The 57,671-nt window shown below is 69.9% G+C and carries 47 protein-coding genes, 2 tRNA genes, 4 pseudogenes and 2 riboswitches (1 of these 55 running past the window's edge); of the genes and pseudogenes, 18 read left to right on the top strand and 35 right to left on the bottom strand.

All coding sequences use genetic code 11. The features are described from left to right. Positions 1-115, bottom strand: partial view of an asparagine synthase-related protein gene (locus ACWD6R_RS12810; protein WP_451818697.1) — the 5' portion only. 1,997 nt of this gene lie to the left of the window's left edge; the window shows 115 of its 2,112 coding nt (coding positions 1-115); it begins with the start codon at positions 113-115; its stop codon lies off the left edge, out of view. Positions 116-1,215: 1,100 nt separating this feature from the next. On the opposite strand from ACWD6R_RS12810, the gene ACWD6R_RS12805 reads away from it, so the two are divergent. From ACWD6R_RS12805 to ACWD6R_RS12790, 4 genes are all read left to right on the top strand, one after another. Continuing rightward, the gene (locus ACWD6R_RS12805) at positions 1,216-2,742 is read left to right on the top strand and encodes a sporulation protein (RefSeq protein WP_451818696.1); all 1,527 of its coding nucleotides are present in this window, start codon (positions 1,216-1,218) and stop codon (positions 2,740-2,742) included. 161 nt (positions 2,743-2,903) lie between these two features. Then, positions 2,904-4,160 (top strand): L-2-hydroxyglutarate oxidase, encoded by a 1,257-nt coding sequence (gene lhgO / locus ACWD6R_RS12800; protein WP_451818695.1) that lies wholly within the window; start codon positions 2,904-2,906, stop codon positions 4,158-4,160. After that, positions 4,153-4,959, top strand: coding sequence for a tRNA (guanosine(46)-N7)-methyltransferase TrmB (trmB, locus tag ACWD6R_RS12795; protein WP_451818694.1), 807 nt, complete (start codon positions 4,153-4,155; stop codon positions 4,957-4,959). Before lhgO ends, trmB begins: the two co-directional genes overlap by 8 nt. 109 nt (positions 4,960-5,068) lie before the next feature. Further along, positions 5,069-6,613: a PrsW family intramembrane metalloprotease gene (locus tag ACWD6R_RS12790; protein WP_451818693.1), complete on the top strand. Its 1,545-nt coding sequence runs from the start codon at positions 5,069-5,071 to the stop codon at positions 6,611-6,613. 164 nt (positions 6,614-6,777) lie between these two features. Here ACWD6R_RS12790 and ACWD6R_RS12785 read toward each other — a convergent pair whose 3' ends face one another. The 5 genes from ACWD6R_RS12785 to ACWD6R_RS12765 form a co-directional block, all read right to left on the bottom strand. Further along, a complete protein-coding gene (locus ACWD6R_RS12785; protein WP_451818692.1) occupies positions 6,778-7,902 on the bottom strand; it encodes a M23 family metallopeptidase in 1,125 nt (374 codons plus the stop codon). An 11-nt stretch (positions 7,903-7,913) separates the two neighbouring features. After that, positions 7,914-8,066: riboswitch (cyclic di-AMP (ydaO/yuaA leader) on the bottom strand. Between the two features lie 260 nt (positions 8,067-8,326). Then, entirely contained in the window at positions 8,327-9,481 is a 1,155-nt protein-coding gene (locus ACWD6R_RS12780) for a PP2C family protein-serine/threonine phosphatase (protein WP_451818691.1), read from the bottom strand. Positions 9,482-9,710: 229 nt separating this feature from the next. Then, positions 9,711-9,784, bottom strand: a tRNA-Met gene (locus tag ACWD6R_RS12775). A 482-nt stretch (positions 9,785-10,266) separates the two neighbouring features. Further along, on the bottom strand, positions 10,267-11,469 hold the full coding sequence (locus tag ACWD6R_RS12770) for an SPFH domain-containing protein (RefSeq protein WP_451818690.1): 1,203 nt from the start codon (positions 11,467-11,469) through the stop codon (positions 10,267-10,269). Between the two features lie 98 nt (positions 11,470-11,567). Continuing rightward, positions 11,568-11,789: a hypothetical protein gene (locus tag ACWD6R_RS12765; RefSeq protein WP_451818689.1), complete on the bottom strand. Its 222-nt coding sequence runs from the start codon at positions 11,787-11,789 to the stop codon at positions 11,568-11,570. A 195-nt stretch (positions 11,790-11,984) separates the two neighbouring features. On the opposite strand from ACWD6R_RS12765, the gene ACWD6R_RS12760 reads away from it, so the two are divergent. Beyond that, positions 11,985-12,401, top strand: coding sequence for an SHOCT domain-containing protein (locus ACWD6R_RS12760; protein ID WP_451818688.1), 417 nt, complete (start codon positions 11,985-11,987; stop codon positions 12,399-12,401). Positions 12,402-12,403: 2 nt separating this feature from the next. Here ACWD6R_RS12760 and ACWD6R_RS12755 read toward each other — a convergent pair whose 3' ends face one another. Then, on the bottom strand, positions 12,404-12,589 hold the full coding sequence (locus tag ACWD6R_RS12755) for a hypothetical protein (RefSeq protein ID WP_451818687.1): 186 nt from the start codon (positions 12,587-12,589) through the stop codon (positions 12,404-12,406). 367 nt (positions 12,590-12,956) lie between these two features. Between ACWD6R_RS12755 and ACWD6R_RS12750 the strand changes: the two genes are divergently transcribed. Together ACWD6R_RS12750 and ACWD6R_RS12745 are read left to right on the top strand one after the other, a co-directional pair. Further along, complete coding sequence (locus ACWD6R_RS12750) at positions 12,957-14,342, top strand: FAD-binding oxidoreductase (RefSeq protein WP_451818686.1); 1,386 nt, start codon at positions 12,957-12,959, stop codon at positions 14,340-14,342. A gap of 73 nt (positions 14,343-14,415) precedes the next feature. Continuing rightward, the gene (locus tag ACWD6R_RS12745; protein WP_451818685.1) at positions 14,416-14,664 is read left to right on the top strand and encodes a hypothetical protein; all 249 of its coding nucleotides are present in this window, start codon (positions 14,416-14,418) and stop codon (positions 14,662-14,664) included. Between the two features lie 144 nt (positions 14,665-14,808). Here ACWD6R_RS12745 and ACWD6R_RS12740 read toward each other — a convergent pair whose 3' ends face one another. Together ACWD6R_RS12740 and ACWD6R_RS12735 are read right to left on the bottom strand one after the other, a co-directional pair. Then, on the bottom strand, positions 14,809-15,312 hold the full coding sequence (locus ACWD6R_RS12740; protein WP_451818684.1) for a DUF5994 family protein: 504 nt from the start codon (positions 15,310-15,312) through the stop codon (positions 14,809-14,811). A gap of 48 nt (positions 15,313-15,360) precedes the next feature. After that, positions 15,361-15,963 (bottom strand): DUF5994 family protein, encoded by a 603-nt coding sequence (locus ACWD6R_RS12735; RefSeq protein ID WP_451818683.1) that lies wholly within the window; start codon positions 15,961-15,963, stop codon positions 15,361-15,363. Between the two features lie 257 nt (positions 15,964-16,220). On the opposite strand from ACWD6R_RS12735, the gene ACWD6R_RS12730 reads away from it, so the two are divergent. The 3 genes from ACWD6R_RS12730 to cobM all read left to right on the top strand — a co-directional run bounded on the left by ACWD6R_RS12730 (position 16,221) and on the right by cobM (position 18,816). Beyond that, positions 16,221-16,628, top strand: a complete 408-nt coding sequence (locus ACWD6R_RS12730; protein WP_451818682.1) for an SSI family serine proteinase inhibitor — start codon at positions 16,221-16,223, stop codon at positions 16,626-16,628. A gap of 182 nt (positions 16,629-16,810) precedes the next feature. Further along, complete coding sequence (gene cbiE, locus ACWD6R_RS12725) at positions 16,811-18,070, top strand: precorrin-6y C5,15-methyltransferase (decarboxylating) subunit CbiE (RefSeq protein ID WP_451818705.1); 1,260 nt, start codon at positions 16,811-16,813, stop codon at positions 18,068-18,070. Next, positions 18,067-18,816, top strand: coding sequence for a precorrin-4 C(11)-methyltransferase (gene cobM / locus ACWD6R_RS12720; protein ID WP_451818681.1), 750 nt, complete (start codon positions 18,067-18,069; stop codon positions 18,814-18,816). The genes cbiE and cobM overlap by 4 nt, the downstream gene beginning before the upstream one ends. An 18-nt stretch (positions 18,817-18,834) precedes the next feature. On the opposite strand, the gene ACWD6R_RS12715 is transcribed toward cobM, so the two are convergent. After that, positions 18,835-19,950, bottom strand: coding sequence for a cobalt-precorrin-5B (C(1))-methyltransferase (locus ACWD6R_RS12715; protein WP_451818680.1), 1,116 nt, complete (start codon positions 19,948-19,950; stop codon positions 18,835-18,837). A 15-nt stretch (positions 19,951-19,965) separates the two neighbouring features. Between ACWD6R_RS12715 and ACWD6R_RS12710 the strand changes: the two genes are divergently transcribed. Next, complete coding sequence (locus ACWD6R_RS12710; RefSeq protein ID WP_451818679.1) at positions 19,966-20,712, top strand: cobalt-precorrin-6A reductase; 747 nt, start codon at positions 19,966-19,968, stop codon at positions 20,710-20,712. A 214-nt stretch (positions 20,713-20,926) separates the two neighbouring features. Here the strand turns inward: ACWD6R_RS12710 and ACWD6R_RS12705 are convergent, their stop codons facing one another. The 3 genes from ACWD6R_RS12705 to cobG are packed head-to-tail and all read right to left on the bottom strand — an operon-like array spanning position 20,927 to position 24,419. Further along, positions 20,927-22,441 (bottom strand): precorrin-2 C(20)-methyltransferase, encoded by a 1,515-nt coding sequence (locus tag ACWD6R_RS12705; protein WP_451818678.1) that lies wholly within the window; start codon positions 22,439-22,441, stop codon positions 20,927-20,929. Positions 22,442-22,443: 2 nt separating this feature from the next. Next, entirely contained in the window at positions 22,444-23,070 is a 627-nt protein-coding gene (locus ACWD6R_RS12700; protein WP_037698515.1) for a precorrin-8X methylmutase, read from the bottom strand. A gap of 56 nt (positions 23,071-23,126) precedes the next feature. Then, positions 23,127-24,419: a precorrin-3B synthase gene (cobG, locus tag ACWD6R_RS12695; RefSeq protein ID WP_451818704.1), complete on the bottom strand. Its 1,293-nt coding sequence runs from the start codon at positions 24,417-24,419 to the stop codon at positions 23,127-23,129. A 217-nt stretch (positions 24,420-24,636) separates the two neighbouring features. After that, positions 24,637-24,782: riboswitch (cobalamin riboswitch) on the top strand. Between the two features lie 73 nt (positions 24,783-24,855). Here cobG and cobN point away from each other — a divergent pair. After that, the gene (cobN, locus tag ACWD6R_RS12690; RefSeq protein ID WP_451818703.1) at positions 24,856-28,455 is read left to right on the top strand and encodes a cobaltochelatase subunit CobN; all 3,600 of its coding nucleotides are present in this window, start codon (positions 24,856-24,858) and stop codon (positions 28,453-28,455) included. Positions 28,456-28,819: 364 nt separating this feature from the next. Further along, entirely contained in the window at positions 28,820-30,451 is a 1,632-nt protein-coding gene (locus ACWD6R_RS12685; RefSeq protein ID WP_451818677.1) for an adenosine deaminase family protein, read from the top strand. A 255-nt stretch (positions 30,452-30,706) separates the two neighbouring features. Here the strand turns inward: ACWD6R_RS12685 and ACWD6R_RS12680 are convergent, their stop codons facing one another. Next, the gene (locus ACWD6R_RS12680; protein WP_451818676.1) at positions 30,707-31,909 is read right to left on the bottom strand and encodes a hypothetical protein; all 1,203 of its coding nucleotides are present in this window, start codon (positions 31,907-31,909) and stop codon (positions 30,707-30,709) included. A gap of 358 nt (positions 31,910-32,267) precedes the next feature. Here ACWD6R_RS12680 and ACWD6R_RS12675 point away from each other — a divergent pair, with 358 nt between their 5' ends. Then, positions 32,268-32,624: a DUF805 domain-containing protein gene (locus tag ACWD6R_RS12675; RefSeq protein WP_451818675.1), complete on the top strand. Its 357-nt coding sequence runs from the start codon at positions 32,268-32,270 to the stop codon at positions 32,622-32,624. A 325-nt stretch (positions 32,625-32,949) separates the two neighbouring features. Here the strand turns inward: ACWD6R_RS12675 and ACWD6R_RS12670 are convergent, their stop codons facing one another. The 3 genes and pseudogenes from ACWD6R_RS12670 to ACWD6R_RS12660 all read right to left on the bottom strand — a co-directional run. Beyond that, positions 32,950-34,578, bottom strand: a complete 1,629-nt coding sequence (locus ACWD6R_RS12670; protein ID WP_451818674.1) for an ABC-F family ATP-binding cassette domain-containing protein — start codon at positions 34,576-34,578, stop codon at positions 32,950-32,952. Between the two features lie 743 nt (positions 34,579-35,321). Next, on the bottom strand, positions 35,322-37,199 hold the full coding sequence (locus ACWD6R_RS12665; protein WP_451818702.1) for a pentapeptide repeat-containing protein: 1,878 nt from the start codon (positions 37,197-37,199) through the stop codon (positions 35,322-35,324). 177 nt (positions 37,200-37,376) lie between these two features. Then, positions 37,377-37,622: pseudogene (locus tag ACWD6R_RS12660) on the bottom strand (site-specific integrase); the annotation flags it as partial. Positions 37,623-37,936: 314 nt separating this feature from the next. On the opposite strand from ACWD6R_RS12660, the gene ACWD6R_RS12655 reads away from it, so the two are divergent. Then, on the top strand, positions 37,937-38,791 hold the full coding sequence (locus tag ACWD6R_RS12655; RefSeq protein WP_451818673.1) for a DUF4231 domain-containing protein: 855 nt from the start codon (positions 37,937-37,939) through the stop codon (positions 38,789-38,791). A gap of 1,167 nt (positions 38,792-39,958) precedes the next feature. Here ACWD6R_RS12655 and ACWD6R_RS12650 read toward each other — a convergent pair. The 13 genes from ACWD6R_RS12650 to ACWD6R_RS12590 form a co-directional block, all read right to left on the bottom strand. Continuing rightward, positions 39,959-40,801 (bottom strand): helix-turn-helix domain-containing protein, encoded by an 843-nt coding sequence (locus ACWD6R_RS12650; RefSeq protein WP_451818672.1) that lies wholly within the window; start codon positions 40,799-40,801, stop codon positions 39,959-39,961. Continuing rightward, positions 40,798-41,334 carry a DUF6879 family protein gene (locus ACWD6R_RS12645; RefSeq protein WP_451818671.1) on the bottom strand — a complete coding sequence of 179 codons (537 nt, stop codon included), beginning with the start codon at positions 41,332-41,334 and terminating at the stop codon, positions 40,798-40,800. Before ACWD6R_RS12645 ends, ACWD6R_RS12650 begins: the two co-directional genes overlap by 4 nt. A gap of 5 nt (positions 41,335-41,339) precedes the next feature. Continuing rightward, the gene (locus ACWD6R_RS12640) at positions 41,340-41,543 is read right to left on the bottom strand and encodes a hypothetical protein (RefSeq protein ID WP_451818670.1); all 204 of its coding nucleotides are present in this window, start codon (positions 41,541-41,543) and stop codon (positions 41,340-41,342) included. A gap of 205 nt (positions 41,544-41,748) precedes the next feature. After that, the gene (locus ACWD6R_RS12635) at positions 41,749-42,012 is read right to left on the bottom strand and encodes a hypothetical protein (protein WP_451818669.1); all 264 of its coding nucleotides are present in this window, start codon (positions 42,010-42,012) and stop codon (positions 41,749-41,751) included. Further along, positions 42,009-42,734: a hypothetical protein gene (locus ACWD6R_RS12630; RefSeq protein ID WP_451818668.1), complete on the bottom strand. Its 726-nt coding sequence runs from the start codon at positions 42,732-42,734 to the stop codon at positions 42,009-42,011. The genes ACWD6R_RS12635 and ACWD6R_RS12630 overlap by 4 nt, the downstream gene beginning before the upstream one ends. Next, a complete protein-coding gene (locus ACWD6R_RS12625) occupies positions 42,731-43,015 on the bottom strand; it encodes a helix-turn-helix domain-containing protein (RefSeq protein WP_451818667.1) in 285 nt (94 codons plus the stop codon). The genes ACWD6R_RS12630 and ACWD6R_RS12625 overlap by 4 nt, the downstream gene beginning before the upstream one ends. 239 nt (positions 43,016-43,254) lie before the next feature. Beyond that, a complete protein-coding gene (locus ACWD6R_RS12620) occupies positions 43,255-43,830 on the bottom strand; it encodes a hypothetical protein (protein ID WP_451818666.1) in 576 nt (191 codons plus the stop codon). Next, positions 43,827-44,135, bottom strand: a complete 309-nt coding sequence (locus ACWD6R_RS12615) for a hypothetical protein (protein WP_451818665.1) — start codon at positions 44,133-44,135, stop codon at positions 43,827-43,829. Before ACWD6R_RS12615 ends, ACWD6R_RS12620 begins: the two co-directional genes overlap by 4 nt. A 320-nt stretch (positions 44,136-44,455) precedes the next feature. Further along, positions 44,456-46,003, bottom strand: coding sequence for a DNA primase family protein (locus ACWD6R_RS12610; RefSeq protein WP_451818664.1), 1,548 nt, complete (start codon positions 46,001-46,003; stop codon positions 44,456-44,458). Further along, positions 46,003-46,476: a DUF2742 domain-containing protein gene (locus ACWD6R_RS12605; RefSeq protein ID WP_451818663.1), complete on the bottom strand. Its 474-nt coding sequence runs from the start codon at positions 46,474-46,476 to the stop codon at positions 46,003-46,005. The genes ACWD6R_RS12610 and ACWD6R_RS12605 overlap by 1 nt, the downstream gene beginning before the upstream one ends. Beyond that, positions 46,473-46,697 carry a hypothetical protein gene (locus ACWD6R_RS12600; protein WP_451818662.1) on the bottom strand — a complete coding sequence of 75 codons (225 nt, stop codon included), beginning with the start codon at positions 46,695-46,697 and terminating at the stop codon, positions 46,473-46,475. The genes ACWD6R_RS12605 and ACWD6R_RS12600 overlap by 4 nt, the downstream gene beginning before the upstream one ends. Next, positions 46,694-47,107, bottom strand: coding sequence for a hypothetical protein (locus ACWD6R_RS12595; protein WP_451818661.1), 414 nt, complete (start codon positions 47,105-47,107; stop codon positions 46,694-46,696). Before ACWD6R_RS12595 ends, ACWD6R_RS12600 begins: the two co-directional genes overlap by 4 nt. Before the next feature lie 129 nt (positions 47,108-47,236). Continuing rightward, the gene (locus tag ACWD6R_RS12590) at positions 47,237-47,455 is read right to left on the bottom strand and encodes a helix-turn-helix domain-containing protein (RefSeq protein WP_451818660.1); all 219 of its coding nucleotides are present in this window, start codon (positions 47,453-47,455) and stop codon (positions 47,237-47,239) included. Positions 47,456-47,616: 161 nt separating this feature from the next. Here ACWD6R_RS12590 and ACWD6R_RS12585 point away from each other — a divergent pair, with 161 nt between their 5' ends. The 3 genes and pseudogenes from ACWD6R_RS12585 to ACWD6R_RS12575 form a co-directional block, all read left to right on the top strand. Then, positions 47,617-48,336, top strand: coding sequence for a helix-turn-helix domain-containing protein (locus tag ACWD6R_RS12585; protein ID WP_451818659.1), 720 nt, complete (start codon positions 47,617-47,619; stop codon positions 48,334-48,336). Beyond that, positions 48,333-48,542 (top strand): annotated as a pseudogene (locus tag ACWD6R_RS12580) (Arm DNA-binding domain-containing protein); the annotation flags it as partial. The gene ACWD6R_RS12585 and the pseudogene ACWD6R_RS12580, both read left to right, overlap by 4 nt. An 84-nt stretch (positions 48,543-48,626) precedes the next feature. Beyond that, positions 48,627-49,490: pseudogene (locus ACWD6R_RS12575) on the top strand (tyrosine-type recombinase/integrase); the annotation flags it as partial. Positions 49,491-49,756: 266 nt separating this feature from the next. On the opposite strand, the gene ACWD6R_RS12570 reads toward ACWD6R_RS12575, so the two are convergent. The 5 genes and pseudogenes from ACWD6R_RS12570 to ACWD6R_RS12550 all read right to left on the bottom strand — a co-directional run. Continuing rightward, positions 49,757-49,829: transfer RNA gene (locus ACWD6R_RS12570), tRNA-Lys, on the bottom strand. 91 nt (positions 49,830-49,920) lie between these two features. Beyond that, on the bottom strand, positions 49,921-51,468 hold the full coding sequence (locus ACWD6R_RS12565) for an amino acid permease (protein WP_451818658.1): 1,548 nt from the start codon (positions 51,466-51,468) through the stop codon (positions 49,921-49,923). Positions 51,469-51,531: 63 nt separating this feature from the next. Further along, the gene (locus tag ACWD6R_RS12560) at positions 51,532-54,600 is read right to left on the bottom strand and encodes an FG-GAP-like repeat-containing protein (protein ID WP_451818657.1); all 3,069 of its coding nucleotides are present in this window, start codon (positions 54,598-54,600) and stop codon (positions 51,532-51,534) included. A gap of 136 nt (positions 54,601-54,736) precedes the next feature. Next, complete coding sequence (locus ACWD6R_RS12555) at positions 54,737-56,881, bottom strand: FG-GAP repeat domain-containing protein (protein WP_451818656.1); 2,145 nt, start codon at positions 56,879-56,881, stop codon at positions 54,737-54,739. A gap of 232 nt (positions 56,882-57,113) precedes the next feature. Then, positions 57,114-57,671: pseudogene (locus ACWD6R_RS12550) on the bottom strand (DEAD/DEAH box helicase); the annotation flags it as partial.

Below are 57,671 nucleotides of genomic sequence, written 5' to 3'. Positions count from 1 at the left end.
CCCACAGGAGTTGGGAGCCCACAGGGTGCACCGTGCGTCCCTCGTCGGCTGCGCCGACCGCGCCGACCGTGCCGAAGCTCGCGGCGATACTGCTCCACCCCACCAACCAACGCATCGCCGCCTCCACAGGCTGTGGACAAAAACGGCGCACCTGGTTCGCACCGGGAAAACTGCGAGAACATGCAGCGCCGTTGCGGAACATGCTGCCACGACAACGGCGCGCAGGAGTGGCTACGGAGGGCGCACGTCGGAAGCGCATGCGCCCCTGGCAAAAGCCGGAGGGCGGGCCGGGGACGCCCGATCTCCGCGTACTGCGGTACGCCACAACGGACTTACAGGTTCCGCTTGTCGCTTTCCCCGTTGCCCCGGGTCGTACCGGCCGAAATCCGGACGCCTCCCGAACCGCCCGTCGACCGCGGGCCGGCAGTCCGCCGGGTGTCCGCGAATCGCCCGGCCCAACCATCACGGACCGACGTCATTCGGCCATTCTCGAAGAGCACGGCAAGCGCCGGAACCGATTCCCCGCACGCATGATGTCCCGTTCCATCCCGCTTTGATACGAGGCCCCCCGACCGGCTCCGCGACGACCCCCTGCCGCCCCCCGACCGGCTCCGCGACGACCCCCTGCCGCCCCCCGTACCGGCTCCCCGCACGTCCTCACGCCGGCCCCGGTCCGCTCCGGCGGCCCGCCGAACGCACAGTCCGGGAGACGTGGTTCGCCTCCCGGACCGGTCCGCCGCCTGCGGGGAATGAGGCGGCAGTGCCCCGCAGCCCACTGAGTCCAGTGCAGTGGGCCGACCCACGCAGCACCCATGGAAGCGCTCCCCCGCCGGCCGGGCCAGAGCGCACGGCCGGGCGCACGGCCACACGACAGGAGCACGTAGGGGCTCGCCCGGCGGGGTCCGGAGCGGCGTCCGGGCGGGTCCGGCAGGGCGACCGGATCGTCGCGGCGGGACCGACCCCCCGTACGCCGATCGTCCGCCCACCGTCCGCACGGACAACAATCCCGCCATACGGACGTCTGCCCCTTAACGGTAGGGATGCGACGAACTACGCTGGGTTTACTGAGGTTCTCGGCAGGAGGCATATTCCTCGGGGCTCGGCCACATGCGTGTGCGGCCTGAGTGCCGGGGCCCGTCCCTGGGGAGAACACGGTACGAATGCCGCGCGCCTCCTCGGTGACGCGGCTGCCGTCTGTGTGTCGAGGGGTGGCGCATGTCCAGGGAGCAACGCGGGCCGAACGAGAAGCTCGGAACCGTTCTCGCCCTCGCGGGAATCAGCAACGCCGGGCTCGCCCGGCGGGTCAACGACCTCGGGGCGCAGCGCGGGCTGACACTTCGCTACGACAAGACCTCGGTGGCGAGATGGGTCTCGAAGGGCATGGTGCCGCAGGGTGCCGCGCCCCATCTCATCGCCGCGGCGATCGGCGCCAAGCTCGGCCGGCCGGTCCCGCTGCACGAGATCGGGCTCGCGGACGCCGATCCGGCGCCGGAGGTCGGTCTGGCCTTCCCGCGCGACGTGGGCGAGGCGGTGCGTTCGGCGACCGAGCTGTACCGGCTGGATCTGGCCGGGCGCCGGGCGGGCAGCGGCGGGATCTGGCAGTCGCTGGCGGGCTCGTTCTCGGTGAGCGCGTACGCGACGCCCGCGTCCCGCTGGCTGATAACCCCCGCCGACCCGTCGGTGGCACGTGACTCGTCGGCGGCCGAGGCGGCGGTCCTCGGCACACAGGGCGCGCACGGTGCACCGCCACCGCCGGGTGCGCCGGGCGGTGCGCCCGGCATTCCCGTACAGCCGGGACCGGACTCCGTGAACGACATCTCGCCGCTGCGCGTCGGCCACAGCGATGTGACCAAACTCCGCGAGGCGGCCCAGGACGCGCGCCGCTGGGACTCCAAGTACGGCGGCGGCGACTGGCGCTCCTCCATGGTCCCGGAGTGTTTACGGGTGGACGCGGCGCCGCTGCTCCTCGGCTCGTACAGCGACGAGGTGGGCCGGGCACTCTTCGGCGCCGCCGCCGAGCTGACCAGACTCGCCGGGTGGATGGCGTTCGACACCGGGCAGCAGGAGGCTGCCCAGCGGTACTACATCCAGGCGCTGCGGCTCGCGCGGGCCGCGGCCGATGTGCCGCTCGGCGGCTATGTCCTCGCGTCGATGTCGCTGCAGGCGACCTACCGCGGCTTCGCCGACGAGGGGGTCGACCTCGCGCAGGCGGCCGTCGAACGCAACCGCGGGCTCGCCACCGCCCGCACCATGAGTTTCTTCCGGCTGGTGGAGGCGCGGGCCCATGCGAAGGCGGGCGACGCCCCGGCCGCGGGGGCCGCGCTGAAGGCCGCCGAGAGCTGGCTGGAGCGTTCCCGGGGCGGCGACGCGGACCCGTCGTGGCTGGGCTTCTACTCGTACGACAGGTTCGCCGCCGACGCCGCCGAGTGCTACCGCGATCTGAAGGCCCCGCGGCAGGTGCGGCACTTCACCGAACAGGCGCTGTCCCGGCCGACCGAGGAGTTCGTGCGCTCGCACGGGCTGCGGCTGGTGGTCTCGGCCGTCGCCGAGCTGGAGTCCGGCAACCTGGACGCGGCCTGCGCGGCGGGCACCCGGGCGGTCGAGGTGGCCGGCCGCATCTCGTCGGCGCGGACCACGGAATACGTACGGGACCTGCTGCACCGCCTCGAACCGTACGGGGACGAGCCACGCGTCGCCGAGCTGCGCGAGCGGGCACGGCCGCTGCTGGTGGCGCCGGCGTAGCAACCTCCCCGGGGGCGCCCGCACCCTCTCGGATGCCCGCGCGAAGTCCTCCGGGCGACGCGCAGGCATCCGGGGGCGGAATTCCGGGCGCCACGCTGGCCTCCGCTGGTTTAAGTGCGATGTCAGTGGGTCAGTGCACTATCGGGGTGGGAGGTGGCGTGATGATGACTCACGCGGCGTACGACTGCGATGTGCTGGTGATCGGCGGCGGGATCGTCGGCCTGTCGACGGCGTACGCCCTCACGCGGACCGCTCCGGGCACGCGGGTGACGGTACTGGAGAAGGAGTGGGGCCCGGCGCGCCACCAGACGGGGCGCAACAGCGGGGTGATCCACAGTGGCATCTACTACCGCCCCGGTTCGCTGAAGGCCCGCTATGCGGTGCGCGGCGCCGCCGAGATGGTCGACTTCTGCGCGGAGCACGGCATTCCGCACGCGGTGACCGGCAAGCTGATCGTCGCGACCGAGCGGTCCGAGCTGACCCGGCTGCACGCCCTGGTGCAGCGCGGCCGGGAGCACGGGCTGCCGGTGCGGGAGCTGGGGCCTGCGGGGATCGCGGAGTACGAGCCGCAGGTGCGCGGGCTCGCGGCGATCCGGGTCGGGACGACCGGTGTGTGCGACTTCAAGGCGGTTGCCGAGCGGTTCGCGGCCGAGGTACGCGGCGCGGGCGGGCTGATCAGGTTCGGGGCGGAGGTCACGGCAATCGACCGCCGCCCGTGGGGTGTGGCGGTGCGGACGGCGGACGGCCGCGTCGTGCGGGCCCGGGTCCTGGTCAACTGCGCGGGGCTGCACTGCGACCGGGTGGCCCGGCTCGCGGGCGACGAGCCGGGCGTGCGGATCGTGCCCTTCCGTGGGGAGTACTACGAGCTGGCCAGGCCGGAGCTGGTGCGCGGGCTGGTCTACCCGGTGCCGGATCCGGCATTCCCGTTCCTCGGGGTGCACCTGACCCGGGGCCATGACGGCGGCGTCCACGTCGGGCCGAACGCGGTGCCCGCGCTGGCCCGCGAGGGGTACGGCTGGCCGGTCGTACGCCCGCGTGAGCTCGCGTCCACGCTGACCTGGCCGGGCTCATGGCAGATCGCACGCAGACACTGGCGGTACGGGGCGGGCGAGGTGCACCGTTCGCTGTCGAGGAGCGCATTCACCGCGGCCGTCCGACGGCTGCTGCCCGAGGTCACGGAGGACGACCTGCGCCCCGCCCCGTCCGGTGTCAGGGCCCAGGCGGTATTGCGCGACGGCACGCTGGTGGACGACTTCCTGATCCGCGAGGCCCCGCACACCGTGCACGTGCTGAACGCCCCGTCGCCCGCCGCGACGGCCTCGCTGCCCATCGGGCGGGAGGTGGCACGCAGGGCACTGCTCCGCGCACAGGGAACGGGGTGGAAGCCGCCCGCCGTAGAATCGGGGCATTGTGTCTGAGTCCTTGAACCCCGCCCCCGAGACCGACGAGGCCCACGATCTGCGCGCCGCAGCCTTCGAGCGGCAGCGCAGGCTGCGTCAGGAGCCGCGCTTCCCCGGCGGACCCGCCGCCGACCCGGCCGGGTCGCACCACGAGCGCCGGATCCGCAGCTTCCAGCCGCGCCGCAGCCGTGTCACGCCCGGCCAGGAGGACGCGCTGCAGCGGCTCTGGCCGAAGTGGGGCCTGGACATCGACGGGCAGTCGGTCCTCGACCTGCCCGAGCTGTTCGACGGGCTTCCGGTCGTGCTCGAGATCGGCTTCGGGATGGGCGAGGCCACCGCGCAGATGGCGGCCGACGACCCGGGCACCGGCATACTCGCCGTCGATGTGCACACCCCCGGCCAGGGCAACCTGCTCGGTCTCGCGGACCGGAACGGACTGTCCAACATCCGGGTGGCCAACGGTGACGCGATCATCCTGCTGCGCGAGATGCTGCCGCCGGACGCACTCGACGGGCTGCGGGTGTACTTCCCCGACCCGTGGCCCAAGAAGCGCCACCACAAGCGGCGGCTGATCCAGCCGGAGTTCCTCGACCTGGCGGCGCAGCGGCTGAAGCCGGGCGCCGTGCTCCACTGCGCGACCGACTGGGAGCCGTACGCCGAGCAGATGCTCGAGGTGCTCACCGCGCACCCCCTGTTCGAGAACACGGCGGACGACGGCTACGCATCGCGGCCCGCGTTCCGTCCGCTGACCCGGTTCGAGGGGCAGGGCCTGGACAAGGGCCATGTCGTGCACGACCTGCTCTTCGCCCGCAGCTGACCTTTCCACCGCGGCTGGGTCCTCACCCGCGGCTGAGAGCCTGACGGGGCGGTACGCGCGCCTCGCCGCCCCATGGTCAGCTGTCAGTCCCCCTCGTTAGGGTCATGGGGTGTCCGACGGGTCTGTCCAGCAGCAACAGTCTCAGCCGGCCGTCCCGCTCCTCGAGACGCAGCGGGTCGGCGAGATCCTGGCGGCCGTGCCGGAGCGGGGCCAGTGGCGCTACCGTCCGCGCCGCGTCGGCATGGTCTGGCGGAGCAAGACGTTCCGTATCGCTGCTGTCTTCACGGTGCTCGCGCTGTGCGGGCTGGTGATCCTGGCCCTGGTCCGCGCCCAGACCGGCACCGAAGGGTTCCTGGTCGGGCTGGGTCTGGCCGTGCTGCCCGTCCCGCTCCTGATGACGGCGTTCCGCTGGCTGGACCGGGTCGAACCCGGACCCTGGCGGAATCTGCTGTTCGCCTTCGCCTGGGGTGCTTGCGCCGCCGCCCTGGTCGCGATCATCGCCAATTCGTTCGCGACCCGCTGGATCGCAACGGCCACCGCGGACCCGGCGAGCGCGGACACCCTCGGGGCCACGGTCATAGCGCCGGTCGTCGAGGAGAGCGCGAAGGCGGCGGCCGTCCTGCTGATCTTCCTGTTCCGGCGACGGGACTTCGGCGGTGTCGTCGCCGGCGTAGTCGTCGCCGGCTTCACCGCGACGGGCTTCGCCTTCACCGAGAACATCCTCTATCTGGGCAACGCGTTCGGCGAGGACCAGCAGATCGGCAACTCGGGCCTGGCGTCGGTCACGGCCGCGACCTTCTTCGTACGAGGGGTGATGACGCCGTTCGCGCATCCCCTCTTCACCGTGCTGACCGGCCTGGGCTTCGGCTTCGCGGCGCTGAGCGCACACCGCAACCGCATCCGCCGCATCGCGCTGCCGATGCTCGGACTGATCCTCGCCATGGGCACGCACGCCCTGTGGAACGGCTCGGGGACGTTCGGCCCGTACGGCTTCTATGTCGTGTACGGGGTGTTCATGGTCCCGGTCTTCGGACTGGTCACCTGGCTGGCGATCTGGTCCCGCCAGCAGGAGCTGCGCACCCTGGCGACCGAGCTGCCCGCGTACGCGGCCGCCGGCTGGCTGACCCCTGCCGAGCCGCTCGCGCTCTCCTCGATGCGGGCCCGCGGCCTGGCCCGGGACCTGGCGCGCCGGCAGCACGCGCAAGCGGGGTACGGAGCCCCGGGCTACGGGTACGCCCCTGCCTACGGCCCCGCCCACGGCGCTCACAGCCGGATCGCGCCGCAGATACGGAGCCACGCCAAGGCGCAGGCCAGGGCGCGCGGCAAGGCTGCGGCGCGGGCGGTCGCCGAGTACGAGTCGTTCGCCACGTCCCTGGCATTCCTGCGCCGCAGGGCCGGCCGCGGGGCGGCGGAACCGGACTTCACCGCACGTGAACTGGAACTGCTGCACCATCTCTGGCAGCGCCGGGAGGTGGCCGCCCCCGCCCTGGCGTACGCGGCACAGGCGACGGGCCGTCTGCGCCCGCACTACACGGCCCCGGCGCCGGTTCCGCAGCAGTACCAGCCGTACGGCGGCCACAACCCGTACCTGTCGCCCCCTGGGCAGCCGTATCACCAGCCGCCCCACGGGCGCGGCAGCGCCCCGCTCCGCTAGTGCCCCTCCCGGCAAGCTTTGCCCCGTCGCACCGCCCAGCCGCTGCCTCTTCCCCAAGGGGGCACTCGTGGACAAACGGACCGGCAGCCCTGACGTCGGGGGGTGAGCGTCAGGACTGCCGGGGATCGGTGGCGGGCCGGTGGGACCGGCCCGCGTTCATCGGGTCAGACCGTGAGGCCCTTGTCGCGCAGCCAGGTCATCGGGTCGATGCCCGTGCCGCTCGGGGTGTGGACCTCCAGGTGGAGGTGGGGACCCGTCACATTTCCGGTGGCGCCGACGCGGCCGATGGTCTCACCGGTGGTGACCTTCTGGCCGGCGCTGACGTCGATCGACGACTGGTGACAGAACCACAGCTCCGTACCGTCCTCGAGCTCCAGGACCGTGCGGTAGCCGTAGGAGCCGGACCAGCCCGCCGACTTGATGGTGCCGGTGTGGATGGCCTTGATCGGGGTGCCGGTCGGCGCCGCGAAGTCGAGACCGGTGTGGTAGCCGGAGGACCACATCGAACCGGCTTGGCCGAAGGTCGAGGTGACCGTGTACGAGGAAGTGGGGATGGCGTAACTGGCGGCCAGTTTGGCGAGCCGCTCGGCCTCGGCCTTCGCCTTCGCCTCTTCCTCCGCCTTCTTCTTCTCGGCCTCGGCCTTGGCCTCGGCGATGTCCTGCTTCTGCTTCGCCTCGGCTGCCGCCTTCTCCGCGGCGGCCTTCTCCTCGGCCGCCTTGGCCTCCGCGTCGGCGGCGTTCTGCTGCTGCTCGGCCTGCTGGAGGATACGGGCGCGGAGCGCCTCGCCGGCGTCGGTGGCGCCCTGCTCGGCCTCGGCGGTGGTGATGCCCGCGCTGGTCAGCGGTGCGGCGGCGGTCTTGGCCTGGGCCTGGGCCTGGTCGGTGGCGGACCCCTCGGAGAACAGCGCGCCCACGCCGGGGAGGGAGTTGGCGTCGGGGAGCTTGTCCGCGACGGAATCGGGAAGGGAGATGGAGACCGGCGGCTTGCTCTGCGCGGTGGCCATACCGCCCGCGCCGACGGCCGCGATGACGCCGACGCCGAGAACCGTGGAGCTACGGGCGAGCCCGTTGCGCTGCTTGGCGACGCGGTGCCTGCCGCGTACGGGGCGGACGGACTCCTCGGTGGGGTTCCATTCCTCCCAGGCCCGGTCGGTCTCTCCGAAGCCTTCGGTCCCGGACTCGGTGGTGAACCCGGTGCCGAACTCGGTGTCCGTCCCGGATCCGTACTCAGTGGTGAAGTCGGAGCCGAACCGGGAAGGGGCTTCGGGGGCAGGCTTGTTGGACGCCACGGAGGCGCACTCCTTTCCTTCCTTCTCGCCTACCGGGTTAGCTGACGGGTTCGGAGCAGGAAGGTCTCCTACGGATCCCTCTGCCTCTCACGAGACACAGGTGTCCGATTCACCCCATGTAGGTGGTTCCCCGGTTCCCTTGCGGAATTCGGCGCTCGCGCACGGTGCCGCCACTGACGACGGCTGGGACGACCGCGCTGCGTTATCGAACGTTAATAGACACACGGGCCTGATTCCAAGCCGTTCCCACTGATCGTTCACGGCCTTGGCCTGGACTTTACGGGACACAACCGGGTGGAATCGGGCGAGTTGACCCGGGCTCAGCCACTACCGTCTTTCTGACGTTGCGTCAAACGTTATGCAGAGCGGCACTCTTCGATTACGCACGGTGGCATCGTCCTCGTGTGCTCACCGCGGCCACGCCTCATTCCTGCCCGCGCCCCACGATCTTCACGGTCCTGCGGCGCTCCGGCTGCCCCTCCGCGGGCCGTACGACCGCGACCAGCGCCAGGTCGTCGGTGGACTTGCCGCCCGTGTGCAGCCGTACGTCATCGGTCAGCGCGGACAGCAGCTCCTCGGGCCCGGGGAAAATCCGCCCACGCAGCCGGGCCGCCGGGTCGTAGAACACCCCATGCTTGTCGCGCGCCTCGGAGAGACCGTCGGTGTAGACGAGCAGCGTGGTCCCGGCGGCCAGACTCCAGGCGTCGGCCAGGTCCGGCCACGCCCCCAGACCCATGCCGAGCGGCAGCGCGGGCACGCTCGGAACCAGCACCTCCACCCCCCCGTCGGGGTGGAGCAGCAGCGGCTCGGGGTGGCCGCGGTTGACGATCCGCACCTCGGCCGCACCGTGCGGGATCTCGGCGAGTACGGCGGTGACGAACCCCTCGACCGGATCGATCCCGCCGCGTCGCTCCCCCTCCCGGGCCAGCGCCCGCTCCAGCCGCTGCGCCACGCCCTCCAGCGAAGCCTCGTGCTCGGCGACCTCCCGGAACGCGCCGATGATCACCGCCACCGCCTCGACCGCGTCGAGCCCCTTGCCCCGCACGTCCCCGACCACCAGCCGCACGCCGTGCGGGGTGTCCACCACGGCGAACAGGTCGCCGCCGACGAACTCGTCCGCCTGTGCCGCCTCGTACCGCGCGGCGACCTGCAGCCCGCCGATCCAGTCGTCCGGCTCCGGCAGCACGGCCCGCATGGCGGTCTCCGCGATGACCCGCGCCGAAGCCAGCTGCTCATTGCCGCGCCCTACGACTCCGTTGATGAAGAGGGCGAGGACCGAGGCGGTGAGCACGGTGATGACCTCGAGGGACGGCACGACCTGCAGCACCGTGCCGCTCTCGCTCCGCAGGACGAGGATCGAGAGCAGCGAGGCGACGCCGATACGGACGGTGCCCGCCCGTGAGAAGAACGGTGCGGCGACCAGCGGGGCCGCCACGAACAGCGGCACGGCGGTGAACGGCGGCGGGGTGAGGATGTCGAACACGAGCCCGGCGGCGATCAGCAGCGCCGGCAGCGCGCGGACGAACCGCCGGGAAGGGCTGCCGCCTCCGCCCCGCACCCCGAGCGGCTTCTCCGCCATCCCCACCTGTGGTCTCCTGCCCGGTACGCGCAGCGGCTCCTGCGGTCTCCTGCCCGATACGCCCCACGGCCTCCTGCCCGGTACGCGCCTGGCTGCGGACGGTGCCGCACCCCACTCCCCCAGGCTTGCCGGAGCGGCGTCGCGCGGCGACTCCGCATCGGCCGAAGGGGGGACGGAAAACACGAATCAGGCCCGGCACGCTCTATGCATGCCGGGCCTGATTCTTCAGTAGCGGGGACAGGATTTGAACCTGCGACCTCTGGGTTATGAGCCCAGCGAGCTACCGAGCTGCTCCACCCCGCGTCGGTAAACACAACTCTACGCCATCCGGGGCGGACAGTTGACCATTTACTGATCCGCCTGCACCCATCCGCTCCCGCCACTGGCCCAAGGCACCGAATTCGAGAAGCAGTTGCCGGCGAAGTGCCTTCTGCCGCAGGGTTTCTGCTGCACCCTCCGGACCGGCGGGCTGCCCGTGTGAGAACACCGCTGGGCACGCGCCATCGCCTTGCCCGACGATCGGTGCGGTGATGAGTGCGGGGTCAATGACGTGATCATCGGTCTGCCGGACAGCGCGTCGGCCAACGCGGCCAACGCGGTCAACCATGCGGTACGGGGCTGATCAGCGGGTTCACCGCGGGATTCATGGGGTTCTGATGCATCAGCGAAAGGTTTCCGCAGCCGCACGGGCAGCGATGGACGAGGCTGTCGCCACCCCCGCAGCGGAATCCCCCGTGGCGGAATCCCCCGCCCCGGAGGCCTCCGGGGCGGAGAAGCAGCCCGGCTCAGTTCGAGTCGGTGATGTGCGGGGCCCGCTTCGCGTCGACCGCCGGCTTCGCCGTGCTCGCACCGCGCTGGAGTGCGTGGAGGATCGCCATCCCCTGGCTGACCACGCCCGCCGCCATCTCATTGACACCGTTGGTGCCGTTGAGCACGGTGAGGTCGGCCCCCGACATCCCGCGGGCGGCCGCGTCGGCCAGGGCCGGCAGGTTCTCCACGATCCGGTTGGCCGCGATCAGCTCCTGATTGCCGTCCCGGAGCGAGGCGGCACGCGCGGTGTTGGCGTCGGCCTGCGCCTGGGCGACGGCCCGTTCGGCGTACGCACTGCCGTCGGCCTGGAACTTCGCCTGGTCGCGGGCGGCCTCGGCAAGCGTGCGCTGCCGGTACGCCTCGGCGTCCGCCGGACGCCTGACCTCCGCCTCCAGCCGTTGCGCGGCCAGCGCCGCCTGCCGCTCGGCCAGTGCGGTCTGCTCCTCGACGACCTCGTGCGAGGCCCTGGCCTGGGCGAGCGGTCCGGCCTGGGCGGCGCGGGCGTTGTACTGCTCGGTCTCGGCGAGGAAACCGGCCCGCTTGATCGCGGTGTCCCGTTCGTACTCGGCCTTGAGCGCCGCGGCCTGCTGCTCCCGCTCGGACGCCTCCTGGTCCGCTCTGGCCTGGGCGATCCGGGCCTGGCTGGCGACGGCGGCCGCGTGCGGGGCGGCGAGGTTGTTGATGTAGCCGGTGGAGTCCTCGATCTCCTGGATCTGGAGGGCGTCCACGACGATGCCGAGCTTCTCCATCTCGCCGTGGCTGCCCGCGATGACCTCCTGGGAGACCCGGTTCCGCTCCCGGATGATCTGCTCGACGGTCAGTCCGCCGACGATGGAACGCAGGTGTCCGGCGAAAATCCGGCCGGCGAGCTCCTCCATCTGGTCCTGTTCGGACAGGAAGCGGCGGGCGGCGTTGGCGATGGAGACGGCATCGTCACCGACCTTGAAGACGGCGACGGCGCGGACGTTGAGACGGATGCCCTGCTGGGTGACGCAGTCCTCGGTGATCTCCGCCTCGCGCAGCGCCAGGGAGAGCATGCGCGCCTTCTGCTTCACCGGTATGACGAAGCTGCCGTGACCGGTGACGATCCGGAACTGGGTGTCCTGGGTCTGCCGTTTCGATTTCGATCCGGAGATGAGCATCGCCTCGTTGGGGGCGGGAACGTGCCAGAACAACATGAGCGGACTCCTGCCGTACGCCTTTCTCGACGTGATGTCCCGGTGCGGCGCCGCTCGTCACTGTCCCCCGGCGTCGATCCCCGGCGTCGGTTCGCGGTTCAGGACGGCAGGCGTTCGACGATCACGCCCCGTGCCGAGACCGAGTCGACGACAACGACGCGTGCGTCCCTGTCGATCGACGTCGCCGACCATGCGGTGTAGGCCTCCGACCCACCCCGTACGGCCACCAGTACTTCGCCTGGGCCGTTCGGCGGGATCGGCACGATAACGCGGCCGATCGCCCCGATCGGGCTCCAGGCGGACCCATCTGCGGCGCTCATACGCCACACGCCTCCCTCGGTCATTCCACGGTACTCCGCGCCACCTCTGCGGGAACGGCCCCTGGGGAACGGTTCGGACGACAGCGAGCAGGGGTCGAAATCTGATGATATGACTGGTTGAGGAATCAGCCGTTCGGGGCTGTGTCGCCGAGACGAAGCGACGAGTCGAACGACGCGACGACCAGGGAGCGGAACGTGGACAGCTATCCCCTGCTCAACCTCTTCTGGACCATGCTCTGGTTCTTCCTCTGGATCATGTGGCTCTTCCTCCTCTTCAAGGTCATCTCGGACATCTTCCGCAGCGACGACCTCGGCGGCTGGGGCAAGGCGGGCTGGCTGATCCTGGCCCTGGTCGTGCCGTACCTCGGCGTCCTGATCTACGTGATCGCACGCGGTAAATCCATGGGAAAGCGCGACATCCAGCAAGCCAGGGAGCGGGAAGCCGCCTTCAAGGCGTACGTACGGGAAGCCGCCGCCACCGGTGACACGACCGGCCCGGCGAAACCCAGCGGCAGCAGCGTCGAGGACCTGGCGAAACTCGCCGAGCTGAAGGACCGTGGCGCGATCACGGACGAGGAGTTCCAGCGGGCGAAGACGAAACTCCTCGTCTGAGCTCACCCCGGCCCGCAGCGGACGGCGATCCGCTGGACCAGGTTGTTGCCGAAGCCGCCGCGGTTCCACGGCTGGGTGAGGGGCTGGTCGGCTCGTGGGCTTGTGGTGGTCTGGGCTGATCGGAGTAATGCGATCAGCGCGATCTGGGACGCCGGGTGCGGTGCCGGCGTGCGGGGCCCCTGCTCCACCAGCGAGATGGTTCAGGGCCTCCCCGTCGCCTCTGGCCGCGTCCATCTGGCCAGGTCGTGAGGGACTCCGCCCTTCCGGGACCGGACCACGGACAGGATCCGTGTCGCCGCCCGGTTGCGAAAGCGGACGACCAGTGCGCCCAAGACCGTTCGGGGCATACCAGTGCGCAGGACTCACTCCTGCGCACTGCTCAGGAACGGTCGGTCCATGGATTCATGGTGCGCCCGTCCGGGCATCCCGACCACCGCTCCTCACCTGCCGGACACCGCATCCCGCTCTTTGCGCCGCGTCTGCCGATTGCACGGCCCTCCGACCGGCGGGAGCGTGGATACGACAGCGGTCCGCACCCGCGGCAAGGAAACGGCCATGGACTCCACCACGCTCGCAGCGATGAGGGCCGCGTTGCGCGGTCCGGTCATCGGCCCGCAGGACCCGGAGTACCGCGAGGCCCACACGATCTACAACGCCATGATCGACCGGCGCCCGGCCGCCGTGGTGCGGTGCGCGGACGCGGCGGACGTCATGGCCGCGGTGGAATTCGTCCGCGACGAAGGTCTCGAACTCGCCGTGCGGGGCGGCGGACACAGCGGAGCCGGACTGTGCCTGGTGGACGACGGCGTCACTCTCGACCTGTCACCGATGCGCTGGGCGCACATCGATCCCGCCGCCCGGACCGCCCGGGTCGGCGGCGGCACCCTGCTCGGCGATCTGGACCACGCCGCCCACGCGTTCGGCCTGGCCACGCCCTCCGGAATCCTGTCGACGACGGGAGTCGTCGGCCTCACCCTCGGCGGCGGCCACGGCTATCTCACCCGCAGGTACGGCCTGACCGTGGACAACCTCCTCACGGCGGACGTCGTCCTGGCCGACGGCAGCCACGTCACGGCGAACGAGACCGAGAACGCCGACCTGTTCTGGGCGCTGCGCGGCGGCGGCGGGAACTTCGGCATCGTCACCTCGTTCGACCTCCAGCTGCACCCGGTGGACACCGTGGGGGTCGCGATCACCGTGTGGCCGGTCGACCGGATCCGCGAAGTCCTGGAGTGGTACCGGGACTTCCTGCCGCAGGCCCCGGAGGACCTGAACGGCTTCTTCGCGGCGCTCACCGTGCCGCCCGGCCCGCCGTTCCCGGAGGAGATCCACGGCCAGAAGATGTGCGGCGTCGTCTGGTGCTGCACCGGCGCCCCCGAGCTCCTCGAAGCCGCCCTGAAGGCCGTGGACGAACCGGGCCCGCCCGCCTTCCACTTCACCTCGCCGATGCCCTACCCGGCGCTCCAGACCATGTTCGACGCACTGCTCCCGAGCGGACTGCAGTGGTACTGGCGGGGCAACTTCTTCGACCGGATCACGGACGACGCCATCGCCGTCCACGCCAGGTACGCCGAGAACCTCCCCACGGACCTGTCGACGACGCACCTGTATCCGGTCGACGGGGCCGCCCACCGGATCGGCCCGGACGACACGGCCTGGGCGTACCGGGACGCCGTCTGGTCCGGCGTCATCGCGGGCATCGACCCCGACCCGGACAACGCCGGGACGATCCGGCAGTGGTGCGTGGACTACTGGGAGGAGCTGCATCCGCAGTCGATGGGCGGGACGTACGTGAACTTCATGGGCGCGGACGAGTCCCAGGACCGGGTACGGGCCACCTACGGCGACCACTACGACCGGCTCGCGGCCGTCAAGCAGGCGTACGACCCCGACAATTTCTTCCACACCAACCAGAACATCGAGCCGGCCGGACAGCGCTGACCGCCCTCCGGTTCCTCGGTCATCGGGTGCCGCCCGGTGAGCGCGACCGCCTCGACGGTCCTATCGTCAAGGCATGGGCGTTTTCATCAAGTTGGTGGAGAATCGTCCCCCCAAGGAATACGCGGAGCGGGGCGTGGCGGACATCTCCTACGCGGACATCACGGAGGACGACTCCGAGATGGTCTACGAGTACGACGTGCTCCCGAGCGGCATTTTGAGGATCCTGGAGGTGGCGAAGGGGGAAGCCCCGGCCGTCCATGCGATCTATGCGCCGGGGCTCTGGTTCCGCGTCGAGGGGCAGTGGCACGGCAATGCGGAGTAGATCGGGAGAAGATTTCGGAAATAGATCCGCTTTGTAGCGATTTATGGGTGTATAGTAAAAACCAAGGTCGTGCACTCTCACGTGTTGCGCCCTGGAAGGGTCGGCTCCGGTGGCAAGACCATCGGAGTCGCTTCCATGTGCGCGTCAACCCGGTAGAGGGGGGACGATGCCCGCGTCCGTGAGGATCTGCTCCGCGGGCGTGCTGTTGCCGTCCTGCACCGCCTCGGCCATCGCGGCGCGCGCGGCGGCTGCCGTGGCCTGTGGCGGGATCACCAGGAACGAGAAGTGGTCCTGATGGCCACGCGTGACGATCATCGTGCTGTCGTCGACGGCGGACCAGTCGATACGGACGGTCCGGCCACCGATCACGAGGTGGCCCGGCGCGTCGTCCCAGGCGCTGGCGTCCAGACCGACCCGCGCGACGGGTCCCAGCCGGGCGGTCAAGGCGTCGATCAGGCAGGGCAGTTGGGACGCTATGTCACGGGTCCGCGGCCACCACGCACCGTCGAAGATCCCCTCACGGTTGGGGGTCGTCTCCAACCGCAGCACCGCGACCCCGGGAACGATCGGCCGACTGCTCGTGTCCGAGAGGAGCAGGAGCGGCGCCGCGTCATCGGTACGGGTATGGGCGTGCGCATCCGACGTCATGGCGAGCCACTCCTCCGCACGCGCACGTCGAGGAAGACCTCCATGGCCTCACATCCCTTCCGTCGGGCCCGGCGCCCGGGCGGCGGCTGCTCCGACAAGGCGTCGCGAGGCCGGACGGGCGCTGTGGCCGCCCCCGGAGTCCCAGACCGTCTCCCGGACGAGGTCCCAGTCGGCCTCGGCCGCAGCCCGGAAGAGCTCGGCCTCCCGCATCAGCCCGCTCGCGGTGAGGCTCCGCGCCGGATCAACGGCTGCGGTCAGCAGCCAGGCGGCGGCACCCGGGTCCGTCTGCGGCGGGATCACCAGCAGGTCCCAGCGGCCGGTGGCGTAGGAGAGGAGCAGCAACTTGTTCGGGTCCTGTTCGGGCTTGAACCAGCCGACGTGGACCACATGCCCCTGGACGGGCACCTTCCGTGGGATCACGGGCCAGACGGTGGGGTTCACCGTCACGCGGGTGATCCGCCCCCACAGCGGGTCGAGCACCGCTGTCAGCGCGGGAAGCTCCGCCGTCAGATCGCGGGAACGCGGCCACCACGCACCGTCCAGCAGAGCGGGAGCGGTGCCGGCCGGGGCCAGCGAGAGGCGCGGCGGCAACGAGGACAGAGAGAAGGTCCGGTCGTCGACCGCGGACATATACAGAATGGTCGCAGTCATGACGCGGACCCTGCCCCGGGCCGGTGTACACCGGCCCGGTGTTGTGAATCGCCGAGAACGACACAGGCTCGGAAGCTCATGTACGGAATGTCCTCAGTATGCCCAGGATACTCCGGCGGGGCACCCGGCGGAGTGCGGCAGCCCTACGGACATGCACTGCCCCCAACGGATCGAACGGCATGCCGGAAGTCTCCGTTCACCCCGCCTGGAAAGGACGCCTCTCGTGTCCTCGTGACCGGCTCTTCGTTACCCAGACCATGATCATCTCTTCCGTTGCCCGGCGTCCGGCCGCGGCCTTGCTGGCCGCCGCCGCCCTGGCCACACCCCTGCTCCTGGCTCCCGCCGCGCACGCCGACGCCCAGGAGAGCAGCCTCTTCCTGACCGTCTCCGGCAGCGAGAACACCTGGATCCGCGGCATCGGCCTCCAGTGTCCGCCCACCTCCCGGAGTCACCACCCGAAGGCGGCAGAGGCCTGCGCCGCCCTGAACGAGGCCGGGGGCGACCTCGATGGGCTGCCCGGCAACCCGCACCCGTGCCTGCTGATCCACGACCCCGTCACGGTCACCGCGCAGGGGACGTACAACGGCGCCACGGTGGACTGGCAGCGCACCTACCCGAATGCCTGCGTCATGGAGGCGACCGCGGGGCCCGTCTTCGACTTCTGACCCGGCGCCGGCCCTGAACACCCCCTGCCCGGCGCGTGGGCCGGGCGGGGGCGTTCCGACGTACGTATGGCGATGCTCACCCGCCCGGAACGATCTCAGCGGTCAGCGCGAACAGTAGAGTTTCGGCTGCGTCAAGCCCCCCGAACACCGAGGTACCGGCCGTGATCCCCGCAGAGCCCGCAATGCCCCCGCCCCCTGCGCCCACCGTCGTCGGGATCGGTGCCGACGGGTGGGAGGGACTGCCCGGAACCTCACGCACGGCACTGCTCCGGGCCGAGGTGCTGATCGGCGGTGCGCGGCAGTTGGAGCTGCTGCCGCCGCAGTGCGTGGGACAGCGGGTGCCCTGGCCCTCGCCGCTGCGGCCCGCCGTACCCGGTCTGCTGACCGCGCACCAGGGGCTCCGCATCGCCGTGCTGGCCAGTGGCGACCCCATGTTCTACGGCATCGGGCGCGCCCTCTGCGAGGAGTTGGGCGCCGGGAACCTCCGCGTCCTGCCGCATCCGTCCTCCGTCTCCTACGCCTGTGCCCGGCTCGGCTGGCCGCTGGAGGACACCGAGGTCGTCACGCTGGTGGGCAGGCCCGCCGCCCGCCTGGCCGCCGCCCTGCACGAGGGCCGGCGCCTGCTGGTGCTGAGCGCGGGCGCCGGAACCCCCGCCGACGTGGCCGCGCTGCTGCGCGAACGCGGCTTCGGGCCCAGCCCGATACGGGTGCTGGAACAGCTCGGCGGCGAGGCCGAGGACTGCGTCACGGGTACGGCCGACGGGTGGGCGCATCCGGCGGGCGATCCGCTCAACGTCATCGCGGTCGAGTGCCGTCGTGCCCCGGACGCGCTGCGGCTCGGCGCCGTACCCGGGCTGCCGGACGACGCGTACGAGCACGACGGTCAGCTCACCAAGCGGCATGTCCGCGCCGCCACGCTCGGGGCACTGGCCCCGGCGCCCGGCGAGCTGCTGTGGGACATCGGCGGCGGGTCCGGGTCGATCGCCGTCGAGTGGATGCGCACCCACCCGTCCTGCCGTGCCGTCACCGTCGAACGCGACCCGGTGCGGGCCGGACGCATCACCCGTAACGCGGACCGGCTCGGCGTCCCCGCGCTGCGCGTGGTCACCGGCCGGGCACCGGAAGCACTGGCCGGACTGCCGGTGCCGGACGCCGTGTTCATCGGCGGCGGGCTGACCGTGCCGGGGCTGCTCGACGCCTGCTGGGACGCACTGCCCCCCGGCGGACGGCTGGTCGCCAACACCGTCACGCTGGAGTCCGAGGCGCTGCTCGCCGAGCGGTACCGGCGCCACGGCGGCGAGCTGGTGCGGCTCGCGGTGGCGCACGCCGTGCCGGTCGGCGGCTTCACCGGCTGGCGCCAGGCCATGCCGGTCACCCAGTGGTCCGTGCGCAAGCCCGTCGGCGCCCCCTCGATACCGTCCTCGTCAGGAGAGAACAGATGACCGTGTACTTCATCGGCGCCGGTCCCGGCGCCGCCGACCTGATCACGGTCCGCGGCGCCCGGACGCTCGCCGCCTGCCAGGTCTGTCTGTACGCGGGCAGCCTGGTCCCCCGCGAACTGCTCGCCGAATGCCCGCCGGACGCCCGCCTCGTCGACACCGCGCAGCTCAACCTCGACGAGATCACCGACGAGTTGGTGCGCGCCCACGAGAACGGGCAGGACGTGGCCCGGCTGCACTCCGGCGACCCGTCCGTCTTCAGCGCGGTCGCCGAGCAGATGCGGCGGCTCGACGCGGCACGTGTGCCGTACGAAGTGGTGCCCGGTGTACCGGCGTTCGCGGCCGCTGCAGCAGCCCTCAAGCGGGAGCTGACCGTGCCGACCGTCGGCCAGACCGTCATCCTCACCCGGATCGCCCACCGCGCCACCGCCATGCCGGACGGCGAGGACCTGGCCACGCTCGGCCGCAGCGGTGCGCTGATCGTGCTGCACCTGGCCGCCCGGTACGTCGACCGGGTCGTCGAGGAGCTGCTGCCGCACTACGGGGCCGACTGCCCGGCCGCCGTGGTGGCCATGGCGTCCCGCCCGGACGAGCTGATCCTGCGCGGTTCGCTGAGCGACATCGCCGAGCAGGTGAAGGCCGCGGGGGTGATCCGTACCGCCGTCATCATGGTCGGCCGCACGCTGGGCGCCGAGCAGTTCCGCGACAGCCACCTGTACTCGGCCGAGCGCGACCGGCACGTCTGCTGACCGGCGGCGCCGCCCGCGTCAGCGCACGTCGCTGCGGCCGACGACCGTGCCCGCCCGGTCGATGCAGATGACGTCCACGGCCACCGGCGCCCCGCGCAGCACCGACAGCGCCTGGTCGCGGGCGGCCACCGCGACCAGGTCGCCCAGCGGGACCCCGGCCGCCGCGCACAGCTGAAGAGCGGCCAGACCCGTGTTGGCGTCCGCCACCTCGGCGGTCAGCGACGCGTCCGCGCCGCCCTGCCGGGCGAGTTCGGCGAGGAACCCCTTGTCGACCTGGGAGCGGGCGGAGTGCAGATCCAGATGGCCCGCCGCGAGCTTCGACAGCTTCGCGAAGCCGCCGCAGACCGTCAGCCGGTCCACCGGATGCCTGCGTACGTACTTGAGCACCGCCCCCGCGAAGTCGCCCATGTCGAGCAGGGCGATCTCCGGCAGACCGTACTCGGCGACGACGGTCTTCTCCGAGGTCGACCCCGTGCACCCCGCCACATGCGTGTGCCCCGCGGCGCGGGCCACGTCCACGCCCCGGCGGATCGAGTCGATCCACGCCGAGCAGGAGTAGGGGACGACGATCCCGGTCGTGCCGAGGATCGACAGGCCGCCCAGGATGCCGAGGCGCGGATTCCACGTGGAACGGGCGATCTCCTCACCATGATCGACGGACACGGTGATCTCGACGTCGCCGGTGTCCCCGTGGTCCGCCGCCACGCGCGCGATGTGGTCGCGCATCATCTGCCGCGGCATCGGGTTGATCGCGGGCTCGCCGACGTCGAGCGGCAGACCGGGACGGGTCACGGTGCCCACGCCCGGACCGGCCCGGAACACCACACCCGAACCCGGCGGCAGCCGGCGCACCGTGGCCCGTACCAGCGCACCGTGCGTCACGTCCGGGTCGTCTCCCGCGTCCTTGACCACGCCGGCCGTCGCCCGGTCACCGGCGAGTTCCTCCACCGCCAGCGCGAACGCCGGGCTCTGGCCCTTGGGCAGGACGATGGTCACCGGGTCGGGGAAGTCGCCGGTCAGCAGGGCGGTGTACGCGGCGGTCGTGGCCGCGGTCGCACAGGCACCGGTCGTCCAGCCCGGCCGCAGACCGGTGTGTTTGAGTTGGGCGCTGCGCCCGCCCTTCGCCTCACTCATGTCTGGACCGATCCCATGCACGTACTCGTCCTCGGTGGCACCACGGAGGCCCGCCGTCTCGCCGAGCACCTGGCCGGGACGCTCCCGGCCGGGGCCCGGGTCACCAGTTCGCTGGCCGGCCGGGTGGCCAGTCCGAAGCTGCCTCCCGGCGAGGTGCGGGTGGGCGGGTTCGGCGGAGCCGACGGGCTCGCCGCGTGGCTGCGTACGCACCGGGTCGACGCGCTCATCGATGCCACCCATCCTTTCGCCGGGACGATCAGCTTCCATGCGGCGTCGGCCGCCGCCGCCGCCCATGTTCCCCTGCTCGCTCTGCGCCGCCCCGGCTGGGTGCCCACGGACGGCGACCGCTGGCAGCCGGTCGGCTCCCTGGCCGAGGCGGCGCAGGCGCTGCCCGGGCTCGGGCAGCGGGTCTTCCTGACCACGGGCCGGATGGGGCTCGCCGCCTTCGCCGGTCTCGACTCGCAGTGGTTCCTGATGCGGTCGGTGGACGCCCCCGACGGACCGCACCCGGCGCGGATGGAGGTCCTGCTGGACCGGGGGCCGTTCACCCTCGACGGGGAGCGCGAACTGATCCGCCGTCACCGCATCGATGTCCTCGTCACCAAGGACAGCGGGGGTGACGCCACCGCCCCGAAACTGACCGCGGCCCGGGAGGCCGGTGTTCCGGTGGTGGTGGTCCGCCGGCCGCCGGTCCCGGACGGCGTCCCCGTGGTCCCCACGCCGGAACTCGCCGTGGACTGGCTGTCCGGCCTGCTCGGCTGAGAGCCTGTCGGGTGACCTTCGATCGGAAAGCGGACGCGGTCTGGTGCGTGCGATTCCAAGGCGCCGAAAGGCCCTCGGATGGGGTCTCCCCTGCTCGAACGAAGCTGAGAGCTTGGGGAAGGAGCTACTAGGGCGTTTCGGCAACGCGGGAAGCGTGCGTGCCGGGGCGTGGCCGCCCGATCAGAGGTCACCCGACAGGCTCTGAGGCCGGGCCTCAGGCCTCCGGGTAGCGCCGCGGCGTCCACACGATCTGCTGACCGTCCCCCCGCCGCACCGACCGCGTCTGCGAGGAACCGACCAGCAGGATCGTCCGCATGTCGACCTCGGCCGGTTCCAGCTCCGCCAGGGTGACGATGCGTACGCTCTCCGAGGGCCCGCCCACATCCCGGCCCACCACCACCGGCGTATCCGGCGAACGGTGCTCCAGCAGCAGGTCACGGGCCTTGCCGACCTGCTCGGTGCGGGTGCGCGAACCCGGGTTGTACAGCGCCAGCACCAGGTCCGCCGCCGCGGCCGCGCGCAGCCGGGTGGCGATCACCTCCCACGGCTTGAGCCGGTCGGAGAGCGAGATCGTGGCGTAGTCGTGGCCGAGCGGCGCGCCCGCGCGGGCGGCGGCGGCGTTGGCCGCGGTCACCCCGGGCAGCACCCGCACGGGCACCTGCGCGTACGCGTCCTGCGAGGCGACCTCCAGCACGGCGGTCGCCATGGCGAAGATCCCCGGGTCGCCGCCCGAGACCACGGCCACGCGGCGTCCGCGCCGGGCCAGGTCGAGGGCGAACTCGGCACGCTCCGACTCCACCTTGTTGTCGGAGCCGTGGCGCGCCTGTCCCGGGCGGACCGGGACGCGGTCCAGGTACGTGGTGTAGCCGACGAGATCGTCGGCGGCGGCCAGCGCCCCGCGGGACTCCGGGGTCAGCCACAGCGGACCGGCGGGACCGGTCCCGACGACCACGACCTCACCCACGCGCTCCGCGTCCTCGGCCGCCTCCGGCCGGGGCGCGTCGATCCGGCTGGGCAGCACCGCAACAGCGAAGTACGGAACGGATTCCGGGTCGGTGTCCGCGAGATCGCCGGTGCGCTCCCCGGCCATGGTGGCGCGCTCCACGTAGTGCGCCTCGGCCAGCCGCCCGGAGGCCTCGAAGGCGCGCCGCACGGCGGGGAACGTGCGCCCGAGCTTCATCACCACGGCGGCGTCGGTGGCGGCCAGGCGGGCCGTCAGCTCCTCCTCCGGCAGCGTGCCGGGCAGGATCGTCAGCACCTCCTCGCCCTCGGCGAGCGGGGTGCCGAGCCGGGCGGCGGCGGCGCTGACCGACGTGACCCCGGGGATCACTTCGGTGGGATACCGGTCGGCGAGCCGCTTGTGCATGTGCATGTACGAGCCGTAGAACATCGGGTCGCCCTCGGCGAGCACCGCCACCGTCCGCCCGGCGTCCAGGTGCACCGCCAGCCGGTCCGCGGCCTCGCCGTAGAACTCCTCCATCGCACCCCGGTAACCGCCCGGATGGTCGGTCGTCTCCGTCGTGACCGGATAGACCAGCTTCTCCTCGATGTGGTCCGCGCGGATGTGCTCGGCGGCGATGGAGCGCGCGATGGACCGTCCGTGACGGGCGCTGTGATAGGCGATGACATCGGCCTCGGCGATGGTCTGCACGGCGCGTACGGTCATCAGTGCCGGATCGCCGGGACCGAGCCCTACCCCGTACAGCCGGCCCGTGTTCTGCTCGCTCACTCTTACTCTTCCTCGCTGGCGATCGCGTTGAGCGCGGCCGCGGCTATGGCGCTGCCGCCGCGACGGCCCCGTACGACCAGGTGTTCCAGACCGGACGGATGGTCGGCCAGGGCGTCCTTGGACTCGGCGGCTCCGACGAAGCCGACGGGCACACCGATGACGGCGGCCGGGCGCGGAGCGCCTTCCTCGATCATCTCAAGCAGCCGGAACAGGGCGGTCGGTGCGTTGCCCACGGCCACCACCGCCCCCTCCATGCGGTCCCGCCACAGCTCCATCGCGGCGGCGCTGCGGGTCGTGCCGAGCTTCCTGGCGAGATCGGGGACCGTGGGGTCCGACAGGGTGCAGATGACCTCGTTGCCGGCGGGCAGCCGCTTGCGGGTGACCCCGCTGGCGACCATGGCCACGTCGCACAGGATCGGCGCACCGGAGCGCAGCGCCGCGCGGGCACCGGCCACGACCCCCGGGGTGAAGTCGATGTCGCGTACGAGGTCGACCATGCCGCAGGCGTGGATCATGCGGACCGCGACCTGGCTGACGTCGGCGGGCAGCCCCGCGAGATCCGCCTCGGCGCGGATGGTGGCGAAGGACTGGCGGTAGATCGCCGGTCCGTCCTTCTCGTACTGGAACACGGTGGTTTCGCTCTCTCCGGTCGGTGGTCGGGCTGCAGCGCCCTCGGGTCGGTGGTTCAGGTACGGGTGCGGCGGGCGGCGTTCACCGCGGCGGCCAGGTCGGACGGGCTGCCGTGGACCGTCACGGGAGCGCCCCGTTCGCCGCCACGGACCTGGGCCACCTGGTGCCCGCCGGGAACGGCGACGACGTCGGCCCAGGCGCCCTTGGGGTGACCGCAGCGGCGTTCGCAGCCGGACCAGTGGACGGGGAGCTGCCCGGCAACGCGCTCTCCGGCGGTCCGTACGAAGGCCTCCGCGTCGCCCCGCACATCTGCCAGGGACTTCGCACAGCCGGGCCGGCCGATGCACGCACCGACCCCCGTCCACGCGGAACCGGGCCCGACGATCAGTCCGGCCGCGCCCCATTCGCGCAGCCGCGCCGCCGCGCCGCCGGGCGTCACGCCCGTCACGACGACGCTCCGCCACGGGGTCAGCCGCAGCTCGCGGCCCACGCGGGACAGGCTCGTCCACTGCGCACCGGTGAGCCGCCCGAGCGGCGCCCCCACACAGGCCGCGTTGCCGACGACGCCGTACGCGGGCTCCTGCGCCGCCGTCGCCGGCGGTACGCGCTCCGCAGCACCGGCCACCCGCAGCGCCGCCCTCACCGGCTCCAGCAACTCTTCGGCAACGAAAGGCAGTTCGCTCACCCGCCAGGCGCCCGTCTCCTGCGCCGCCTCCAGAAACGTCTCGGCGGCGATGAGCGCCGCGCGCGGCGCATCGTCCCCGGAGACCCTCAGCACTGCCTCCGCAGCCCCGATCCGCAGGAGCGCGCTCCCGTCGCTCTGCCCCAGCAACGTCACATCCGCACCCAGGGCATCGACGTCACCACGGCCGTCGTCCAGCGCGAAGAGAAAGCGGCCGGACAGCCCGGCCGCTTTGTCACTTCCGCACAACAGCGCGTCCAGCGCGGTCAGCCACGGCCGGACATCCCGGTGGCCCCGGCCGTCGAGCCCGGAGAGCGGGGAGGCCACGACATTGCGTATCCGCTCATGGCTCCGGGACGGCAGCAGCCCCGCCCCGCCCAGGAGTTCGGCGAGCCGTCCGCCGCACTCCCGGCCGAGGCCGCGCAACTGGACATTGCCCCGCGAAGTGAGATGCAGCTCACCGTCGCCCAACTCCCGCGCGGCACCGTGGAGCGCGTCCGCCTGTCGGGCAGTCAGCACGCCACCGGGGATCCGGACCCGCGCCAGCGCCCCGTCGTCCGCCCGGTGGAGCCGCAGCGACCCCGGGCAGGCATCGCCACGGTCACGGGAGACGGGCTCCCCCGGGGCCGATGGCGGGGTGTCGGAAGTGGACATGGCGGCGAGCATACCGACCATCATTCTGAGCTGTATGAATCCCATCGGTCTAAGGCCCTTACTATGCCTAGCAGCGGGCCACCCGGCCCGGCATCGCCTAAGAGCCTGTCGGGTGACCTCTGATCGGGCGGCCACGCCCTGGCACGCACGCTTCCCGCGTTGCCGAAATGCCCTAGTAGCTCCGCTACGAGGGCCTTCCGGCGCCTTGGAATCGCACGCACCAGACCGCGTCCGCTTTCCGATCGAAGGTCACCCGACAGGCTCTAAGACGGCGATAGGGGAGGAAGCCCGGTGCGAGTCCGGCGCGGTCCCGCCACTGTGAGTCCGGCCTGAGCGGCCGGGCGAGTCAGGAACTCCCTTCCCCGAGCTCTCGACCCCGCTCGAGCAGGGGAGACCTCATTCCGACACCGCCCGGGGCGTGGACACCCCGAGGAAGGCCCGACGCCGCATGATCCTGCTCCTGTCGACGTCCGACACCGACCTGCTCAGCGCCCGCGCCGCGGACGGTCCGGTGACCTACCGCTACGCCAACCCCTCGCGCCTGCCGCTCGACGAACTCCCCGCTCTTCTCGACGGCACCGACCTCGTCGTCGTACGCCTCCTCGGTGGTGTCCGCGCCTGGCAGGAAGGGCTCGACCAGGTCCTCGCCACCGGCAGGCCGGTCGTCGTCCTCACCGGCGAACAGGCCCCCGACGCCCAGCTGATGGCTGCCTCCACCGTCCCGATCGGCATCGCCGCCGAGGCCCACGCCTACCTGGCGCACGGCGGCCCGGCCAACCTGGACCAGCTGGCCCGGTTCCTCTCCGACACCGTGCTGCTGACCGGCCACGGCTTCGAACCCCCGGCGCCCGCACCGTCCTGGGGGCCCCTGGAGCGCACTGCGCGCGCCACCGACGGCCCGACCATCGCGGTGCTCTACTACCGCGCCCACCACATGAGCGGGAACACGGCGTTCGTCGACACGCTCTGCCGGGCGGTCGAGGACGCGGGCGCCCGCGCCCTCCCCTTGTACGTCGCCTCGCTGCGTACCCCGGAACCCGCACTCATCGACGAACTGCGCGCAGCCGACGCCATCGTCACCACCGTCCTCGCCGCGGGCGGCACCCGGCCCGCCGAGGCATCGGCGGGCGGCGACGACGAGTCCTGGGACGCCGGTGCGCTCACCGGACTCGACGTACCGATCCTGCAGGCTCTCTGCCTGACCAGCTCGCGCAGCGACTGGGAGGACAACGACGAGGGCGTCTCCCCGCTCGACGCGGCCAGCCAGATCGCGGTCCCCGAGTTCGACGGCCGGCTGATCACCGTCCCGTTCTCCTTCAAGGAGATCGATGAGGACGGGCTGCCCGCGTACGTCGCCGACACCGAACGCGCCGCACGCGTCGCCGGAATCGCCGTACGCCACGCACGGCTGCGCCACATCCCGGCCGGGGACAAGCGCCTGGCACTCGTCCTCTCCGCCTACCCGACCAAGCACTCCCGTATCGGCAACGCCGTCGGCCTCGACACCCCCGCCAGCGCCGTCGCCCTGCTGCGGCGGCTGCGCGCCGAGGGCTACGACTTCGGCCCCGAGGACGAACTCCCCGGCCTGGTCTCCGGCGACGGCGACGAGCTGATCTACGCCCTGATCGAGGCCGGTGGCCACGACCAGGAGTGGCTGACCGAGGAGCAGCTGGCCCGCAACCCGGTCCGGATCCCGGCCGCCGACTACCGGCGCTGGTACGCCACGCTCCCGGACGAACTCCGCGACGCCGTCGAGCGGCACTGGGGTCCGCCGCCCGGCGAGATGTTCGTGGACCGCTCCCGCAACCCGGAGGGCGACATCGTGCTCGCCGCCCTGCGCCGCGGGAACCTCCTCATTCTCATCCAGCCGCCGCGCGGCTTCGGCGAGAACCCGATCGCGATCTACCACGACCCCGATCTGCCGCCCTCGCACCACTACTTGGCCGCGTACCGCTGGATCGCGGCGGCGCAGGACGACGGCGGTTTCGGGGCCGACGCGATGATCCACCTCGGCAAGCACGGCAACCTGGAGTGGCTGCCCGGCAAGAACGCGGGCCTGTCCGCCGCCTGCGGCCCGGACGCCGCACTGGGCGATCTCCCGCTCGTCTACCCGTTCCTGGTGAACGACCCGGGCGAGGGCACGCAGGCCAAGCGCCGCGTCCACGCCACCCTGATCGACCATCTCGTGCCGCCGATGGCCCGCGCGGACAGCTACGGCGATATCGCGCGCCTGGAGCAACTCCTCGACGAACACGCCCAGATCGCCGCGATGGACCCGGCGAAACTGCCCGCGATCCGCGCCCAGATCTGGACCCTGATCCAGGCCGCCAAGCTCGACCACGACCTGGGGCTCGACGACCGCCCGGACGACGAGGGTTTCGACGAGTTCATCATGCATCTCGACGGCTGGCTCTGCGAGATCAAGGACGCCCAGATCCGAGACGGCCTGCACGTCCTGGGCGGCGCCCCGGCCGGTGCGGACCGGGTCAATCTGGTCCTGGCGATCCTGCGCGCCCGCCAGATCTGGGGCGGTACGGCGTCGCTGCCCGGCCTGCGCGAGGCACTCGGGCTGGACGAGTCCGCTGCCACCCGCACCACCGCCGACGAGGCCGAGGAGCAGGCACGCGCCCTGGTCCAGGCGATGGAGGACGCGGACTGGGACCCGGCGGCGGTCGCGACCGTAACGGCATCGCATCCCCGACCGGTCGCGGACATCCTCGACTTCGCCGCCCGCGAGGTGGTCCCCCGGCTGTCCGCCACCACCGCCGAACTCGACCACACCGTCCACGCCCTGAACGGCGGCTTCGTCCCGGCGGGCCCCTCCGGCTCCCCGCTGCGAGGCCTGGTCAACGTCCTGCCGACCGGCCGCAACTTCTACTCCGTCGACCCGAAGGCGGTCCCGTCCCGCCTCGCCTGGGAGACCGGCCAGGCCCTGGCCGACTCGCTCCTGGAGCGCTACCGCACCGACAACGGCGAGTGGCCCACCTCGGTCGGCCTCTCCCTGTGGGGCACCAGCGCGATGCGCACCTCCGGCGACGACGTCGCCGAGGCACTGGCGCTGCTCGGCATCCGCCCGGTCTGGGACGACGCCTCGCGCCGCGTCACCGGCCTGGAACCGATCGACCTCGCCGAGCTGGGCCGCCCGCGTATCGATGTGACGCTGCGCATCTCCGGCTTCTTCCGGGACGCGTTCCCGCACACCATCGGCCTGCTCGACGACGCGGTACGTCTCGCCGCGTCCCTCGACGAACCGGCCGAGCAGAACCACATCCGGGCGCACGCCCAGGCCGACCTCGCCGAACACGGCGACGAACGCCGGGCCACCACCCGCATCTTCGGCTCCCGCCCCGGTACGTACGGAGCGGGTCTCCTCCAGCTCATCGACAGCCGCGACTGGCGCACCGACGCCGACCTCGCCGAGGTCTACACCGTCTGGGGCGGTTACGCCTACGGCCGCGAACTCGACGGGCGCCCGGCCCGCGACGAGATGGAGACGGCGTACAAGCGCATCGCCGTGGCCGCCAAGAACACGGACACCCGCGAGCACGACATCGCGGACTCGGACGACTACTTCCAGTACCACGGCGGCATGGTGGCCACGGTCCGCGCCCTGCGCGGCACGGCCCCGGAGGCGTACATCGGCGACTCCACCCGCCCGGAGACGGTCCGCACCCGCACCCTCGTCGAGGAGACGTCCCGCGTCTTCCGCGCCCGCGTGGTCAACCCCAAGTGGATCGAGGCGATGCGCCGCCACGGCTACAAGGGCGCCTTCGAACTCGCCGCGACGGTCGACTACCTCTTCGGCTACGACGCGACGACGGGCGTGGTCGCCGACTGGATGTACGACAAGCTCACCGAGACGTACGTCCTGGACCCGACCAACCGCGAATTCCTGCAGCAGGCCAACCCCTGGGCCCTGCACGGCATCGCGGAACGCCTCCTGGAGGCCGAGTCCCGCGGCCTGTGGGCCAAGCCGGACCCTGCGGTACTGGAGGCGCTGCGCCAGGCGTTCCTGGAGACGGAAGGGGACCTGGAGGGCGAGGACTGAGGGCCGGCAGGCGTACGTGGGTGTGGCGTCCCGTTCCGCACGGGGCGCCACACCCACCCGGCGCCGCTCTCTCGTCGGCTTCCCCGGCGCCCGGTCCGACCGCACCGCCGCCGGTCATGCGTGAGCCGCCCGGCCGGCTATCCCCCCGACGGGCGGTCGGCCGACCGTCCGTGAGGGCACAGGCCGTACCGGACCCGCACCGGCCGAGAAGCAGGCAGCCGACCGACAGGTGCGTGCGCCGGACGCTCGTGGACCGCCGGGAAGAATCAGCAGGACGTCGGGCGTGATCACTCGGCCGGGTGGTCCCGGCCGGGTGACCGCCCGTCGCGCGTTCAGCGTCGGCGGAACTCGGGATCATGCGCAGGTGATCTTCGTGAACCGCCGCTCCGCGCGCCGCCCGCGTGGCCTCCTGGCCCCGATCGGTCTCGGCGCCCTCGCCGTCCTGTCCCTGCTTCCGGGCACGCTGCCCGCCGCCGCGCAGCCGGTGGCCGCCACTCGGAGCCCCGCCGCCGCGCCCCTGCCCCCGTCCACCCGCGGGGAGTTCCTGGCCTCCGCGCGGCTCGCCGCGATCCGGAACGATCCGGCCGCACTGAAGGCCTTCTTCACGGCACTGCCGAAAGGAGGGGACCTGCACAACCACCTGTCCGGCGCCGTCTCGACCGAGTACCTGATCTCACTCGCCGCGGACGACGGTCTGTGCATCGACGAGAAGACGCTGACCGCGGTGGTGCCGCCGTGCGGTCCGGGCCGGCGACCGGCGTCCGACGCCCTGACCGATGCCGCTTTCCGCCACGCGGTGCTACAGGCGTGGTCGATGCAGGACTTTCCGCCGGGGCAGTCGGGGCACGACCACTTCTTCGACACGTTCGGAAAGTTCGGCGAGGTCACCTGGCGCCACCGGGGCAAGCTGCTCGCCGAAGTGGCCAACACCGTCGCGAGGCAGAACCAGTTTTATCTGGAAACCATGGTGACCCCCGCGTCGGACGGCGCCAAGAAACTGGCCGCCGAGGTCGGCTGGGACCCGGACCTGGCAAAGCTGCACGGCAAGCTGCTGGCCGGCGGCAAACTCGACAAGCTGGTCGCCGAGGCGAGCCGGGAGACGGACGAGTCCGACGCGGAGTTCCGCACGGCAGCACAGTGCGGCACGCCCCGCGCGGAGGCCGGCTGTCGGCTGCCGGTGCGGTGGATCTCCCAGGTTTCGCGCGGCAGTTCGCCCGAGCGGGTCTTCACGCAGATGGCTCTGGGACTGCGCCTCGCCGAACGGGACAAGCGGTTCGTCGCCGTGAATCTGGTGCAGCCGGAGGACTGGGACAGCTCCTTGCAGAACTACAGCCTCCAGATGCGGATGCTCGACTACCTGCACCGTGTGTACCCCAAGGCGCACATCACCCTGCACGCGGGCGAGTTGTGGCCCGGCCTGGTCAAGCCCGAGGACCTGACCTTCCACATCGGCGAGGCCGTGAACGTCGCTCACGCCGAGCGCATCGGCCACGGTGTCGACCTGGTCCACGAGGACAACTGGCAGCAGCTCGCCCGCACCATGGCCGCCCGGCAGATCGCGGTCGAGGTCCCGTTCAGCAGCAACGCGCAGATCCTCGGGGTCAAGGGCGCCGACCACCCCTTCACCACCTACCGCGCCTACGGCGTGCCCGTCGTGCTGGCCACCGACGATCCCGGTGTCTCCCGGATCGACATCAGCCACGAGTACCAGTACGCCGCCACGACGTACGATCTCGGCTACCGCGACCTGAAGGATCTCGCGCGGGCCTCCCTGGAGTACGCCTTCCTGCCGGGCGCCGGCCTCTGGCAGGGCAACCCGACCCGGGACGGCTACCGTCTCGCCGGCCCCTGCCGCCACGACAACCCCGGTACGCACAACCCCCGGCAGCAGTGCCGACGCCTCCTGGACGCCAGCACCAAGGCGCGGGTCCAGTGGCGCCAGGAAGCCGCGTTCGCGGCCTTCGAACGGCGGATCGCTGCCACCACGGCTGGCTGACGGACACACACCCGCTCCGGACACCACGGGCGCTATCCGGCACATGCGTGCGCCGGATAGCGCCCGTGCACGTAGCGGGTACCCGTCAACGAGGGAGCGCCCCGCCCGACGACGGGCCAACGTCCTCTTCGCGATGCTCCGCGTCCGGGCAGGACAAAGGGTGCCCGAAGTCTGTCTGTGCGTACCGACCGGGGCACCCTTCGCAGCTGACTATACGCGTCGGACAACCCTGCTAAAAGGGTCGTGGATTGGGTGTTACGGAGGCCCGGAACCGAGCAGCGCAAAGGCTCCGTACACCCCCGACGCGAGCGCCGTCACGCCCACGACCGCCGCCGGAAGCGCCCTTCGGCGGGCGCCCGCCAGGGCCACCGCAGCCGGCAGCAGCAACGGAAATGCGGGCATCATCAGCCGGGGCCTGGAGCCGAAGTAGCCGGACCCGATCAACGAGATCACGACCACCATGACGCAGTAGACGATCACGGGCAACGGTTGGCGCGGCCGTTGCCGTACGCACAACCACACCACCCAGAAAAGAAAGGCGAAGGCGGCGCACAGTCCGAGCCCCGCGAAGACGTTGCGGCCGAACTGTTCCGCCACGAACACGGCCAGCGCCACGCCCCCGTCGATCCGATTGTTCCAATCTGCCTGGATATCGAAGTACGCGAACGGGTTCCCCTCCCGCACGGCCACGAAGACGATGTACGACAGCCAGCCCAGCGGGGCCAGACAGACACCCACCGCCATCCGCCAGTGCGTCCGGAGCGGTTCACCGCCGCGCCATGCGGTGACCAGCCGCCACATCGCCGTGACGCCGATCGCTGCGATCAGCGCGGCCGCGACCGGCCGGGTGAGCCCAGCGCCGGCACACAGCACACCCGCCGTGATCCACCTGTCGGTCAGAACGGCGTACAGCGCCCAGGCCGCCAGGCCCGTAAACAGCGTCTCGGTGTACGCCATGGACTGCACGAACGCCGTCGGGTACACCCCCCAAAGCACGGCCAGTAGTACGCCCGCCCGGCGCCCGTACATCCGCGCACCCACAGCGAAGATGCCACAGGCGGCGGCGAGCGAGGCGAGCCATGAGATCAACAGGCCCGCGCCGGCTACACCGAGGGGCGGGGACAGAACGGACAGGCCCCGCTCCAGCGCAGGCAGGAGCGGGAAGAAGGCCAGATCGGAGTGGAGGGTGCCGTCCGGGAGCCGGACCTCGTAGCCGTATCCGTGTTCGGCGATCCGCTGGTACCAGACCGAGTCCCAGCGGCCGGTCAGCCGGTGCATTCCGTCCTTGCCGGTGACGGAGGCGGTGATCACGAGGATCGCGAGGCCGGTGAGCCGTACGGCAATGTAGCCCAGCAGCGCGGGCGCGGCGTAGCGGAGCGAAATCGTCAGCGAACGGGACGCGGAACCTGGCCGCAGGGCGGTGGCCCGTGAGAGGGGGACGGCCTTGGTCTCGGGCATGCTGGAAAGTATCGCGTGTCGGTGATCACTGAGCAGTATCGGCCTCGGTTTCGCCGGAGTGACCCGGATCTTCAGGGATACGCGCGCACCGCGCCACCCATCAACCAGACCAGCGACGCGTAGCATGCCCCACCGCGCCACCCCGAAGGGCCCGCCAGGAGCTGGGCCTTGCTCACGCTCAGGCGTCCAGGACGGCGGCAGTACGGCGGATAACAAGTAGGCCGAATCACCCCCGCGCCGTCCCACGGCCGCGGTCACCGAGATGTGTCTTGACCTGCGCGGGACAGGACAGGACCATACGCTCTGCCTGCTTGATCACTTCAGGACGGCGTCCAACGATGGCCGTGGGGGGCATCACATGCACTGGTACGTAGACGTGCTCAAGAAGTACGCGGTGTTCAGCGGGCGCGCGCGTCGCACCGAATACTGGGTGTTCAATCTGTTCAACGTCGTGATCAGCATCGTGCTGTTCGTGGTCGGACGCGCAATCGACTTCACTCTGCTTCAGGTGCTCTACGCGCTAGCGATGCTCCTCCCCTCACTCGCCGTGGGCGTCCGCCGCCTGCATGATGACGGGCGCTCCGGCTTGTGGCTCCTGATTGGACTGATCCCGCTGGTCGGCGACATCGTCCTGCTCTTCTTCTTCTGCAGCGACAGCCAGCCCGCAAACAACAAGTACGGGTCGGTTCCGAAGTACATCGGCGCGCACATCTGACCTTCCGGCGGCACTGAGACCTCGGTACCAATGAAGTACCGGGGTCGTCGTCCCCGAACACGCGGCATAGCGGCACGGACGCCGAGGGCGCCGTCGGGATCACGCCCGTACGGCGCCCTTTTTGTGTGATCCCCACGTGCCGCACATCTGACCTGCGGCAATGGCCCAGGGAACGGATACCTAATCCGTAGGAATCGCAGCTGCCTGCCTGCGACGCGTCAACGAAGAGTGGCAGGAACAGGCGCAGCGCAGAGTCTCGATGGGGGTCTCCCATACGGGGGCGTCAATGCGTCGGATGGCAAGCGGCCCGGGACACATGCCGTGCTCACCGATAGTCGCTTACCTCGATCGTGCGGTCGATGTGCACGGCGTCCGCGAGGCCCCGGTCATGTGTGATCAGGAACAGCGTGCCGTTGAAGCTGTCCAGAGCTTGCTCAAGCTGTTCCACAGCTTCGATGTCCAGGTGATTGGTGGGCTCATCCAGAATCAGGCAGTTGACACCGCGGGCCTGAAGGAGCGCCAGGCCGGCACGGGTGCGCTCGCCGGGCGACAAGGACGACGCGGGGCGCAGTGCTCGGTCCTGTGCCAGGCGGAACTTGGCAAGGAGCGTGCGCGTCTCCGTGGTGTCGAGCTCTGCTGCCTCGCCGACAATCTCGACGGTGGAGCGGGAGGAGTCCAGAAGAGCCCGTGTCTGGTCGATCTCGCCGAGACGGGCCGCCGGGCTGATGTGCTGATCCCCGGCAGACAGCTTCAGCCGACCGAGCAGGGCACCGAGCAATGTTGTCTTGCCGCTCCCGTTTGCGCCGGTGATGCGCAGCCGCTCGCCGAAGCGGATGTCCAGATCGACCGGCCCCAGCCGGAAGTCCCCACGCTGGACGACGGCTTGCTGGAGGGACACAATCGTGCCCGACGACGCTCCTGTTTCGGCGATCGAGAACTGCAGACGCCATGCCTCGCGCACCTGAGGGGGAGCATCCGCGTCAAGCCGCTGGACGGCGCGGTCCGCTTTCGCCGCGGCCGCCCCGGTGTTCTGCGCCCCTGCGAGCCGGGAGGCCCTGCGGAACTTGTCACCGTCAGGCTGGCGCCTCGGGTTGACCGCCCGGGCCGCGCCTTGACGCGCCCACTCCCGCTGGGTGCGTGACGTGCTGGTGAGCTGCTGCCGTGTCTGTTCGTAGGCGACGTATGCGTCGACGGCGTGTTGGCGGGCGGCCGCGCGCTCGGTGACGAAGCTGTCCCAGCCTCCGCCGTACTCGGTGGTGCGGCGGGTGAAATCATCCAGTTCCACGATTCGGTTCACGGTGCCGGCGAGGAAGGCCCGGTCGTGACTGATCAGGACGATGCCGGCCGGGCTACGGCGCACGTGGTGCTCCAGGCGGGACAGGCCGTCTTGATCGAGGTCATTGGTGGGTTCGTCCAGGAGCAGGATGTCGGGCTGGGCCAGTAGCACCGCGGCCAGGGCCAGTCGTGCCCGCTGTCCGCCGGAGAGCTCCGAGGTGGCTTGGGTATTCAGGTCGAAACGCAGGTCTGCCGCGACAACCTGCGCGCGTTCGGGAAGATCGGCGCCGCCCAGGGCGAGCCATCGGTCCCACGCCTCCGCGTAGGCGTCATCGGCGCCGGGCAGCTGCTGCTCGAGGAGTTTCGTCGCCGCGTCCAGTGCGGCTTGGGCCTGTGCGACCCCGGTGCGGCGCGCCAGATAGTCACTCAGTGCCTCCCCATTGCGCATGTCGCGCTCCTGCGACAGACGGATGACGTTGGCCGTCGTGGGGGCGCGCGTGACCCTTCCGCTGTCGGCTTGGAGATCTCCGGCGGCGATACGCAGCAGCGTCGACTTCCCAGTGCCGTTCGGGGCGACGATTCCGACGCGGTCCCCGGCCCCGACGGACAGGTCCGCTCCGTTCAGGACGGTATCTCCCCCGTAGGCGTGGACTATGCCTGTGCAATGTAGTTGAGCCACGGACTGAGTCTCTCCTCACGTAGTGGCGGTCAAGGGGGCGCCCGGTTCGCGATCGTCGTCGTGCGGGGGGGTTGCTAGTTGGACGGTACCGGGGACGGCCAACACGACGTAGGTGGATGTGAGCAGGACGATGACGGCGAGGACGGCGAACGGGGTGATGCCCACCGGGGGCACGGCTCGCCGCCGAGCGGGCAAAACTCGCCGAGATGACACGTACACGAGCCTGCTGCCCGAGGTCGACAAGCTGCCGCTGAAGCCGCCGCTGCTCTGGTGCCACGTGCCCGTAAGGCCCCCTCCGTAGCGCCTGCTGGCGGGCTGTCCGCTCACGCATCGCTCACGCAAGAGGCCGGGAAAGACGAAGCGCCCCGACCGGCAAAAACCGATCGAGGCGCTAAGTAGCAGGTCAGAGGGGGTTTTCCCTCCCTGCAACACGTAGGCCGTGTGGGACTCGAACCCACAACCAACGGATTAAAAGTTCGAATTCAGACGTGCCGCCGGATGATGCCCGATGACAATTCTCGGCTCCCGTGCAGGTCAACAGGCTAGAGCCCCACAACCTTGTGCCATCCCGTACCGGGCAACTTCAGCGCGTCCGTGATCAGTTCTGTGACCACGTGACCACCGCGCCCCTGGTACGAAACGGCGCCACCCAGTGCCCCAATCAGTGGGCGGCGTCTTGGCCCGAATCCCTTCGGCTCGGTGGTTCCGGTGTCCTGCCGGTGCTGGGCGGCGGGAGCGCCGGGTCAGCGTTTGACGCGGTTACGGACGGCCAGGACCGCCAGGCCCAGAAGGACTGGCTCGGTCACGCGGGACGCCATCTCGATGTAGGTGCCGGCGGTGGTCAGGTCCTGGCCGGAGGAGCGGAACACCACCGAGTTGAGTGTGACGTTCAGGGCCTTCTCGAAGCGCTTACCTGTGATCCTCTCCCCCGTGGGGTTCTGGGGATCAGCCTTGTCGATCTCGAAAGTGACCCTGCCACCGCCGGGCGGCACGGTGCCGGTCGCTTCCTGCTTCGGGGAGTCCCGAGGAAGCCCGAAGCCCATCAGCAGCACGATGGTGACGAGCATGGCAGCAGCGAGCCAGCCCAGCGCTCGGGAGGCGCGCAGGCCATAGCCGGACAGCATCCAATAGCTGTGCAGCAGTCCGCGTTCGGCGCGAGTGGTGCCGGTGCGGTCGTGGCGGCGCATCTCCATCTCGCCGTAGTAAAAATCCGCCGCTCCCGGCTCGTTCTTGCTGTCCTCGAATGCCTTGCGCAACGCCCGGTACACGGGCGCCAGCTGCGCTGGCCCGACGTGTCCGGCGCCGAACACCGCCACGTTCCAGCCCCGCCCTGCTGCCGGTTGACGTGCGCGCCAGGAGTGTTCCTCGGCGAGAGTACGACGTTGGGTGAACCGTATAGGGCGCCAGCGCCGCCAATGCGTACCAGGCGGGACACTGTCGAAGGAGCAGGTGCCCTCCAGCCGCAGCTGGTCCAGATGCACGGTTCCGGCGAACAGGCACCCCGACAGGTCTATGTCGGCGAGGACCAGATGGGCCGCATCTACCCCACGCAACGAAGCCAGGCGCACCGTGGCGTCTGGCGCGTCGGCGAGAGCCTGTTCGTCCACCAGCTGTCCGTTGGACAGAAGGAAAGGGCCCGCCTCCGCGGCAATCGTGAGGGGGTATTCGAAAACCGCGTGGGCAAAATCCACCATGGCGTAGCGCAGACGTACCTCGGCCGTTGACGACCAGCGGGTCCTCAGGCACTCCACGCGGCGCGCGGCGAACGAGAGGGTCACCGGGCCGCTGAACGTCGCCTCCGATAACACAACCCGACCGGCGCACACCAATGGTCCGAGGGTGACCATCTGCGCGAAGGTCGCCCCTTCAAAATAGGCATCGCCCTCAAAGACCGCCGACCTGAACTGGGCGGCACCCTGGAAGGCCACCCACCCGAAGGAGGCGTGACTTTCGAAGGTTGCCGACCCGAACTGGCCGATGCCCTGGAAGGTTGCCCGCACGAAGTGGGCGGCGCCTTGGAAGGTCACCGCGCCGAACTGGGCGAGGTGCTCGAAGCCCGCCGAATCGAACTTGGTGGTGTCCTGGAAGGTTGCCGAGTCGAACCATGCAATGTTCTGGAAGGTCGCTGATCTAAACCCGGCGTAGCCCTGGAAGGTTGTCGAGTCGAAATGGGCGGCGCCTTGGAAGGTCACCGATTCGAATCGAGCGAGATCCTGGAAGGTTGCCGAGTCGAACCACGCGAGGTCCTGGAAGGTTGCCGAGTCGAACCACGCGTGGCCCTGAAACGTCGCCCTTTCGAACTGGGCGGTGCCTTGGAAGGTCGCCGAGTCAAACCGGGCGGCGCCGAGGCGGGGGTGTCCGGTGGCTGGGTCGCGGAGGGCGTCGAGGAATGATTGGAGAAGCGGTTCGGTGAAGAGGGTGCCGCGGTGGTCGGTGTCGGCGCCGGCCGCCAGGCCGGCCAGGTAGGTGTCGCGGTCGGCATCGGTCAGGTGGGCGAGACAGGTGGTGTGACCAGGGACTTGGATTCCGCGGCAGCCGACCGGGTCCTCCGGGGTAGTGCCGAAGCCACAGTGCAGCCAGTCAGGCGGAGCTGGGGGCGGTTCGAGGCTTTGGTATGGCATACCCGAAGGACGATCGAACACGGCCGATGGTTGCCGAGCACGCCTCCGAGACGGCAGCACTGAAATCTTCCGTGCGTTCCGACAGCCAAAAGGCACTGGGCGGCCCGTACGTGAGCGATGCGTGAGCGGATGCGCCGGCAGCACCTGGTCAGGAGGCGGACCGGCACGTACGAAGAATCAGTTGCACTGCCACTTCGGCGCTTGGTCGACCTCGGGAAGCAGGCTCGTGTACGTGTCCGAGGTCAGCGTGATGATGGAGTGCCACAGCGTCACCTTGATGGTGTGGAGGTCGCCGCCGCCCCCTTCGTGACCGTCGCCGTTCGGTGTCGCAAGTCGCGGAGACCGATCGGCGGGAGGCCGATCTCCTCGAATCAGGCGCCGGAAGTCCTTCGAGACGGTGTCCGCGTACAGCCAGGAACCGTCCTAACGCGTCTCACCAGGAGCTTCGTCTGCCCGGCGAACCATTCCTTAGGGGGGCAAGATTTCTTCTCGGAAATTATTTGGAATAGATCACCGAATTTTGATCATGGCCTGTATCTGCCCTTGACGAAAATCGCACCTGTTGGGATGAACTAGTTCTCGCCATAGGGATCTTGGCGCGAATCCTCCCAGGAGCAATGGCGCGTAAGGCGTTCTTGCTGGTCTGGTAGGTCAGTTCTACGATCTCCCACTTGTGTCGCTGAAAGCATGGGGCTTTCATCTGCCACTGGGGTGGTTGAACTAGGCGGGGGCTGCTAGTGAGTCAGGGAAGTATCGAGCCGAATGAAATCTCCGAGGCAGATGAGGCTCGGCGGCAAGAGGAATACCGAAGTAGTGTCAAGAGATTCGATGAGATCGAAGATGACCTGAGGACCTCACGGACCTTCCAGAGAATCTATGTTCTATGTCTGCTGGGCGGCGTAATCCTTACCTTTCTCCTCGGCTACACGGTTATCGTAGGGCTGTGGAAGTCACAGCCAGTGTTCACTCGATGGGCTGGGCTTATCATCGTCAACTGCCTTTGGGTAGTGATGGGATGGGCGCTATGGAAGAACCGCAAGAAAGTCGTCGACCGAACTGGCGCATTGCGCAATGCGCTCCAGGATCGACAAACTGCTGCTGCCAAGCTACCTCTTGACTCACCTTCCGGGCTCCGGATCTATCGCGAAGCCTCGCTTGATTTGATTGATCAGTACCGAAAATCAGCGAACAAAAATCGGCGGATTCATAACGTCTTCCAGGGCATCATCATCACTGGGTCAATCGTCACTTCGACGCTTGCGGCGATGAATGAGGGCAGTAGCCAGGTGTTGCGCCTTTCTGCGGCTTCCCTCAGTGCGCTCGTCGGAATTTCGGCAGGTGTGACCGGATACTTCAAGTTTCGCGAACGGGGATACAACCTACAATCCACTGCCGATGATATCGAGAAGCACTATAACGCTTCGCAGTTCATGCTCGACGAATACGCTGGCCGGGATGACGAGCCGCCGCTTCCTGAAGCTGAACGGCTTCGAATGTTTGCCCGTTATGTGGAACGGCTGAAGGAAGAGCAGCGGAAGCGCGAGCTTCAGCTCGAAACATCCAGCTCCGGGAATGAGGAGCGTGCGAGCTGATGTTCATTCTGCCGATCCCGGCCCTCTCCACCGCGGTGAGATGCTTGACGTGGCTTGCTGGAGACCGGAAGTGAGGGCGCAACAAACCAGATGGCTCCTCGCCCCACTCTGGCAATGGAGGGCTCGACGCCTCGTAGCTGCTCACGGCGCATCTATGTCCGAATCGACTGCTTGGTGTCTCGTCGCTCTCGCGCGAGACCCCGTGGAATACATGCCGCTCGTGCGGCACGTAGTGCTTCAGCGATCGCTGGGTGCATCGATTGCTCCTGGGGCAGTCCTCGATTCGTGGCGGGACCTTGAGTCGTGTGAGCAAGCGAGACGTATTGCCTGGCTCGACCGCTATGGAGCTACGCCTCTGCACCGGTTGGGCGTGCCCGAGGAGGTCATCGAGTTAGCAGGCCTGCACGTAGTTGAGTGGCGGCTCCCGCCAGGTCGAGACGCGGCTTCCATCGTCGCCCAGAAACGCCCTCGTTCTCCGGGAGACGTCTCGTAAATCGACAGTTAAAGCCCAGCGGGTAGCCCTGCTGTTTTATGGCCCCTGAGGAAACGAGATGATTTGTCTAGTCATCCCGACCCTCCACGCGCGTGGGAAGCGGGAGCCCTGCCCTGCGGGCACGGACGTTCTTTAGTTCGGTGCTCGCAGACTCTCCGAAGCTGCCCCAATTGGAGGGTGGTCAGCCCAGACCTGCGAGGGATTCCGCGAGCGGGGCCAAGATCCCCAGAACTGGACGAGCACCCTTTACGAAGCGTGGCAGGAACACGCGCAACAGAGGGTCTCGATGGGGGCCTCCCACGCGGGGGCATCAGCGCGTCGGATAGCCAGCGGTCCGGGACACATGTCGTGCTCGCCGATGCGGCATGCGGGGGCCTGGCCACCGTCGGTCATTGCGGCTGCTCGGCCACAGGGGCCAATCCACGTTGCTCTCGGCAAGGCGCGCAGGCGTACAGGCCGGCACCTGGGCCGGACCCCTGCTCGATGATGCTGACCATGACCGCGGTGCCAGACGTGCCTTGGTGGTAGTGGCACCATCCGTAGGTGCCGGAAACTGTGGTCTGGGGTGTGCTCGCCTCTGTTGCCATGCGATCGACGTTAGGTCGGGAGATTGCACAACCGCGGTTCGATTGCGAGCAATTGCGGGTAGTCGGAGATGCGTTGCCGTGCGTTGCCTATGTGCTCGGCAGTCCAGTGCGGGCGCGGGCGATCAGTCGATGCGCTGCGGCGCCGTAGGACGCCGCTTCGTTCAGCCGGTCCCACACACGTTGGTACAGCTCGATGTCCTGGGCCCCGTCGAGACGTAGCTCGACGCTCACGGTTTCCACCGTCACGCGCTGCTCGTCGAAGATCCAAAAACCGTGCTTCATCGTGGTGGCTGCCGGGGCTCCGAGAGGGATCACGCCTAGCTCAACGTTGTCGCGGCCGATCAGCCCGGCCAGGCGGTCGAGCTGCCCCGCCATGGCTTCGGGAGCGCACAGCATGACGTGCAAGGCGGCTTCCCACAGCAGTACGCGGAACGTCTTACCCGACTCGTACAGGACGTCTTGGCGCCGCATGCGGGCCCGGACGGCGTCTTCTGTGTCCTGCGGGGAGCGGTGCACGCTCGAACCGTGCAGGAAGACGTGCCGGGCGTAGTCCGGTGTCTGGAACAGACCAGGTATGACGCTGGTTTCATACCCGCGCCATTTGGTCGTGACCTGCTGCTCGGCTCCGATGCGCTCCTGTACTGCGCGGTGCCCGGCACTGAGTTGACGGCGCCACGACTGGTGCTGCGTCTCCAGATTGCGCAGCCGGGCGAGCAGGTCGTCTACGGCATCGGAAGCGCCGGCCGCGACCGCCCATGCTTCGAGGTCGGCCGCGGTCGCGGTCTGCTTGCCGTTCTCCAGCCTCGACACCTTCGACGGCTGCCACACCAGGCGGCTGGCGAGTTCCTTCCCGTTGAGCCCGGCGTCGGTGCGCAGTTCACGCAGCCGAGCGCCGAGGGCGACCCGCGCAGTCTGAAAGTCCGTGCTCACACGGCAGACGGTACCTGGGCCGTGAACTCGGCCGTGGGGGTCGCGTAGTGCCATGCCGCGTCGCGCGCCTGGCATGCGGCGAGGACGTCCGCAGGATCGTTGCGGACGTACACGCCGCGGGTGTTGCCGACGTCATCGAAGACGAATTCGACCACGGTTCGGGAGTCGAAGAGCCAGAAATCGAAGGTGGGCAAGCCGTGCCGTTCGGCTTCGGCCCGGTGCATGTTGCGGATGTCCTCGCCGGCCTCGACGTTGCCCCGGGCGCTGGCCAGTAGGTAGCGCTGGCCCTCGGTGGGTGGAGCATCGACCAGGCGCACGCGCTCGAAGCGCTTACCGGCCTCGGTGGCGCGGCGTACGAGGGAGTGCCATGGGTTACCCGGGTCGTAGCCGAGGGGCTCGCCTGCTTGCCACTGGCGCCACTTCTCGCCGATCCGGTCTACGGCGTACCCGCGTTGGGTTTCCAGTCGCCATGCGGTGTGTGCGAAGTCCTCGAAGTGGTGGGCTGCGTCCTCGAAGGTTGTCAGTTCGGGCACGCGGTCTACTCCTTGGGTGCGAAGCGGGTAAGGAGGGCGCGAGGGATCACGACGAACGTCTCTGAGTCCTTCACGTCCCGTAGCTGCGCGAGGTGCTCGGCGTCGGTGAGCCGGTCGCCTTGCACGACGATGTCCCCAGTCTCTTCGACCTCGTACAGGGTCGGGCACTGGCCGCTGTCGGATGTGGTGCCGATGAACTTGAGCGTCATGTGGTGCTCCGTCCTGGCTTGTTGGGGTACCAGCATGCGGCGTGTGGCGGTGCTGCACCCGGGGATTGCGACAGATTGCGCGGCTGATCGAACGTGCCTCGATTGCGCGCAAGGCGCATCCCGTGTGCTGGTACGCATGCCGGCTTGCACGGACAGCAGAGCGCCCGCCGGTCTGGAACGGCGGGCGCTCTGGTCTGTGGTGGGCCTACGCGGCCCGCTCGCTCATGAGCCGCTCGTACCGGTCGTGGTCCTCGATGAACACGCGCTGCCGGTCGGCTTGCCCGCACGTCTCCAGCTCGGCCCGCGCCTCCGGCATGCGGAACCGGTCGACCGCGTCCTCGACGGCCAGGCGCTCGTGCATCTCCGCGTGCCGGACCGTGGCCGGGGACACCCAACCCGCCTGCTCCGCCACCCGTCGGCGCGGTGCCGGATCGGGCGCAGCCTCCGTGATGTGTTCGCGGCTGGTCACTTCGCACCGTCCTTGGCGGCGGCGCGGTCGAGGAAGACGCGGACCTGGTCGCGGTTCCGGCCAGCATGTTCGGCGAGCGAGGCTCGGGCGAACTCGGGCTGCCCAATCGGCATCTGCACCAAACCGGCGGCATCGGCGAGCAGAGTAACCAGCACCGGCCCCGTACCCACCTCACCGTGAGTTCGGCCCGGTCCGAACGATAGAGACGCGGCCCCGACCTCCTGCGCCACCGTCGGCGCGGTCGGCGAGGCGGGCGCCACCTCCGATTCACTGGTTATGTAGCCGTCGTGCTGCACCGGGACGTACCGGTGCTGCGGTCCGGCGCCGGCCTTTCGGAGCAGGGCGGAGGCTTCCCGGATCGCGTCATCATGCGTGGCCGTGACCGCGACCAGCTCGGCCACGGCGGCCCGCGCGGTGTCGTACGCGGCGGCCACCTTGGCGGCGTCGCCCTGCTTGGCGACCAGGGCGACCGCCTGGGCGACAGTGGCGGCCCTCTCCCGCTCGGCCGCGGCGGCGGCAGTCCGGTCGGCCTTACGGCGGGCGGCCTCTGCACGGAGCTTTGCGAACGTGCCGAGTTCGCGGGTACTGGCGAGCTGGTCGGGCGTCACGGTGTCGTCTCCGTCACGGACGCGCTCTTCGAGTGCGGCGAGCAGCGCGTCGGCTTCGGCGGCCTCGGTGGCGGCCTGTTCGACGGCGTCGGCGGGGTGGGGTGCGGTCTTCATGGTGCGGATGTCCTTCCGTGGCGGTAGTCGTCGAGGGCGGCCGGATCGACTGCCCACGCTCGGGCGCCGATGCGTCGGGCCCGAACGGTGCCGGCGCGGGCGAGGCGCCGCACATACTCGGTCGAGCATCCGAGTAGTGCGGCGGCCTCTCCTACCGACACGTAAGCCACGGTGGCAGTCGGCTGCGGCGCGGAGCCGATATCGGAACCCTGTTCGATTACAGGCGTGGTGCGGTGTTCGTCGGCCTGCTGTTCGGTGCGCTGCGCGGCGGTGTGCAGCACGCAGGCGTCGCACCCCTGCGGGGACCTCTCCCCCGTCGGCCCGGACGCGTGCGGCCATGTCCCGTACGAGCGCGCGGAGCACATCACCCGCGACCGCGGCGGGGATGACGACCGATCCGTCATCGCGGACAACGTCGAGCGGCTGTACGCCCTCCAAATTCCTACGGATTTGATATCCGATGGTCGGGGCGTTGTCGCAGGTCACGGCTGGGGTGCTCACGCCCTGGTCACGGTCGGGGCTATTCATCGGCACTCCAACGTCGTTCCGGAAGCGACGCGACGCTGTCCATGTAGGCGATGATCTTCGGCTGCCAAACGGATTCGGTTCGCTCACGGCCCAGCCGGTCGAGGGTGTCGCGCGAGAAGGCACGCCCGCTGGCGTCCTCTGCTCGGCGCAAGCCTTCTTCCGAGGTCGGAGCGGTCGCGTCGGCTTGCAGAGCAAGGGCAATATCGGTGAGCAACTGCTCGAAAGCGGCGAGGCGCTCGCCGGTGAGGCGTCCGGCAGCGTAGTCCGCGTCACGACGCCGGCAGGCGGCGTCGAGAACTCGGCGCGCGTTGGCAATCGCCTGTTCGCGGGGAATCACTGTGGCAGTCATGGCGGGCTCCGTCTCTGGGCAGTAGCACCGCTGTTCGTTGGCGGCGTCTGGTCGCTGCTCAACGTGGACCCGGCCGGGAAGGTGGCGCTTCGCGGCATGGCGCTGCGTGAGGCCGTAGGCGCGTCGCTCGGCGAACGCTGTCCGCTGGACGGTTTGGCCATGGCCGGCTCGTATGGCTGCGATACGGGCGGCTGTGGCGTCGTTGACGCGGCTGGTCACCGCGGCACACCTCCCCGGTGGGCGAGCTTCCGGACGAGGCGGTCGAGCTTCTGCTGCTCCCTATCGATGGAGGCGCGGTGGCGGGCGGAGTTACCCTCGGCCTCGGTGGCAGCAACGGCGAGGCGGTCGAGGGTGCCGGCCGCGTCGGCGGCGATCCGCTCGACGGCGGCGAGGAGCGTGGGGTCGTGGCGCCGTCCTTCGCGGGCGAGGCGGGCCAGGGCTCGGCGGAAGCGCTGGTTGGCTCCATCGAGCTGGTCGCGGCCGGGGTAGCCGCTCGCGGCCGGTCCGGTGGGGGCGGTGCTCATGGGGTGGGGTTCCTCTCGTACATGTCCGCGTGCCTGCGCGCGAGGGGCGGCGCGACCGGTCGCGGACGCGGGGGCTGGGGTAGGGGGCCCGGTTCGCGGATGCTCGCGGTGCCGGGGATGGTCAGGGGGCTGGGCGGGGTGTGGGCAGGGTGAGGGGTGGCCGCGTTCCCGCAGGTGGCGCCTGGTTGGTCAGGGCGGTCAGGGTGGAGTCGGGGAACTTCTTCCGACGAAGTGCGCGTGTGTGTCTGTGTGCGCGGGAAAGCTTTTTGAAATCGCCCTGACCGCCCTGACCGCCCGTCGTGACCTGCGGGTTTATCGGGCTATCCGCCCTGACCGGGCCCTGACCAAGACCCTGACCAGCCGTGGCCGGTCGTTGCTGGTCGGTCGAGGCGGACGCCCGAGTACGACTGAACTCGGAGTCCACCGACCCTGACGCGGGTCTCCTTGATGCCGACGCCGGCAGCGAACAGGTCGCGGCTGAACGTCGGCTTCGTGCCGGGGTGGTCGCGTCCTTCCGTGCGGCACCAGTCGCGCCACGCCTCGTAGAGTCCGTCCTTCGACGTGGTGGCGTCGGCGTCGAGGTGGCACCAGTCGGAGAGGAACGCGCGGATCGGGCTGGTGCTCGCTTCGAGCAGGGCCACGGCTTCGGTCGAGGAGTCAGGTTCGACGAGGCGCCCGCGGCTCGTGAGGCGGTCGAGGCCGTCGAGGGCCCAGTTCAGGACGCCGGGCAACTCGCGGGCCAGGTCGCGTTCAAGGGTGGTGTCCTCACGCCCCAGGTTCGAGATGGACATAGTGAGGATGAGCAGCCGGGAGGCGATCGCGCCGGAGCTGTCTCGGAACGCCGGCAGCTCGTTGGACAGCAGCATGAACCGCGCCGGGAGGCGGCCGGACCACGGTTCCTTGTGCTTGCGGTCGACCGTGACCGCGTCTTCACCGGAGATGGTCAGCAGCCGCTCGACGATCGTCTCTGCGCCCTGCCGGGGAAGTCGAGCGTCGGCAACGATGGCGAGCGACTTACCGACGAGGTCGGCGAGGCCGAAGTTCGTCGTGAGACTCGACATGGTCGGCCCGGTCATGTTGCGTTTGCCGACCAGAGCCGTCAGGGTCCGGGCGATCGTGCCCTTCCCAGACCGCATGGGGCCAACGATAAGCAGCATCTTTTGTAGGTCGGTGCGGCCGGACAGGACGTATCCGAACCACTCCTGTAGGGCCTGGATCGCCTCGGGGTCGTCGGGCCATACGGCGCTCAGGAAGCTGAGCCAGCGTTCCGGGGCGGGTGCCTCCGGCTCGTAGTCGAACGGCACCGACACGCGGTTGAAGAACATCGGGGTAAGCAGATGCAGGTCGCGTGTGGTGACGTCGAGCAGGCCGTTTTGGCAGGCCACAATGGTGCGCTGCTCGTGCTCGCGGACAGGCGCGGCGAGCCAAGCGGGCGGCTCCGTATCGGCGGGCAGATGAACGATTGCGGCCATGGCCTCCATGAGGTTTGCAATCTTTGCCGAGGTCGGGGCCCACTCAGCCGTCTTCTCTTGCCCGTTGCGGTCGATGGTGGTGTAGGTGGCGTGCTCGACGCGGGGGTAGAGGTCGGCGCGCATGGCTGCGGCGGCGTCTTCGTCCCAGTGCGGGCCGCGCCACCGCATCCATGCACCGCGCCAGTGCCGCAACGTGAACGTTCCGTGTGCCTGCCAGGCGGGCAGGAGGGCGCGGGCAACGGCCATGGGGTTGGTCGGGGCGGGGATGTGCGGCGACTCGGCCAACGGCTCGGCGACCGTCGGCACGTAGTCGCGGGTGAGGTGCGGGAACAGCCGAACCACCGGCACAGGTTCGGGCCTGGCCGGCGGCACGGAGTCGCCGTAGGCGGCGGTCATCAGGCGGCTTGCTCCTGGCCCTGGTTGGTGGGGAGGTCGGCCTGACGGCCGTCGATCAGGTGCCTGTGCCAGTCGGGGCGGCCGGGGATGGCGACGGGCGGCCAGCCTGGGGTAGCGGTGACGGGCCGCGGCGGGCGGTGGCTGGCGCGGGCACGGACCTCGGCGGCAGTGGGCCGCTTGGCAAGGGCGGGGGCGATCCGGCGGGCCTCGGCATCAGCGTCGGCGGTCACCCGCCGGTACCACTCCTCGGGGTCATCGGAGAGCAGTCGGTCGAGTTCGTCGGCCTTGGCTCGGTCCTGGCGCCAGTACTCGGCGGCCTCGAAGATCGCGGCGGCCTTGCGGGGGTCGTCGGCGAGCAGCGCCCGCCAGGCGTCCCCGCCGTAGGGCGGCCACGTGTCGACTCCAAGCGCGGTTACCTGAGCGGATGCCCAGAGGGCGACGGCGTCCGGCTCGACGGTGCGGGGGCGCGTCATGCTGCGGTCACCTCCCGCAGGTCGAGACGGGCAGTGATCTCCCACGGCTGCCAGCCGCGAGCGGCAAGCCGAAACAGTTCAGCAGCCAGGTCCGGCGCGGCCAGTCCATACGTCGACCGGCCGTGCGGTGCGACCTGGTGCAGTACGGGGTCACGATGCTTGCCGCAGGGGAGCGGCGCGGTGCGGAGAGCCGCGGCGTGGCGGCGAGCGAGGGCGGTCACGACACCTCACCAGCCATTGCGCGCACGATCGCCTGCATGGTGATCACGGCGACGCGGCGGGCCTGCGCGGGGTCCTGCCCGGCGGTCTTAGCTTCGGCGGCGAGGTCGTCACGGTAGGCGTAGGCAGCGCGGATGAATGCCCGGATCTCGCCTTCCGAGGCGGGCAGGCCGGCGTGTTCGGCCTCGACCTGGGCGGCGGCGCGCTGGATGTCCTCGGCCGCGCGGGCGGCGGCGACCTGCGGCAGGAGCTGGCCGGGTGCCTCTGCGGCGGCCATGATGACGGCTCGGACCGCGTCAGCCTCCGGGACGGGGACGAGGGTTGCCGCACGCTGGGCAGCGACCGCAGTGGCGGCGCGGTCCGCGTCGAGCAGAGCAGACAGGGCGGCAGGGGATTCTGCGAAGATGGTCACGGCGTCGTTCTCTTTTCGTTCGCAGGGCCCCGGGACTCGTTTGGCCGCGATCCGGGGCCTCTGCTTTTGCAGGGGAAGGGATGGCGCTGAGGCCCTCGCTAGGGCAGCAACCCTGGCGAGGGCCGTTCTTCATGCCGCGACGGGAGCGGCAATCGGGTCCTCGATGCCGAGGAACCGGAGGATGTCGGATCGGCGAACGCGGTAGTTCCTACCGAGTCGCATCAACGGCAGCGGGTACTCACCCCGCCGGGCGAGCTCGTAGGCCGTGGTGCGCCCTAGACCGAGGGCGCGGTTCGAGTCGTCGAACTTCACGGCGACGGGGAGGGAGAGAGCTTCCTCGATGGTCATGTCGTCCTCTCGTGGGACCTCGATACGCCTAACGATCCACCTCGTCATGACGCAAACCTCTCCAGTTCTACCCCATGACAGATCAAGGCCAAGGGCGACATTAGCCGAACTCTCACGACTCGGCTAGCCACAGATCAATCTTGCCTGTACGTTGCTCTTCCATGGAGCAACAAGGTTGGGAAGCCCGACTCACTGCGCGGGTGGCAGGCGAGGTGCGACGCTTTCGGACGAAGCGCGGGATGAGCGCACAGCAACTGGCGGACCGATGCGCTGAAGTGGGGCACGCGGTCCCGCGATCGGTCATCAGCAATCTGGAGAACGGCCGGCGCGAGTCCATCACGCTTGCGGAGCTGCTGACCCTCGCCCGCGCGCTACGCGTCTCCCCCGTTTCGCTCGTATTCCCCGTGGGCTACGAGGCCCGGGTAGAACTGTTCCCCGGCTTCGATTTCGACACGTACGACGCGGCCGGATGGTGGCGCCGTGAAGGTGAGACTCATTTCGATCTGGGCGAGCCTGCCCACATGTCAGGCATCGATCTCTTCGCAGAAGTCGAATCTGCGCTCCGCAAGATGCAGTCGCACTACCGAGCCGAGGAACTGCACCTGGAACGCACCGCCAAGCTCGACCCTGAACACGAGGCGGATCTCCGTAAAGCCCTTTTCGACCTCGCAGACATCGCCCGCAGGGAGGCTGTAAACGCTGGCGAAGAATTCATGAACGCCCGAGACGAACTGAGGCTGCGGGGCATGACACCACCGCCCCTTCCCGATTACCTGCCCAATCGCGAGTTCTGGGAAGGGATCGAAGCTATGCACGCTGCGAACCCTGGTGGCCCTCGCGACGATGCGCCACGCAATGACGACGACTGGGGGCAGCTGTGAAGGGCTCGACCTACAAGCGCTGCAAGTGCCCGGCCGCGGTTAACGCCAAAGGCGCCCGGATCAACTGCCGCAAGGACCACGGCGCCTGGTACTACGTTGCCGACGTCGGGTTCGGCCCGGACGGAAAGCGTAAGCAGGCCCGCAAGGGCGGGTTCCGCACCTCGGACGACGCCGAGAAGGCCCTCGCCGCGCTGCTCGGCCGCGTCAACGAAGGCAGCTACACCCACGACGACGGGCAGACCGTCACCACATGGCTCGGTACATGGCTGGACTTGAAGCAGCGCGCCGGCCTGCGCCCCTCGACGATCCGGGCGTACCGCTCCCACATCGACGAGTACCTCGTTCCGCAGCTAGGCCGCCTAAGGCTGCGGGACCTGCGCCCGTCGCACGTCGACCAGCTGCTCGCCACCCTCGACAACGGGAAGCGGAAGGCCGCCACCGTGCGCCGCGTCCATGCGACGCTGCGGAGCGCCCTCTCAACGGCCGTGCGCCGTCGCCTGATCACGTTCAACGCAGCTAAGGACGTGGACTTGCCCGCGTCTCAGCGCCCCAATGTGAAGCCGTGGGAGCCCGACGAGCTCGGCCAGTTCCTCGACACGATCGGGACACACCGGCTCGGCGCCATGTTCGAGGTCGTCGCCGGTACAGGTATGCGCCGCGGCGAGGCGGTGGGCCTGCGCTGGGAGGACATCGACCTAGCTCAGCGGATCATCGTGGTGCGGCAGCAGGTTGTGCAGGAGTCCGGGCGCTTGAAGAAGAAGCAGGCGCCCGCCCCGTGCCCCTACTGTGAGGCTGGGCACATGGGTGTCTCGTTCGGGAAGCCGAAGACCGCGTCCGGCGAGGACCGCGTCATCGACCTCGACGAGGTTACGGTCGGCGCTCTGCTCTCCCACAAGTTGCAGCAGGACGCCGAGCGCGACCAGTGGGGCGACGCGTACGCCGAGCACGGCCTCGTGTTCGCGCGCGAGGACGGCAAACCGCTACGGCCCGACGACGTCACAAAGCTGTTCGCCGAGCTGGTCGCCGCCGTCCGGTTCGATGACGACGCGCACCTCCCGGACGTCGACCGCCGGCGCCTGCGCCGCATCCGTCTGCACGATCTGCGCCACGGTCAGGCGTCGCTCATGCTCGCCGCCGGCATCGATATGGCCATCGTCTCGAAGCGGCTCGGCCACTCCACCATCACGATCACGTCGGACACCTACTCGCATCTGCTCGGCGGAGTCGGACGGGACGCGGCCGACCGCGCAGCGGCGCTCATCCCGCGGGCACGCAAGAGCGGGCAGTCTGCACCGGCCGATGGCGAGTGTGACCAGTCAGTGACCACCTCGGCGACGGATTCCACCACCGGGCAGGCCCCGGGAACGACAGAACCCCCGTCTGACCAGGTCAGCGGGGGTCCTGCGGGTGACTCGATCGGTAGGCCGTGTGGGACTCGAACCCACAACCAACGGATTAAAAGTCCGCTGCTCTGCCAATTGAGCTAACGGCCCTCGGCGAATCACCCCTGAGCATAGCCCGCCGGAGCCCGGCCGCCGATCGGATATCGGCTGCCGGGCCCGTCGAGCCGCCTCCGGGGGTCGTTCATTCGGCGGCGATGCCCGCGCTCGTGCGCTTGTGATCCGGTTTGAGGAACCAGTGGCGGGCCGACACGACCCACCACGTCGCCGCGAAACCCAGGACGGCCAGGACCGCGATCGGGGCGTAGTTGAACGTCTCCCAGGTGACCGGGGACAGCTGCGGCAGCATGAAGAGGACCGTGATGACCGCCACCCACACCACCGCGACGATCCCGATGGGCCGGGACCAGCGGCCGAGGTGCCAGGGACCCGGGGTGAATTCGTCGCCGCGCAGGAGGCGGAGCAGGGTGGGGATGACGTACGCGATGTAGAGGCCGATCACCGCGATCGAGGTCACTGCGGCGTACGCGGTGACGTTGATCAGGTACGGGAGGCCGAGTGCCAGCGCGCCGAGGGCGGCGAGCCAGACCGCGGCGACGGGGGTGCGGGTGCGGGGGCTGACCGTGTGCCAGACGTGGGAGAACGGGAGTGCACCGTCCCGGGAGAACGCGTAGATCATGCGGCTGTTCGCGGTCACCGACGCCATCCCGCAGAACAGCTGCGCGCCGATCACGACCAGCAGCAGGAGCTTGCCGGTGGTGGCGCCGAGGGCGTCCAGGAGGATCTGGGCGGGCGGGGCGCCGGTCGAGGAGTTCAGGGCTCCGTCGTACGACTGGATGGCGAAGGTGAAGCCGAGCAGGAGGACGAAGCCGGCGATCCAGGAGGTCCAGATCGACTGGACGATGCCGCGCGGGCCCGCCGTCGCCGCGTCGTGGGTCTCCTCCGTCATATGGGCGGAGGCGTCGTAGCCGGTGAAGGTGTACTGGGCCATCAGCAGGCCGATCATCACGACGTAGAAGCCGCTGCCCCAGCCGGTGTTGTTGACGAACTCGGTGAAGACGAACGACGCCGACCGGTGCGAGTCCGGTACGAAAGTGAGGGCGCCGACGATGACGGCGACCCCGAGGACGTGCCACCACACGCTCACGCTGTTCAGGATCGCGACGATGCGGACCCCGAAGGTGTTGAGCAGTCCGTGCAGCAGCAGAATCGCGGCGAACAGCAGGATCGTACGGGTGGGGGTGACCTCGAAGTCGAACTGGAGGTTCAGATACGCGCCCAGGAAGGACGCCGCCCCGAAGTCGATCCCGGCGGTGACGGCGACCTGGCCGAGGACGTTGAACCAGCCCGTGAACCAGGCCCAGGCCGCCGCCGAGCGCGGCGGGGCCAGCCGGTGGGCCCAGAAGTAGAGGCCGGCGGAGGTCGGGTACGCCGAACAGATCTCGGCCATCGCCAGGCCGACGAACAGCGTCATCAGGCCGACGCCGACCCAGCCCCAGGTGATGACGGCCGGGCCGCCGGTGTTCATGCCGAAGAGGTAGAGCGTGAGGCAGCCGGAGAGCACCGAGATGATCGTGAACGAGACGGCGTAGTTGGAGAATGCCGACATCCGGCGGGCGAGGACCTGGGTGTATCCGAGTTCGGCCAGCCTCGCCTCGTCGGATCCGGGTGAACTTGCCGGACTCGCCGGACTCTCCGAACTCGCTGACGGAACGGGGGAGTTGGTTGTCATGCCCCCAGCGATTCCCTCACCGGGGGCCTGACATGTGCCGGATCCTGTCACAAAACCGACGCCTTACGACAGCGCCTTGTACCCGGTGTAGGAGCTGTACACCGACTTGCGTGCGCCGAACGACCCCTTTCCGTTCCCCGCGTTGACCCACAGGTCGTTGTGGCCGTCCCTGGAGAGGAGGTCCGGCTTGCCGTCCTCGGTCATGTCGCCGACGCCGATCACCGCGTTGTACGAGCCGCCCCACTTCGTGAAGAGCTGGGTGCGCGCCTTGATCACCTTCGCGTCGCCCGAGGCGTAGTAGCGCCACAGGACACCCTTGGTGTCATGGGCCAGCAGATCGCCCCGGCCGTCGCCGTTGAGGTCGCCCGCGCCGGTGATCTGCGCGTACGCCTTCCAGTTGGTGGCGATCCGTACCCGGGGCTTGAACGTGGCATCTCCCTTGCCCGCGTAGAAATAGACATCGCCGGTCGAGGTCTGGCGGGCGATCAGGTCCGCCTTGCCGTCGCCGTTCATGTCGCCCGGCGAGGTCAGCACGTTGTACTGGTTCCAGCCGCCGCCGACCGCCTTGCGCGGGCTGTTCCTGGCGACCACGCCCCGGCACCGGCCGCTGTAGCGGAACAGCGTGCCCGCGGTGTCCCGTACCAGCGTGTCGACGCAGCGGTCACCGTCCATGTCACCGAACTCGACGAAGCGGTAGCCGGTGTTCCAGCCGCTGGAGCTGCTGACGATCCAGCCGTTGCCGTAGACCGACCCCTGTTCCAGACGGCCGGAATTGGTGAGCGAGAGCAGCTCCCCGTCGCCGTCCCCGTCACTGTCGCGGAAGGCGCTCTTCGCACCGGTCAGGTGCAGGCTGCCGGTCCTGACGGTGCGCGGCCCGTCGCCCGCGTCGACGGTCAGGGTCCAGCTGTGCTTCCCGCCGGTGACCATGGCGCCATTGTCGTCGGTGCCCGCCCAGGTGGCGGTGACGAGCGCTCCCTCGTGGCCGGAGGAGCGGAGGGTACGCACGGTCTTGCCCGCGGTGTTCTTGAAGGCGAGGCTCCAGGAGACCGGCGGCCGGGAGAGCTGCCAGGTGCCGTGCCAGCCCTTCGGGTTGCTGGTGTTGCGAGGAAAGACGTAGTCGTCGGTGCGCGACTCGATGACGGAGACCGGGGAGCGGGGCAGTGTGATCTGCTTGAGGTGGATGCGCTGCTCGCGGTCGCGGTACGCGACCTGGCCGCCGTACTTGTCGACGGTCCAGTCCACCCACCGCCCCGACGAGGTGCCGCCGTCCGGGAGGGCGGCCAGGTCGGAGGTGACCGCCGCCTGGCCCGCGCCGCCGTGGAAGTCGGTGAGCAGCAGCTTCCTGGCGGTGGTGTCCTGGCGTACAAGGAAGCCGTCGCCGAGCAGTGCGTCGCCGGACGGGACGGCGATGTTCTTTCCGGCGGTGCGGTCCCAGACTCCCGACTTCGCGGCCGGACCGCAGTTCCAGTAGATCCAGCGGCCGACGGCCTGCAGCTCCTTGGGCACACAGCCGGAACCGAGGTTGATGGCGTCGGCCGTCTTCTTAGTCTTCAGGTCGTAGGAGTTGAGGGAGCCTGCGGTGGGGCCGGGCTTCCACAGCTTGGTGCCCCAGACCGAAGCGGCCGTGATCGCCCGGGTGTGGGTGACGTTGGTGTCGCGGTACTGCTCGAAGTCCCCGATGTACTGCTTGCCGTTGCCGCTGTTGATCACGGTGTAGCGGCCGGCGGAGTCGATGATCCGGTTGCCTTCGGCCGGGAGATCGACCCAGGCGTAGCCGGTCGCGTCGATGGGTGCCTCGACCATGGTGCCCCAGCTGTAGGCCACCCGGCCGTTGCCCAGTGCGTGCAGCGGCGCACACACCGGATCCGCTGTGCAGGCGTCCGTCGTCACAGGGAAGCGGCTGACCAGGTTGCGCGCGCCGACGGTCGGGGTGCCGGTGGCGGCGACGTCGTACGCGTACAGGTTCCGGTCGACGTCCTTGTCGGACGCGGCCACCACGGACAGCCGCCCGCCGCCGAGTGCCAGCGCGTCGATCTGCGCCGGCATCGGCTCCACCCGCCGCACCGTGGAGAGCACCGGGGCCCCGGAACCGTCGGCCGAGATCCGCCGCACCGCCCAGTCCTCGGAGCCGCTGCCGCCCACGACGAGGGCATCACCGCCAGGGGTGACCGCCGGCTGGCCGACGGCCTTGTCCAGCAGGGTGACCGGGGCGCCGCCACCGACCGGGACTGCCATCAGGGGCTCCGCCGGCCGCATCCCCCAGTCGGGCTCCGCACGGGTGACGAGGATCCAGTCCCCGACCGTGGCGAGCTCCACCACGGGCTGCCGGTAGACGTCGGGCAGGGCCGGGATCGCGGTGGTCACGGGCGTTGCGCCGGGTTCGTCACGGGGCACGGTGTACGCGGTCGCCGGCCCCTGGGTGTAGCCGAGGATCCGGCCCGCGGACAGGACGACGGAGGTGGGCTTGGGGATGAGCGGGGCGAACACCTCGACCGCGCTGCCGTCGCCGTAGCCGATGAGCAGCTGCTTCCGGCCCGTCGGGCTGTTCGTCTCCAGCACCGCACCGTCGAGGTCCTGCGTGAGGACCCGGACCGACTTCGTACCTGCGGGCAGGGCGGAGGCCGGAAGCGGCGTATCGGTGGCCTCGCCGTCGTCCGCCACGCCGATCAGGTGCAGCGCCGAAATGGTCCGGTCGGCGGCCCGCTCGTAACTGAGCGCGGCGGACGGGCCGAAGGCACCGAACCAGAAGTGTCCGGCGGGCAGCACCACCTCTGTGCTCCGGCCGGTGGCCGGGTCGCTGATGGCGACCCGGCCCGTTGCGGGCTGCCGCGCGAAGAGACCTGCGTTCGCACTGCCGGCCAGGTCGGTGACGGCGGTGGTGGTCCCCGTGGCGTAGTCCGTCCACAGCATGCCGGACGTGCCCTCCTGGGTGTGCAGATACCCGGTTTCCCCCGCTGCCCTGAGGTTCTCGGTGCGCGGCAGATAGCGGGCTCCCGCAGGGACGACCACCTCGGATCCGCTGCCCTGCGGGGTTTCCGCCGCGGCCGCCGGGGCGGTGAGCGGCCCGAGGCCGGCGACGACGAGTGATGCGGTCACAGCGGTCCTGCCGCCGACAAGGGCACGACGATTCACCCTGGGTTCTCCTTCTTGCAGCTGCTGCCCGCGCGGCGGAAGCGAAGGTCCGGGAGCCTGTGCGTCCCCGGCCTCCGGCCCCTGCCGCGCGCCTGAAAGTGTCCGTGCGCACGCCCGACCATGTCCGTGCGCGTGCCTAGAAAATTCCCTTGTACGTCTGCCAGCCGGTGGCGATCTGCGTACGGCCGCCGAACGAGCCCTTGCCGTCACCGTTGTTGCGGTACAGCTTCCCGGCCGAGTCCCGCTCGATCAGATCGGCCCTGCCGTCACCGGTGATGTCGCCGACTCCGACAACGGTGTTGTACGAGGCACCCCACGCGGAGAAGACCTTCACCCGGTCCTTCAGCACGCCGGTGGCGGTGCCGTTGTAGCGGTAGAGCGTCCCGTCCTTGTGGCGGGCCAGCACATCGCCGTACCCGTCACCGTTGAGGTCTCCCGCACCCACGATCTTCGTGTAGCCGCCCCACGCCGAACGGATCTTCACGCCGGGCTTCAGCTTGCTGTGTCCGTCGTTGGCGAAGAGGTAGACGTCACCGGTGGACGTCTTGCGTGCAAGCAGGTCGGTACGGCCGTCCCCGGTCAGATCGCCGGGCGCCGTCAGTACGTTGTACGCGTTCCAGCCGGTGCCCAGAGAGGTGTGGCTGCTGGTCGGCTTGTACGAGTCACCGCACTTGCCGGCGTACCGACGCAGCTCCCCGTTCGGCATCCGTATCAGCATTTCGGAGCACCGGTCGCTGCCCATGTCCCCGAACGGGACGGCGACCGTGCCCGCGGGCCAGCCGGAGGCGGACCGCTTCCAGTCGAAAGTGCCCTTGCCCTCGGTGTAATGAAGGGTCAGGCCGCCGGAGGGGTTCAGCGTGACCAGCTCACCGAAGGTGTAGCCGCCCTGGTCGTGGTGGCCCTGCAGGCCGCCACTGACCGCGATCTTCCCACTGGTGGTGTACGTGCCGTCGCCGTCGGTGGCCTTCGCACTCAGCGTCCAGGTGTGGGGGCCGTTGACGGAGTAGCTGCCCGCGTCCGTCCTGCCGTCCCACCCGACCTTGACCTCGGCACCGGAATCCCCGGAAAACATGCGGACCGTGCGACCGAGCGCGTCCTTGACCGTGAAGGTCCACCTCGCCGACTTGTTGAGCTGCCAGGTGCTGTTCCAGTACTGGCTGCCAGTGCCGTAGGTGTTCTTGTAGTCGAGATGACCGTCGCCGAGATCGGACTCGATCTTCGCCAGCGGTTGTGCGGGCACATCGCTCTGCACGAACCGGATCGCGTGGTCCGGGCCGACGTACGCGATGTCGCCTCCGAACTTGTCCACGGCCCAGGTCAGCCGTCGCTGGTCGGCGGTGCTGCCCGCAGGCAGATCCGCGATCTCCCGGGGCGCCACGGCTGTCCCGGTGTGGAAGTCGGTGAGCATCAACTTCCCGGCGGAGCGGTCGTGCTGTACGAGATAGCCGTCGCCGACGAGTGCGGCACCGGACGGAACGGTGAAGCTCTTCTTCGCCGTACGGTCGTACACACCGGCGGGGCCGCTCGTACCGCAGTTCCAGTAGATCCAGCGGTCTACGGTCTGCAGTTCCTTGACCACACAGGGCGCGCCGGTGGCGAGCGTCTCGACAGTCTTCTTCTTTTCGAGATCGAACGCGGTAACGGCTCCGGCGGTGGAACTGGACGTCCACAGCAGGGCTCCCCATACCGAGGCAGCGCCGATGGACCGGGTCATTCGGACATCCGTCGAGCGGTATTCGGAAACGTCGTCGATGTACTGCTTTCCGGTCGATGCGGCGTTGTAGACGAAATAACGTCCGGTGACGTCCACGAACTGGCCACCCGTGACCGCAGGTTCATCGGCCGAGTGATAGCTGTTGGCCGTCAGCCGGATCTGGGCGCGCTCCACGTCGTTGTTGACGAAGAAGTAGCCCACATGGCCGTTCCCGGTGGCGCGCAGCGGTACGCAGGAACCGGCGTCGCACGGCACACGCTTGATGTGGGCACCGTTTGCGAATGTGCCGGCATACCCCATGGAAGTCCGGTCACCCACCGTCGATCCGTCCTGGGCGACCTGGCGCGCGACGACGAACTGCTCACCGCTCGCCCCGACTTCCACCGTGTTCAGCGTTCCGCCGGCGAAGTCGATGCCCCAGACCCCGCCGGTCTGTACGGGAGTCGGCGTGTCCACGGCACTGGCGCTCGGCATCGTGCCGAGTCCGGCCGCGATCACGGTGAGAGCGGCCAGTGCCGCGCGACCGCGCCCGACGGAACGGCTGCGTACGAAAGCAAGGCGTGCCAAGAGGGTCCCTCCCCGAAATACCTGAAAAGGCATGAATGACACAGGGAGTCAACGGCAGCCTGCCGCAAAGGAATCGCGCAAGGCCCCCCGGCCGACCCCTGTCCATACCCTGTGCAAGTCACCGGATATTAGCAGCCGTTCCGATTGTGACGTAAGCGAAAAGAAAAGCGGGCCCGTCCGTAAAGGACGGGCCCGCTCTCAGCAGACCTTCAGCAGGTCTTGCTCACTGCGTTCAGCCGTTGCGCTTCCAGCGCGGCTTGTCGTCACGGCGGCCGAAGGAACCGGTGTTGGTGCCGGTGCCCGTGCCACCACGGTGGTCGTCGCGGCGGCCGGTCGGACGGTCGCTGCCACCGGAGCGGAAGCCGCCCGAGGGGCGGTCGTCACGACGGTCGCGGTTGAACGGACGGTCGCTGCCACCGGAGCGGAAGCCACCGGACGGGCGCTCGTCACCACGGTCGCGGTTGAACGAGGGGCGGTCGTTGTCGCGGTTGAACGACGGGCGGTCGTTGTCGCGGTTGAACGACGGACGGTCGCTGCCACCGGAGCGGAAGCCGCCCGACGGGCGGTCGTCACGACGCTGGAAACCACCACGGTCACCACCGCGGTCGTCACGACGGTCGCGGTTGAACGACGGACGGTCGCTGCCACCGGAGCGGAAGCCGCCCGACGAACGGTCGTCACGACGCTGGAAACTACCACGGTCACCACCGCGGTCGTCACGACGGTCGCGGTTGAACGACGGACGGTCGCTGCCACCGGAGCGGAAGCCGCCCGACGAACGGTCGTCACG

Source organism: Streptomyces sp. NPDC005151 (genome assembly GCF_053599875.1).
Note: the sequence above shows the minus strand (reverse complement) of the source record. Positions and strands in the feature narration are given on the sequence as shown.

Coding starts and splice junctions, on each gene's coding strand:
- ACWD6R_RS12585 (WP_451818659.1), top strand. CDS start 47,617: ATGGAGCAACAAGGTTGGGAAGCCCGACTCACTGCGCGGGTGGCAGGC.
- ACWD6R_RS12735 (WP_451818683.1), bottom strand. CDS start 15,963: ATGACTGCGACCATTCTGTATATGTCCGCGGTCGACGACCGGACCTTC.
- ACWD6R_RS12780 (WP_451818691.1), bottom strand. CDS start 9,481: ATGGCGGAGAAGCCGCTCGGGGTGCGGGGCGGAGGCGGCAGCCCTTCC.
- ACWD6R_RS12590 (WP_451818660.1), bottom strand. CDS start 47,455: ATGACCATCGAGGAAGCTCTCTCCCTCCCCGTCGCCGTGAAGTTCGAC.
- ACWD6R_RS12765 (WP_451818689.1), bottom strand. CDS start 11,789: ATGAGCGCCGCAGATGGGTCCGCCTGGAGCCCGATCGGGGCGATCGGC.
- ACWD6R_RS12710 (WP_451818679.1), top strand. CDS start 19,966: ATGCACGTACTCGTCCTCGGTGGCACCACGGAGGCCCGCCGTCTCGCC.
- cobM (WP_451818681.1), top strand. CDS start 18,067: ATGACCGTGTACTTCATCGGCGCCGGTCCCGGCGCCGCCGACCTGATC.
- ACWD6R_RS12610 (WP_451818664.1), bottom strand. CDS start 46,003: ATGACCGCCGCCTACGGCGACTCCGTGCCGCCGGCCAGGCCCGAACCT.
- ACWD6R_RS12805 (WP_451818696.1), top strand. CDS start 1,216: ATGTCCAGGGAGCAACGCGGGCCGAACGAGAAGCTCGGAACCGTTCTC.
- cbiE (WP_451818705.1), top strand. CDS start 16,811: ATGCCCCCGCCCCCTGCGCCCACCGTCGTCGGGATCGGTGCCGACGGG.
- ACWD6R_RS12730 (WP_451818682.1), top strand. CDS start 16,221: ATGATCATCTCTTCCGTTGCCCGGCGTCCGGCCGCGGCCTTGCTGGCC.
- ACWD6R_RS12715 (WP_451818680.1), bottom strand. CDS start 19,950: ATGAGTGAGGCGAAGGGCGGGCGCAGCGCCCAACTCAAACACACCGGT.
- ACWD6R_RS12665 (WP_451818702.1), bottom strand. CDS start 37,199: ATGCCATACCAAAGCCTCGAACCGCCCCCAGCTCCGCCTGACTGGCTG.
- cobG (WP_451818704.1), bottom strand. CDS start 24,419: ATGCTCGCCGCCATGTCCACTTCCGACACCCCGCCATCGGCCCCGGGG.
- ACWD6R_RS12750 (WP_451818686.1), top strand. CDS start 12,957: ATGGACTCCACCACGCTCGCAGCGATGAGGGCCGCGTTGCGCGGTCCG.
- ACWD6R_RS12630 (WP_451818668.1), bottom strand. CDS start 42,734: ATGAAGACCGCACCCCACCCCGCCGACGCCGTCGAACAGGCCGCCACC.
- ACWD6R_RS12745 (WP_451818685.1), top strand. CDS start 14,416: ATGGGCGTTTTCATCAAGTTGGTGGAGAATCGTCCCCCCAAGGAATAC.
- ACWD6R_RS12605 (WP_451818663.1), bottom strand. CDS start 46,476: ATGACGCGCCCCCGCACCGTCGAGCCGGACGCCGTCGCCCTCTGGGCA.
- cobN (WP_451818703.1), top strand. CDS start 24,856: ATGATCCTGCTCCTGTCGACGTCCGACACCGACCTGCTCAGCGCCCGC.
- ACWD6R_RS12565 (WP_451818658.1), bottom strand. CDS start 51,468: ATGACAACCAACTCCCCCGTTCCGTCAGCGAGTTCGGAGAGTCCGGCG.
- lhgO (WP_451818695.1), top strand. CDS start 2,904: ATGATGACTCACGCGGCGTACGACTGCGATGTGCTGGTGATCGGCGGC.
- ACWD6R_RS12740 (WP_451818684.1), bottom strand. CDS start 15,312: ATGACGTCGGATGCGCACGCCCATACCCGTACCGATGACGCGGCGCCG.
- ACWD6R_RS12675 (WP_451818675.1), top strand. CDS start 32,268: ATGCACTGGTACGTAGACGTGCTCAAGAAGTACGCGGTGTTCAGCGGG.
- ACWD6R_RS12615 (WP_451818665.1), bottom strand. CDS start 44,135: ATGAGCACCGCCCCCACCGGACCGGCCGCGAGCGGCTACCCCGGCCGC.
- ACWD6R_RS12640 (WP_451818670.1), bottom strand. CDS start 41,543: ATGACGCTCAAGTTCATCGGCACCACATCCGACAGCGGCCAGTGCCCG.
- ACWD6R_RS12680 (WP_451818676.1), bottom strand. CDS start 31,909: ATGCCCGAGACCAAGGCCGTCCCCCTCTCACGGGCCACCGCCCTGCGG.
- ACWD6R_RS12770 (WP_451818690.1), bottom strand. CDS start 11,469: ATGTTGTTCTGGCACGTTCCCGCCCCCAACGAGGCGATGCTCATCTCC.